The following is a 57,671-nucleotide window of genomic DNA, read 5'->3' on the forward strand; positions in this document are numbered from 1 at the left end:
GAGAACACTTGGGACATATGAAGAAACTTTTAAAAAATTCAGCATATACCTCTATGAGCAAAATCTATATGATATCTCTATGGTTAACACAGAGCATATCCGGGAATTTATCGTTGGGCTTAAAGAAGGACGTAGGGGGATAACCCTACATAAACACTTTAGAGCACTTAGGACATTCTTTCTATTCTTATTTCAAGAGGATTACATTGATTACAATCCAATGAAAACGATAAAGCCTCCTAAAGTTGAAAAAAAGGTCATGCGCACGTTTACGGCAGCAGAAATATCGAAGCTACTAAATGCTTTCGATAGAACTACATATTTTGGTATGAGAAACTATGTAATTATGGCGATGTTCTTCTCTACGGGGATGCGCAAAAGAGAACTTATAAACCTAACATTAGCTGACCTAAATATAACCAGTGACCTCATAAGAATTGATGGAAAAGGTCAAAAAGAACGTCTTGCTCCTGTCAGTAGAACACTACGGAGAGCATTAAAGCAATACATAAGAATGCGTAGTGAGTTTCTTAAGGATGAAACTTGTGATTGGCTTTTTATAACTCCTAGAGCAGAACGAAAGATGACCGATAGTTGTTTAAATATGTTGTTTGCGAAACTTAAGAAGGAACTTAAGCTTGTTGGTGAGAAAATCTCTAGTCATACGTGGAGACATACATTCGCAAAGAACTATCTGCTGAATGGTGGAGATATTTTTAGTCTACAGGAGATCCTTGGTCATGCGGATATAGAGACTACAAAGATTTATCTAAATCTTAATGAGAAGGAGATCAAGATGCAACATGCTAAGTATAACCCCTTGGATAATAAGGATTGGTTGTACTAAAGATAAAACAGTGGTGATAAGCCACTGTTTTTTTGTTTGGAGGGAGCGATATAGCCAGTCATTCCAAAGTCTCACCATGAGGCTTAAACCCGCGATATACGTTATACATACCCTGGGTGTGTTGCGCTGTACCGAAAGCCACTTCTCCTATAAGGTACGGGTCGTATTGTGTGTCCTTGGTGTAATTCTATATTTTATTCAATGAAATCAGCGATAATATTTGGGGGTAATACAAACATACCAGGGGATAAACTTATTGTTCAAAACCATTGTTTAATATATAGAATTTGAGCATAGAAGTGATATTTTAGCGTGACGGGACGTTATATCCCGGCGTTTTTATCCTGGTATTTATACAGGGGTGAAGTCCCTCATATTTGCGGTATTGAACCCTTGATTTTCCTAGGTTTATCAGGTAGTAAAATTAAGGTATGGGCTATTCTATCACAACCTTAATTCTACGCAAAATACCCTTAAAAACTATATAAAATATAATGGTTTTGTCATAGTCTTTTTTCGCTGTTGATGAAACTGCCTGTAAATCCTTCCGCTATCGCTACAGGATAAGCGAACTGCGCTTAAAGGATTTAATCAAATTAAGTAAACGATCCAAGTAAAAAAATATTAAATAAGGGCCGCAGCCCATTGACTCCGCAGAGTCAATTACCCCTACTTAAGTATGAACTATAGTATGGGGTTACGGATTGCTTCGCAAACTTTGTTTCGCTTCGCTGCACAAAGTATATTGTTGGCTAAATAAATATTGGATTACAATCCCATAGATAACTTAAGTTATGCTGTCGTTTATCTTTAGTATTCATAAGTAATACTTAAGTACCTATCTTAACTAAAAAGCTTAAAACGCTCTCTTATGCGTTCTCATTTTTTTATCACATGCCTCAAACCCGCGTAAATACTGATGTCCATCAAAACCCCGTTCCCATTTTTATTTGTGTTTATGGAATGGACATTAAGCGGTTAAGATAGAGAGGGAGTCAAGGCATGTTTTTTGCGATTTGCCTAGAAAGGCGAATTAGGTTCTCTAGTGAAATCAACATAAGGTCTTTAGCTTCTTGGGTCATTTGGTTTCCATAAAAATACAAACCTTTATCGCCTTTTAACATAGATATAATTATTTCTAAATCTTGGGCAATATCGTGATTATCTTCAATGGCCTGAACAGAATCATCTGAAATTAAAAGACTATCAATAGAAACACCTAGTCCCTGTGCTAATTTGTTGAGATTATCTAAGCTGGGGTTCCGTCTACCGTTTTCAATGTCAGAAATGAAGGATATTGAAAGTTTTGTATTCTTTGCAAGTTCTTTCAAAGTAAGGTTCCTTTCAACACGCAATGATTTTAACCTTTGTCCAATTTTCATTTTGCACCTCTAATTCCACATTTACTCCTAATGTATAAATACAGTATAATATTTTACTCTGTTAGTGTAAAAGTTCGCTTTGTGCGTAAAAAACAGAAATATTACAATAAATAGAGATTATCTCTGCTATTCTACTTAAATCAGCGTATATGATAAAATTTGGCATAATTTCTAAGTTTATTTTACGCTATAAGAGTAATATAATATACTCAATAAGAGTAAAGGGAGATTGGTAAACACATGGGGACTGAAAGTTGGATTCAAATTATTTGCAATGCTGACTTAAGAGCAATAGTGCCAGAGATTGCGGAGACATTGAAAGATGTGACTGTGGGGACAGCCGTGGAGGATTACGAACAAGGGCTAAACAGGGGTTATTTTTATTAAAACAACACAGGAGGGACAACAAATGAAATTATTTATTAAAAGCCAAAGCGAAACCACCGGAGGAACCCTAATGACCACCACTGATACCTTTGAATCAATCAGCGAAGCGCAGGAAGCCTTAAAAGAAATTATCTTTGATTTAGGCTGCACCGTTATTGATCCAGTAATTACCGATGAAACCGGCAAGCGGTACCATATAACTATTGCAATCAGCGGGGCAGTATAGGGTCATAGGAACAAACAAAAGGGGCTGACGCAGGTCAGCCCTTAGTTATTTTAAGAATTTCTGCATGGCTTGTCGAGCTTTTAACTGTTGATATTGGACATAAGCCTCGGCCAAAAAAGGTAAGCAATCTTTATCATGTAACATCTTCTTTATTTCGCTAGGAATATGATCCATATTATAGGGATTGGTTGTAAGGTAGTCTACAGAACTACCATAGAGTCTAGCGAACTGTTCTAAGTGTTCTTGCTTTGGCCTCTTGATTATATCAGTCTCATACCTGGCTATAACGGCCTGGCTTACCCCTAGTTGGTCTGCAACATAGTCTTGAGTCATTCCTTTTTCTTCGCGAAGGTCTTTTAAGCGTCCACCTAGGGTTTTAGCTATAGATTGCATTAATCATCATCCGTCCTTTAATATCCATTAATAATATTATACTGATTTTTAAAATTAAAATCAATATTTTTTAAAATTTATTCACCTAAGACCTTGATTATGCGCATGAAAGATGATATTATTCGCATAAAGGCAATAAACAAAAGAAAGGAGCTAACCAAATGCTACCAGAGGTCAAGACCGAAGTACCAACCTTCGACTACTCAACCGTCAACCCCGATACCGCAGAGTTTCTTAAGAAAAAAGAATGCACTATCGAAGGTATATTCCACAAAGCTCGTTTTGAAGTCGGCAGGGAACTTAAGGAGGCTCAAGAGTTACTTGCGAAAAATAGGTATGGTTGTTTTATTGAGTGGGCAGAGTCAATTGGGTTTAAAAAACAAACGACATATAACTTAATTAACTACCACAACTTAATCGTCCAACAGTTGGACAGTAAAGATATCATTGAAGAATTACCAAAAAGACTCGCTTATGACATATCATCCCCCTCTGCTCCACCTGAGTTAAAACAAGCGGTACTCAATGGTGACATTACGACTCATAAGGAATATCAAGAGCTTAAGAGACAACTTGAGTTGGAACAGGCCGCTAAAGCCGATGCGGAACAGCGCGTGAACAATCTTGCGAACCAACTGTCGTCAACAACCGAAGAAAACCAAAGACTCCGCGAAGAGAACCTTGAGTTAGCGAATAAGCCTCCGGAAGTAGAAGTGCAAAAGATTATGAAGGGAGTAGAGATATAGGGGTGTGGTTAGATAGAGAGCCTAACTTATGGACTGATGAAAAAGTAGATAAATGTGATTTTGAATATGAAGCTAGAATAATGAAAAGGGCTGCTAGGGAAGCATTTAAAAAATGGAAACCAGCTAATGCAATAATACCGCCTGAAGAACCGATTATTAATCCCAACAATGTTCCTTATCATATTTGGCAAGATAAGAATATTAACGAAATGTCAAATCAGGATATAGAATCTGAAATTATTTCTGATAGTGAGTTGATGAATTTTATATTACAGGACTTGACTCCTATCGAAAAGAAAATCATACTTCTACATAATGTCGAAGTTACTATTAAACGTGGTCGCAAAGGTATGATCGGAAAAAAAATAGACTTTAGGCAAATTGCAAAAATGCTTAATATGCCTAAATCAACAGTATCGGACTATCATAATTATGCTAAAGAAAAAATCAAGAAAAAATTTAAGGAATTCAAATTAGATAACCGATATGATAGACCCAATATATATGAATTTCTAGTAACTAATATTAAAGCACATTCTGAGTGCAATACTAAATTAGAACCTGTTTACCTTTTTGAAATGAGAAAGGGCAATAAGCATTGCACAAGAATAAAAAGATTACATGCTGCCTTTAATGACCTTTATACAGTATGTCCTGGAAATTACTGCAGTAAATTTGGTGAAATTACATGTAGTAGGACTGGAGATAAGTCATTAGATAAACAATTAACTTATTTTAGCTATACTGATAAGGTTAAAGGCAAACAAATAGTAATTAATAAATATTACTATAACGAAATTCTTGCGATTTATCCCAATGGGCCAGATAAACATAAGGGCTGTGAGCAACAGGTGTTTGATAAAAGATCAGTCAAAATAGATGAACGGCGACAGCTAGAATTGAAATACTTAAATGCACGAGATAAATGGTTAGACGCAAAACCCAATGGAAAAAATTATAGAGATTATTACCTTGAAATGGAGAAATACAAAAAAATAATTGACAATGGTAGTTAATTCATGTTATAATAAATTTTCGGACAAAATGCAATTTTCCCGACATATATTATTGAAAGGTAAAAACTCTGTTGCGATAGCGGCAGGGTTTTTTGTTTTACTTATCACTTAACATTCGACAAATAAAGGAGGTGATTCGTATTAACAAGCGTATTGGGCTTATGATCGCCAGGACACGCAAAGGATTGTCTATTACTAAACTTGCAAAGCTTGCAGGTATTACTAGAACATACTGCAGTTTAATCGAAAACGGACATTATGAGCCGTTACCTGATGTTTGGGTAAGATTTGCAAAGGCACTCAATGTAAGCGTGAAGGAATTAAGGAGTTGATTTACAATAATCCGGGAAATTAAGTTCAAGCCATATGATGAGGATGTAATAATATTGGCTGATCTATTAACGGAGGACGGCTTATTAATCAAAGATCTTAAGATTATCAAAGGTAATGCTAATTTAACAACAATTCCCAAAGTCAGTACTAAACTATTTCATGAGATTATCCAAAACTACAAACAACACATGATTCAAAAATATGGAGGATGATAAAGCAAATGGAAAACATTGAAAACACTATGATGGAACTACTAAAGGTCAATCCGCTTTTAACTATAGAGCTTTGCAGATTAATAATTTCTGTAAGCCTTTTAGTTGCACTACCCAAAGAAATAACATTAGATCAGACTGGCCGACAGTATCAATATATGGAACTAAGGAACACAATGAAGAAGCTAGAGGACATGTGCCTGTCTCATGTATTACAAAAGGAAAACCAATAAATAAAGAATATAGGTAAAATACACTCAAAATTAATTAATAAACTGGAGGTTGGTTAATAATGAGTAACATTATTAAATCAAAGGATTGGTGCAATAGATATGACCAAAGAAGAATTATATTCAAAAGGCGTTCGCGCCGACTCTGAACAGGGGAATCATTACTTTGTATGTGAAACCTGTGGTCAGGAATGGCGTAGTAAACTCTGGAATAACTACAGTTGTGCATGTGGATCACAGGCAGAATATCATTACATAGAACATATAGAAGAAACTGTAAATCCAGCCAAAGATAAACCAAAGGTTAAACTAGAGATTTGCACAGATGATCCGGTGTTAAAGCAAGCTAGGACGGAGGCCAAAGCAAAGGTAACTAAGCTGCAAAGACATTTGTTTCAATGTTCGTCTTGTAGTAAAACCACGATACAACATGATTATGTACAGTCGCTTAAGTGTGCTTGTGGTGACTTGATGGTTATTAAGTATACTTACATAGGAAACCGAGAGTATTACGCTTACGGGCCAACAGTAGGCCAACAGATTGAACCAGGAAACCTCATTAAACAAGTAAGGAAGTCTCTTCGGTTATCACAGGTTGAACTAGCCAAAGAATTAGACTGTAATCAACAGTTTATTTCAGGTATGGAGTCCGGTTCAAAACCAGTACCACAGTACATTATTGATAAACTAACGCAATTATATTTTATATAGTTTTTAAGGGTTTCAGGTAGTAAAAACGAAAGGTTGATACAAACACCTTACCTGCTATTTTTACTACCTGAAAAACCTAGGAAAATCAAGGGTTAAATACATTGATTTTGACAAAGGAGTGGTCACAATAGCCAAGACAAAGAAAGTCCTGCAGGAGGAACCAAAGGTTAAACCTACAGTGTATTATCAAGAATCAGACTTAGCATATTCAAAGTGGGCATTATCTTTATCTGGTGTTTATTTTGTACGTCCCAGGCTTGTACCTGAGTTTACAGCTTTTATGTATGCTGCGGGTTATACTGCTGTAGAATCTAGAATTACCTTCAGTGTAGACAATAGATAATTCAAAGGAGTATATAAACTTATGAACAAGAGAAGTCCTTAATAGAACTTGAACAAGCGGGAGATTGGAGAAAGCTTGAATATACAAAAGAATACTTAGAAGCAATGAAAAATGAATATGACTGCCTATCATCCAATGATGAAGAACTAAAGATTTATTTAAGTCAGACAGGTGATGTTGTAACAGACGTTAGTAACTAAAGAGGAGTGAGCGGTAATAGGTAAATTAATTAAAAAAAATAAAGGTAGTGTAATTCTCAGAAAGGTATGGGAGGTGTAGCGAAGCGATGCAATTACTTCCTATAAAAGTAGCAGAAGAGAAAGAAAAGGATAATCCTTTTTTTATTCCTATGATTCAACTATACCTAAAACATGTAACTGTATACCTTGCGCTATGCGATATCGACATCACTTTCAGCGATCAGCTTTATACTGCAGTACCTATTAAAATTGGAGTAACTAAGAAAACTGTGGATAACAAAGGAGATAAAACAGAAGTAACAATCAGCAATGTTGACGATAGTTTTTCTGCAGCTATATTCGGTGGTTATGACTTTCGGGATTGCAAGATTATTATTTTCGATATCCCATATCCTGCGGCTCTTACAGACGCTAGTCAATATAGGATAAGATTCATAGGTTTCTTAGACGCTCCTGAGTTAGACTTGGGAAAAGCTACATTTAAAGCTGATGTACGGCCTATGATGCCTAATGACTTTACTTCAGGCAGAACATTAATGTTAAGCTGTAACAATGAGTTTGCAGATCAAGTATCATGTTTTGCTAATAAGGATTTATCTACAGGTATCGTCCAAAGTGGCAGCACAAGTAATCATATATATATCCAACAGACAAAACCAGATGGTTACTGGAGGAATGGAATTATTACAATCGATCACCAGTTGAGAGTTATTAAAGATTCCGTAGGTAAACGCATAGATGTTGAGGTGGGATTCATAGGAACGGTTGAAGGTTCTTATACTGTTGAACGGCATTGTACGAAAGTATATAGTAATTGCGAAACTTTTGAACAACAAACGAATTTTACGGGATTCTTAGGAATTCCAGCGCAATATATAGTTAAGACGTAAGACCAACAGTGATAAGCAACATAAGCATTTTAACAAAATACAAAGAAATAGTAGGCGGGTAGAAGTTTGTTAACTTCTCTTGCCTATTTATTACAATCAAATAAATGTGAGGTATACACATGGGAGATATTAAAATAATCGATAGTATCATGGGAATCGGCAAGACTTCCTATGCTATTCAAATGATTAATGACAATCCAAACAAAAAGTACATATACATTACGCCTTATCTTGATGAATTTAAGCGGGTGATAGAGGACTGTATTAACTTTGTAGAACCGTCCAAATATAATCAAGATGGTGAAGTATGCACTAAAATGAACAACTTCCATGAATTACTAGAGAACGGAAACAACATTGTATCAACACATGAATTATTTAAGAGAAGTACTCATGTTACATTGGAGTTACTTAAGAAACAGAATTACATATTAATTATTGATGAGGTTATGGACATTGTAAATTCTGAAGAAATAGCAACGGCAGACTTGCAAATGGTTATAAAGGAAGGATATTGTTCAGTTGATGAGGATAACCGTCTAATATGGAATGATGAAAAAGTATATGACGGTCGGTGGGCAAGGAAGTTAAAAACACTATGCAAGAACAAGTCAATCTATGTTGTCAATGGAAAGTCACTTGTTTGGACGTTTCCACCGGAAATCTTTAATTGTTTTGATGAAGTGTATGTACTAACGTATTTATTCGATTGTCAGATAATGAGATTTTACTTTGACATCTGCAATTTGACATGGGAAAAGTATAAAGTTATTAACAAGCCTAATTATGAATTAATTAAGCATAATAATGAACCTGATGACGTGTCATGGATAAAAGAGTTGATTTTATTTTATGAAACCAAAGCAGCAAAAGAAATAGGGCAAAGTAATACAGCGTTATGTAGCACCTGGTATAAGAATAAAGCTAAAAAAGAACACTTTGATAAACTTAAGATTAACCTTGAGAACTTCTTCAAAAACTTCTGTAATACAAAACAAGAATATAATCTATGGACTACATTTAAAGACTTTGAGGAAAGACTAACGATAAAGAGAGCAGGTGATTTCTTATCACATAACATCCGTGCTACCAATAAATACCGGCATAAAACTTCAATAGCTTACTTAATTAATAAATACATGGATGAATCTGTAAGACATTTCTTTCTTGAGAAGAACATTACATTAGTTAATACTACAGCTATCAAAGATCAGTATGCTTTATCTGAAATGATACAATTTATATTCAGGTCAGCCATTAGAGACAACAATCAGATAAGACTATATGTTCCTAGCAGTCGTATGAGGGGAATACTTAAAAGATATTTAGGCATACCAAAGTCAGTCTAATGAAAAAAAAGCAAATATTTTGCTTTTTTCTTTTGAAAAACCCAGGAAAATCAAGGGTTCCAAGGGGGTCATCATTAGAAAGAAACAGGGGGATAATATCATAAAGATAAATCTATTATATTTGATTAAACAATAAGCGCGATAGCGCATACCTGTAGCGTCAGCGAAAGGTATACCGTAACACCATACTATAGTTTATACCTAAGTAGGAGTAATTGACTCTGCGGAGTCAATGGCCTTACGGCCTGATTAAATCAATCCAAGATAAAAACATAATACGATAATCACTTTTATATTTGGTCAAGAAATATACTTTAGCGCGTAGCGATAAAGTTTGCGAAGCAATCCGTAACCAATACATAACTATAAACTATAGTAAGGGGTTTTATCCTTCCGCTAACGCTACAGGATAAGCGAACTGCGCTTATTGTTTGGATTGATTTACTTATGATCTTACACCTTGAATTGGTCTTAATGTGTATTAGGTGAACCAAGATAAGAACCATGTAAAATATGCAGAAATCATACATAAACCCTCAGTTTCAATCAGATAATCATATAAAGCAAACACTAGAGAAATCAATAGATACCAATGTTTTACTAATGTTAGTTACTTGGCATAGTTATACAATTTTATATGTTAATTCCTAGTATAATAGTATGAATTGAAAAACCTTAGTATCTATAAGGAATCTTCCAGCGTTTTTCTAGTGTTAAACCTTACTCTTTTCGTAAGGTTATTTTTTATGTCATTAAAGGTCGCTCCTGATTTTTCAGGAACAAATGTTTTACCTACACAATACATAATAGGAGTGTGTTATATGAGCGAAAACCGCAAGATAGAATTCGATCTAATAGCTACAGGAATCAATAAACTAAAGGCTGATATCAAAAGTATTCAAGAGGAGTTTTCCAAGGTCGGACAAAGGAAAGCTACTAATACTAAGATATCAGATCAACTTCAAAAAGAACTATTAGATGCAAAAAAAATCGTTAATCAACAAGGGCAGGCAATCAATGAATCATTAGGTAAAATTGGAGGTACTAATAATTCAGGAATACTCAAGTTTGTTGATGGATATAAAAAGGGTATTGCAGACCTAACCCTCCAGGCCGAGAAGTATCATAGATTATTTCAGGAAACAGGTAATCAGGACTATCTTAAAAAATATCAAGGGTTGGTTCCTGTGATTCAACAGCTAGACCGCGAACATAAAGCCTTTAGTAATACTCTAGGGCTGGCTAATAAGAATGCGGGATTACTTGAGAGAACCTTGGGCAGTATGAAACACCACACAGGTTATATGTTATCAGGTGCTTTACTAGGAACTGCTATAGGTGTTCCTTATGCTTCAATTAAGACGCTTGCGGACTTAGAACAACAGTATAATCAGCTAATGACAGTGCTACCTCAGATGCATGAAAATCAGTATGCTTATAATCAAATAGTCAAAGAATCACTTGCTGTAGCTCAGAAGTACGGTTTAGAAATTAATTCTATAACTGAATCCTTGCGCTTAGTTGGTCGGGTTTATAAAGATACAGGAACAGCGATGAAGCTTACTGATATTGCTGCCAAGCTATCTATAGCCGATAATTTTAATCCTGCGATAGCAAACAAATATATTGAATCAACTATTTCAGCGTTCCAACAACAGGGGAACGCTATTAATTTTGCTACTCATGCCATGGATGCTGCAACAGCAGTTAGCCACAATGCCCAAGTATCTGCACAGGACTTAGCAGAAGCCCATATGCGCAGTGCTTCTGCCGCTCATGCTACTGGAATATCTTTTGATGAACTGAACGCACTCATAGGGACAATTGTAAAAAATTCAGGTCAAAGCGGGGCTTTGGTTGGCAACGGCATTAAGGCCATAGCGAACAGCCTGCATAGCAGCAAAGCTATTGCAGAGTTTGAAAAGCTGGGTATTAGCGTTTACAAAGTTGGTGAGAACGGGGAAAAATCCTTCAAGAAACTTACAGACCTTTTACTTGAGACTATGATTAAAGTTCCTGCTGTTAAGACGAACCTTGAAGAAGCCTTTAGAGATTGGGCCGGGGGAAAATATCAGGTTTCCCGCTTGGCAGGGCTTATGTCGGACCCTAACGAGTACATAAGGCTATTAGGTGTTAGTATTAACTCAGCAGGATTCACAGATCAACAGATTGTTTACCAAATGGATACTATCATACGCAAGGCAGAACAATTAAAAGTATCTTTGCAATCATTGGTAATGACAGGTGGTCAGTCAGGAGCAGCCTCTTATATTAAGACCTGGCTAGATGATGCTACAAACTTTGTAAAAGGACTACAGCAAATACCTACTCAAGTTTATTCTGTAGTTGGCTCAATGGTTAAGTGGACGATTATACTGTATGGAGTTAAAACGGCAATCACATTCCTTGAAGGGTCAATGGTAAGCTTAAATGCTCTTAAGGCCGCTAATGTGGCAACTACTACAGCAGAAACCGTGGCCTTGACTGCAGAAGCAGGAGCAGCAACAAGAGCAGCCGGAGCAATGGGGACACTTGGAACAGCAACAGCAGCCGCAACAGGTGGCTTTAGTTTATTATTGGCTGGAATCATTGCAGCAGGTACTGCCACAGCAATCTATGCCGCAAATGTTGGCGAATCTGTAAGTAAAACAGAACAACTTGAGCAAAAAGCTAAAGATATGATTAGTGTGAAGCAACAGGAATTAGACATGAATAAACGTCAAGTAGAACATATAGGGACTTTGGGCAGTGCTTATATTCAACTTAAAGATCAGGTAGCTAAAGTTGGAGATAATGAACAGGCTCGAATCAAACTTCTGAAGATCATAGAAACTACTGAAGAAGAATTAGGAAAAGTTGTTGGTGAATCAGGTTTAGAACGCATTAAAGCTTCAGATGATATTCAATCAGCAATAACTCAGGAACAAAAAACACATTCGCAAAAGGCATTAGCAATACAAACTTCATTGGATGAGCTAAGAACTACACAAAGGAAACTTGCTGATGATACTATTACTTACTGTAATGAGCGTGTTAACGCTATTAACAATGAAGCGATTGCATTCGACAAAGCTGCAGACGCTATAGGAGAGGCGTTAGGTAAAATAGATAGATTTATGTTTGAGTATTACCGCAACAAAACAAATTACCTTAACAGCCTTGCAGATGGTCAAATACAAGACGAATGGAAAATCGCCGGTATAGTAGTACCCGAAGGGCAGGACATAGCTGCTGTAACTGACCAAATTAAAAAAGAAGCTGAAGAAGCTAATGCCAAGGCAGAAGAAATAAAGAACAAAGCTGTATCTTTCTATGCAAACAAAGGTAGTACTGCAGCGTCTTTAGGTGGTCTTTATGTTCCTGGTGCCACTGGCTTAAAGGTAGGAGGGGATGAAGTTCCGGAACAGGACGGAAGTAAGAAAAAGAATACTGCAGGTAATAACTTAAAAGAACCTGCAGATAAATCAGCCGAACTATTCAGACTTCAGAAAGGCCGGGAAGTTGATGCATTATTTAAAGATTTAAAGCGTTCTACAGATGATTATCAAGCTGCTTTAGATAGATTAAACACAAAGCAAGATATATTTGGAGTATCAGCAGATATTACAGATCACAAGTTATCATTAATGAATAATCATATTTTAGATTTAATGGCTAGAGCTATGGAGATGGAAAGTCTAGCAGATGATTATACACAGCAAGCCAATGATATTGTAGCCAATAATGAAACTTTGGTTAATGCATTGAAGGAACGTAAAGAAACTTGGAAAAGTTTATCCACACAAGAGCGAAAGGAATTGTTATTGTCATACCGGGACTATGTTCAGGATGAGAAAACATTATTAAAACTTATTGACCTGGCAGACGAACTAAAAACTAAAGTATCTGATTTAAAGAAAGATGCAACGAAAGGCGCTAATGATACCGCAAAGACTGCTATAAGTGATGCGGTTGCTCTTTATGATTCACAAATGAGAAACTTAGGATATAACAAAGAATATGAATTAATCGGATTAGGGCGGTTCTCTACTGAAAATCAACAAAGGATAATCAACCAAAGGTATGCTGTAGAAGAGTTGGCATTTGCTGAAAAACGCCTTAAGGAAATTCAAGATAGTCCACATTCTGAAGAAGATTTGTTAAAACAAAGGAATCACGTAGAATCTCTTAAACAGTCGCTTGATGAACTAGGAGATAAATTCTATAGTATTCGCTCAGAGTATGCCAGTATGGCCTCTGATATATTGATTCAAAATCAGTCTTTAAGTCAAGTTTGGGGCAAACAATGGAATGATTTAGCCAATGATGCTATTAAAGCCTTGTTTAGAATTCAGAATAGCACTCCGAGTTTACTAGGTTCTTTGTTTAATCTCTTTGGTGGTTCTAAATTACCTACTTTCAACCTTGCTCCTGTAACTGTTGCCGCTAACGCTAAGGGTTCCATAGGTAGCCAGCAACAGCTTTCCTGGATACGTGAAGGTAACAAGCGTGAGGCTATAATCCCTCTTGAAGATCATAAGGAAAGAGGTAGGCAGCTCTGGTTACAATCAGGGAAAGAATTAGGGATGATTAACACTCCTTATGTCCCTTATTTAAAGAATCCTGAACTGCCACAACAGGTAGCTGCAGCTTCACAACAGAATCAAAACCGAATGACGGAGCTACAATTAGAACGTCAGACGGCCTTAATGGAACAACAGAATAAACTTATATTGGCACTATTAAATAAACCTGATAGCGGTGGTGGGACATCTGTAGCTCAACCTATAATGATACAACAGCAAATGACTATGGATGAATTTAATGAAATGTTAGCGAAATCACAGGCATTCGGCTATAGGCGTTAAAAAGAGGAGCTATTGAAGCTCCTCTTGATATTTAGAAAGGATTGATCCTATGTATAACCAATATTTAATTGACAGACACATGAACAAACATCAAATTTACCCAATGCTACTTAAAGATGCCAGAGAAGCAACTAAAGGAATAACTAAAGTAATTGATATGTTAATGTTGGGCGGGACTATGTTTGAAAGATTTAGGACTGTTGAAGAATACACATTAATAGAACAAAAGGAAGAACTACAGAAACTACTAAAGTACGCAACTAAAGAAGGGACTAATGTTGATACCTTCGATATACATATGGCAAAAGTAGCGTTCATTAATTTAATAGGATTTGGAAGGATGGATAATAGTATGAAAGAAGTCAAAAGTGGAACTATAGTTAATGATAGAAACGGAAACCAACATACTGCATATAGTTACTTAATTACCGACTTTGTAAAGGCAATGGAGTTACTACAGAGGATTGATACAGTAAATATAATTAATAATTGTATTGATGAAGATTCTAAAGAAGCAATGTTAGATATAGTTTATCTTGCCTTGGACGGTAGAGAAGAACGAGAGGATATTGTAAAGTATCTTGACAGTGAATTCGCAAGTCAGGTCATAAGGATATATTTTGACTTACCTGTGATGGAATAAAAGAAGTTAAAGGGGGTGTCTCAAACGAGGCATCCCTTATTTTAATTGGAGGAATGATTAGATGAACGAACAAGATATTTATAAATTAGCCATGAGTGTTATTTACCAATGTTCAGAAGGTATAGTTAGAAGAGTACAAAACAGATATAACGGATTTTCTTTAGAGGGTAAAGCAGAGATTGACTTTGCTACTGTATTAACATTGGATACTATTATATCTAAGATCGAAGCAAGTGGCATGAAAGCTTACATTCTTGAGTATGGCAAAGGTTCACTAATGGATAAAAACAATCCTTATCTGAGTGAATACATGCAGTCGGGACTATGGAATCCAGATAGGAGAGGCTATGATGTCTCAGGACGTGCTAGAGGTTGGTATAAGAATGCTGATGGTGAACTAGCCTATTCTGACGGTAGAGCCAAAGGTCGCTCATTGGAGCGCATGAGAAAGCCTGAGTTTATGCCGCAGGAGGCCATGCACATAATTGAGGAGGAAATAAATTTTTCTATCCATGGGATTGAGGAGGCTATTGCTGATGTGATGGCCGAAGGGATAGCTGATATGATTGCAGGTGAACTTAAGTCGATACGGGTAGAGATATGAAAGTGAAAGGTAGATTACTTTTTTCTGGTGTTGTTAATTAATTTGGGGAAAAGTTACCATAAAACACTTGTTCTGGAATACTATATATAGTACAATAGGGTGTATGAAAATACATTATATTGTGTTTTGGGGAGGTGAAACTAGTGAATAAAAAACAGACCAGTCCTAAAGTGGCAACCACTGCATCTAAGATTCTACGCGATAATCGTTTTAGTGAAAAATCTAAATCTGTTGCAGGGACTGCATTAGCTCAAACTAAAAAAGGCAAATAGGATTCAAAACATATGACTGCAAGCGATTTTTAAGGTTGATAAATCATTCAAAGGAACAAGGGGGGGGATTGACTCTCTTGTTCCTCTTTTTTTGTGCTGCTTGCGCTATTCGTCTTTGTTAAATAATTGCCATTTATGATCGGCAACAATTGAAAGTTGTTTGAAAATTAAAAACGCATATTCTCCCAAACAGCAAAGCGCAAATTTAGCATGTTCTAAATCTAATTCAATTCCATAAGTATTTTCTTTTAATTTGCCTGGGAAATGTACCTCAAGGATTTTTCTTTTTTGGCTGTTCCAGCCTTTAACACTTTTTATGTTAGAGTTTGAATGCACGATGGCATGTCTCATGTTGGAAATTACCCAATACCATTCATTTAGGTCTAAATTCCGATTATTATTTTTCTCGAAAAACGCTAACTGAGGGGCAATTCTCCGAATGAATTTAAAGATATCTTTATTATTGCGATATTTTTTATTGGTGCAAATATAGTTTCTCCATTCTTCTTGGGTTGTCGGTAATGGTTCGTTAGGGTCTTGTATTCTAGAATTATCGCAGAATGCCAGATATGCCGAAATAATATCATAAAGGAATGTTTCAAACGCTTCATATCCTTGTGCCACTGACCAAGCACAGTGGCGTTGAACAATTACAGTAATAGTTTTAAGTATTTCTTCTCCTTTTGCACTGAAGCTGCCAGATGTAAAATGTTCGCGCCAGCCATGACCGGGAGATTCTGTTAAATCGCTAATAACTAATGATGAGCCAATGAATGACTTATTTAGTTTAATTTTCGTTTCATATACATTCTTGCTTTTATCTAGATGTATTGTAGTTTGATAAAGTATTCCGTTTAGTGTATTCAAGGTTGAATACACGTTAGCTAATGCAGGATATAGCGGATTAGTAATATTCATTAATTGCTCTCTACTTTCTTACAATATTATAGACTGTAATTTAAATTTTATTTTGGAATATCCTCCTAGATTTATTACAAATATTTTCTAGTAAAAAGCATATATCAAAATTATCTTCATAAGTTTCTTAATAATTATGTTGAATATTACTAACGTTCATTGACATTATGCCTCTTATTTGGTATTATTTAGGTAGAATATAACTTCCGATAATATAAAGTTATAGGAAGTTAGAAATGCGAAATCGGAGGTAAATCTAATGGCTGATTTGGTAGAGGTTGTTAAAGGAATTTCAACAGAGGTACTTTCTGAGCAAGCTAGAAAGTATATTGCACAGTCCAAGGCTGATAACACAGTCAAGTCGTATAGATTTGACTGGGCTGATTTTACGGCCTACTGTGCAATGACTAATGTATCCCCTCTACCTGCAGACGTAAGAACTATCATTAGTTATATTACCGGATTAGCACAGGATAAGAAGGTATCAACTATCAATAGAAGAATTTCAGCAATTAGCCAAGCTCATCAAGCGGCAGGTTATGAGACACCTACACAAGCATTTGCAGTAAAGGCATTGCTTAAGGGTATCAAAAGAGAAAAAGGGACTATGGCTGATAAGAAGCAAGCTGCCGTTATTAATGATGTTAAGTTAATGATTGAAACATTAGGCGATAGGTTGATAGATATCAGGGATAGAGCATTGATACTTATTGGATTTGCTGGCGCGTTTAGAAGATCAGAACTTGTAAGCCTAATTGTAGAAGATATTAACTTTGACAGAAATGGCCTAACGGTAACATTAAGGCACAGCAAGACAGACCAGGAAGGACAGGGGACTAAGAAAGGTATACCTTATGGCAGCAATCCTGATACATGTCCAGTAAGAGCATTACTTGATTGGATGAATGTCTCAGGTATAACCGAAGGTGCAATCTTTAGAGGTATCAACAGACATAGCCAGGTACAACCTAATGCAATGACCGATAAGGCTGTCGCTTTAATCGTGAAGAAGCTGGCAGAGCAAGCAGGGTTAGACGCTAGTAAATACGCAGGTCATAGCTTAAGATCAGGATTCATCACTACTGCTGCTGATTGTGGTATAGATGAAAGAAACATCATGAGACAGTCAGGGCATAAGTCCACAACGGTCATGAGAGGCTATATTCAAGAAGCTACACTATTTAAAAATAATGCAGCGGCTAATGTAGGGCTATAGTTAAGCGGTAGAGCGGGGGTGTAAACCTCTGCTTTTTCTTTTTGTTGCTGCAGGCATACCCTTGGTGTCTTGCGTTATTCCAAAGACTGGTTTTTCTGCAAAGGTACGGACGTATTATGAACGCCCAGTTTATGTACTAAAATTTGCTTGAAATCTGATAATAGCTTTAGGTCGTTTTGGGAAATAACAAAATTCGACATAATGACAACCATATAATAAAACTAAAGCAATGATATGAGAGGATTGATGATTAATGGAACTATTTATCTACGCTGCGTTATTAGGACTCATTCCAGCATTTATTGCAAAGTCTAAGGGCAGAGACTTTATCTTGTGGTGGATTTATGGAGCAGCATTATTCATTGTAGCATTAATTCATTCATTTGTTATTAAACCAACAGAGGATCAGCTAATAAGTGAAGGAATGAAAAAATGTCCCTTTTGCGCTGAGTTGATTAAACCAGACGCTAAAGTCTGCAGATATTGCGGAAGGGATTTGCCGATAGTGGAGCAAGTTAAAGAAAACTTATCGCCATATCAAAGGGCCGCTATTGACAACAAGAGTATAGAACCCAGGCAGAAATAACAAGGAAAGTTATTATGAATTTAAAGAAAAATGGGGAGGGTCGCACGCTTTTACTCTTACTCAGTATAGGGCAGCGCAGAGGTACGCCCCTGAGCGGGGTATGAGGTTAGGCGAGGAGGCAATACATAAAAAATACTTATTTTACTCTCTTGCGTTAATATCTTATGTATGCTATAATTCTTCAAGTGAGGATAGAGCATAGGACTACGGGAGGAATTCAAGGGGTTACACGCTATACATTAGCGAGACAATTGAGAGCCTAAGATCACGTATAATCTTATTCGTGGCTAAGACAACATAACGCGCCCGTAGCTCAGGGGATAGAGCACCGGTCTCCGGAACCGGGTGCGCAGGTTCGATTCCTGCCGGGCGCACCAGAGGAAAACCAAGCCTTCTCAGTTTTATTGAGAAGGCTTTTTTATGCTTTGGACAATATCCGCAAACGCTTTTCTTGCCAGCGTTTTTGTGGTAAAATGCTGATGAAGCATAAAAATTAATGTTAAGGAGATACAGGTTTATGTTTAAATATGGTATAGCGGAGATTGTAGCAAGCCGGGAGGTTTGTGTAAATTAGACGATACAAAAACCTCCCATAAGTTATAACTATAACTTTCAGGAGGATAAAAAATTGCATAAAATAGATATGAAAAAATTAGGGTTCACCGATAGGTTTGCGGCTGAATCTACTTTATTTAATGGTCTTTATGTTGGGCGTGTTTTTTCGCAATCGAAAGATTTATATAAGGTAATGTGCGAAAACGGTGAAATGATGGCCGCGGTGTCCGGTAAATTTCGTTTTGGGGCGAAAACGCTATCTGATTTTCCGGCGGTAGGCGATTTTGTCATGCTTGACCGGGAGGTAAGCGCAAACGGGAATGCCATTATTCATCATGTGCTTTCAAGAAAAAGCGTCTTTATCAGAAAGGCGGCAGGAACAGCAAACGACGAGCAGGTTGTGGCGAGTAATATCGACACGGTTTTCATATGTATGTCGCTGAATAACGACTTTAATCTGCGTAGGTTGGAGCGCTATCTGTCCATCGCCTGGGATAGTGGAGCAGTTCCCGTTATCGTTTTGACTAAATCGGATTTATCTGACGATGTGGAACAAAAACTCCATGAAGTGGATACTGTCGCCGTTGGCGCCGCTGTGCTTGTTACCACGGCCATGCGTGAGGACGGCTATTTCCAGATAATGCGGTATATTAAAGAAGGCCAAACAATCGCGTTTATCGGTTCATCAGGCGTTGGCAAGTCTACTCTTATCAATCGCTTAATTGGAGAAGATAAGCTGGATACCAAAGGACTTAGAAATGACGATAAAGGGAAGCACACGACCACAAGGCGCGAGCTTATTCTGCTGAAAAATGGCGGCATAGTCATTGACACGCCGGGAATGAGAGCGCTTGGCCTGGAAAGTGCTAATCTGTCTAAAACCTTTGCCGATATTGACGAACTGGCGTTTATGTGTAAATTCCATGATTGTACGCACGCCAGCGAACCGGGTTGTGCGGTGCAAAAAGCGATTGGCCACGGTACTCTTTCCGGCGAAAGGCTGTTAAGCTATCAAAAACTAAAGAAAGAGGCAAAATACGAGGGGCTTAATTTCAAGCAAATTGAAACTACGAAGCTGAATGAAATGTTTAGCAGTGTAGGTGGTATGAAGAAGGCCCGCAGGTTTGCAAAAGGTAAAAATCGGGAGAGGTAAAATCAAGAAAGGAAATTGGCTTATCATCCTATATTATTTGGAGTCGGTGTTATGCGGAGCAAAGGCTTATCGCATAACAAACATGCTGTGAGATAGCCTTGCTCCATCCTAAAACTACAATTTAGGAGGAGCATAATGGGCTAAGGTGAGAGCGACACGGTGATTTTGCCGTGTCGTTTTTTTGTTTCCGAATTACCTTGTAGGGTGCATTGTAATAATCTAACTACTATAATTGATTTATAGCAGCAAGATAAAGGATTAACGGAGCGAGGAGCAGAGGAACTAGCGTCATGCTGAACGTCAATGAGAATATGCGTGTATTAAAGGCTATTAGTAGTATGCCAATAGATATCCGTACCAAGCAACCGGATTCTGGCCTTGGAAAAAAAGACTTGACTGTATGACCGGTATATAGTTTACGCTTATAAACCAGAGTAAGTGGTGCATGTTGACAGATAGATTCCAAAAGGCAACTATACTTGTCATATTTTGCCCCAAATAATAGGATGAGGTGGATAATGAGTTAAGTGGTTTACCTTAATATGAATTACATATCGCTAAGTCAGGTGCCCGTTTAGGGCTTAATAGGGAAGTCCGGTGCAATACCGACGCGGTCCCGCCACTGTAATGGGGAGCAAACCCGAAGATATGCCACTGGGACAAGAGTCTTGGGAAGGTGCGGGAGAGCTATGAGCCAGAGCCAGGAGCACTGCCTGTCTGATGATCGCCGTTTTACCTACGAGTGATGGGTGGAGATTGCATTTGGCGTTTGCTTGCTTGGGAATGTTCCTACGTGAGTCTGCGCAGCTTGTCCATTTACTCCTGGTCCTAGACCAGGAGTTTTTATTTGGATCAATGCTGTAGAATCCCTCCCCCGGCTGCCATAACCGGGAGTTTCCCATTTTTACTTCTCCTTTCTTCTGGCATCAAATGGCCTTAATTTATTCGGTTATAGTCACTAGATATTTTTTTATCTTGAAAGGAAGAATGCTGATGAAAAAGAAAACAGTTCTGAAAAGCCGTATGCTGCTGACGGCCATTGTTGCCGGTTTATGTTGTGGGGGCGGCACAGCCGTTTTTGCTGCTGAAACAGTAGAGGATTTTACACTTGATTCGATAGTAGTAACGGCTACCCGTTATGAGAAAGCAGATGTTGATGTTCCTGCATCCACTACCATTTTGACGAATCAAGATTTAAAAAATACTGGTGCTGAGAATATACACATGGCTTTGCAAAAAGTCGCCGGCCTTGCTTATACTACATATGGCCCTAACGGGAATCCCTATTCCACTATGTCAAATTCAATTACTATCCGCGGAGTAAGCAATGGCACCTTGGTATTAATAAATGGAATCCCGATTAATATGTCTGGTAAATATTATTTGGATTCTATTCCGGTCGAGAATGTGGAACGGGTGGAAATAGTAAAAGGTGGCGGCGCTGTTTTATATGGCAGCGAAGCCATGGGCGGCGTTGTAAATATTATTATGAAAAAGCAATTTGAAAATACCGTGTCGGCAGGTATTGGTAATTTCGGACAGCGCAATTATAATGCAACATTTAATTTAGGTAAATTAAATGTTGGCTATAGTAAAGACAAATGGGGCAAACTGGATAAGATTCAAACCAATAAAGATGCTGCCGGGGATAGGGACAGCACCTTTAAGGGTTCTGATAAAAACAGTGTGTTTTTAGAATATAATTTCGCTGATAATTTCGCGTTTTTATATAATTACATGGATAATGAAAACGGCTATCAAACATGGTTTGGCGACAATTGGAAAAACAGCAATGCTGCTCAGGCCGGCGATTTGCAAAATGATAAAACCTATACCAACAAGTACCATATAGCGCAGCTTAAATATAGTGAGGAAAATTGGCAGGCCAGTTTGTATTATAATCAAAACGAGCCTATTACAAGAGGGTTTACCAATTATTCCAGTAAAGGAGTCCTGAGCCCATCGCTTGATGCGACTGATCAAAAGGACAGGACTTACGGGCTTGATGCCCAGAAGCATTGGCAGATAAATGATAGGACCAATACTGTTTTTGGCTTTAATTATAAAAATGAATATTTTAAGCAAGCTAATGCGACTACCTATATGCAACAGGAAAGAAAAGTTTTTGGTGTGTATGGACAATGGGAACAAAAGCTGAATGCTGTAAATTCGTTTATTTTAAGTGCCCGTGAAACCTGGACTGCCGGTGCTGACAAGGATGCAGATTATAGTAATTTTAGCGCATCTGGACAATTTATTCATAAATTAGGTGAAAAGGACAGGGTATATGCCAGTATTGGCCAGTCGTTCATTTTACCTACCTTTAACCAAATGTACGGCAGCACCTATAATCTTTTGCCGGCGCCGGAATTAAAGCCCCAAACCGGCACCAATTATGAAGTTGGCTGGAAAAAAGCTGATGACAGTCATCGCTGGAAGGCTGCGGTATATCATATTGATATTAAAGATAATATTAGTGCAACATGGGAGCCGTCAACTGGTATATCAAAATATAAGAATGAAACTTTTAAAAACACCGGTGTTGAGTTAACCTGTGATATAAGCGGGGAAAACGGGTGGTCGTATAGCTGGGGAATTAATTATGGAAATCCTAAAGTAAAAGCCGAAGGTCATAACCTTGCTGCCAAAGAGTATTGGGACAGAAAATATGGACGCTGGCAGTTGACTGGCGGAGTAAGTTATCAAAAAGATAAATGGAGTACAAGCTTAAACGGGACCTATTTAACAGAACGTGTCGGCACGCCCTCGGCTGCGCCTTCTATGAAAATAAAGCCATATTTTCTGACCAGCCTAAGCTCCACCTACAGCATGGACAAAGATAACGAAGTTTCCCTAGCTATAGATAATCTGTTGGATAGAAATGATATTGTAAGCCATACAGGCACTAATTATTATGCAACCCCCTGTAACTACTTATTAAGTTATAAACATAGGTATTAATTTAAAGCAATAAAAAAGACCGCACACGTTCGCTTCCGGTCGGGTGCACCATAAGAAATTCAAGCTTCCGGCAATTTGGCGGGAAGGCTTTGTGATGAACAGTATGACAATGGGGGACGTCAGGCTATTTTCGCCAGTCTGGACGTCCCCCATTGTCTGCGTAGAAAAAAGGAGGGGTTCCCCCTCCTTTTATCAACTGGCATATTAAACTCAGAATTTATAGGTAACGCTAACGCCCAAGCCTTTGCTTTTGGCATCGAATTCATAACCGGAGTTTTTAAACTCAAGGTTGTCGAATTTTTTATAACGATAGAACAAATTCAGGTCTGTGTTTGCCGCGAGACCATACCCAAGACCTAACTCGTAAGAATAATTGTCATCGCCTAACGCAATGGTCCCCCAGCCGTTAAGCTTGTCCGACAGTTTGGTAACTCCCGTAACGCCAATTTGCGCAACCGTCGTAGAATCAATGTCGGCAGACCCTGATCCCGATATAGTTAAATCGCCGCTTAACCGTTGTATGCCTAGAAAGGCGTAAGCATGGGGATCTAATTTATATAGCAGATTGAGTTCATGCACTTTGCCGTCCACTTTGCCGGTATAACCGTACAAATAGGTGCTACTGGAATCTAAGTTTTGGTATTTATACTGCAGGGCAAATTTGTCACTGAGACCTGTTGTGACGCCAAAATCCAAGTTGGTCTTTTTGTCCCAGTCAATTGAACCACCGCCATCGGATGTTTTTAGCTCAGAGCGAATTATGCCGATTTCGGCGGACGAGGTGCCTCTTTCAAAATCGGTATAAGGGGATGCGGACGCGACAGCACATGACAGTAGCATTGACATCGCGATGACTAATAATATTTTTTTCACGGTAAACAGCTCCTTTGTAAGTTTTAGCCAGTTGATATTCTAATTATATACGTACGGGGGGGCGTGAACAAGGAATAGATAAATAAAATTCAAACTATTCTGAGCAAAGATAAGTAAATAAGGAAGGCGTTTGCCGCCTGATAAAAAGTATTATTCCCCGGCTAAGGGCAATTTTTCTCAGAAAGCTGCGGGACCTGACACCGATATACGCCGCTTAAAGAAAGTCTAATACCCCCGGCTATTGTGCCGGTTATTTTTTTGCCTTGAGGCGGCCCTTGTATTCTATAAAACAAACATTAATTGCGAGCGGTGTGAACTTAACTGAATTTTCCATACCATATCGCGGCGAAAAGGAAAAAAACGGCCAGAGCAGAATTATAAAATATAATATAACTGCGACAAGTTTGCTGTAGCATACAAAAAGAACGAGCCTTTAAAAAGCCCGCACAGGTTGATTTAATCCTTATGCTTATTTAAAAACTCCAGAAATTCCGTCAGGTCCTCGCCTGTATTTTTCGCCACATCCTTAATTCTGGCAAATTGGGCCACAGTGCGGAACACTAGCGGATTATTCAAATTGGAAAATTTGGGCGAACGCTTAAGCAACTGCTCTTTCAGACCCGGATATTGCTTCAGCACGTCGGCAATTTTATCCTCTGCGGTAATCATCGCCGGGTCACGTCCTTTTCATTTTATATAGGCCTAACCGGTCTGGGGAGGGAACGCTGCCAGTCCGAGCCTAGCTGTTTCTATTGTAATTGATAATGAATATTTTTTCCAGCCAGACATCAAAATAAACATAGCGGGGGAGGTATTCGATGAGTGAGTTAATCAACAACCGTGAATATCGTAAGCAGGTCATTAAGGAAATTCTGCTGGATTTACACCGGGGAAAATCGGTGGCAGAAGTTAAGCCCCGTTTCGATGCCATAGCTGCGGATATGGTGCCGGCGGAACTTTCGCTGATTGAGCAAAGCCTGATTGATGAAGGTATTGAAGTTAGCGAAATTCAAAACCTGTGCGATGTGCACGCCGCAGTATTCAAAGAAGCCCTCAGCGGCAAGCCGGATGAGGCAGTTCCCCCGGGCCACCCGCTGGATATTTACCGGGATGAGAATCAGGCGCTGGAGAAGTTGATTGAAGAAGAGATCCGTCCCCTGCTGGAAGAATTCAAGGCCGCCCCTCCCGGGGACTCTGCCGCCCAGGTTTCCCGTCTGGCGGAAAAACTGAACCTGCTGTGGGATGTGGACAAGCATTACAGCCGCAAGGAGAACTTGATTTTTCCTTTCCTGGAAAACTACGGCATAACCGCTCCCCCGAAAGTTATGTGGGGGGTAGACGATGAAATCAGGGCCCAGCTAAAAGAAGCCAAACGCCTCGCCTTGCACTACCGGCCTGCAGATCAGGCACAGCTGAGTGCCAAAATCGAAAACGCGATCGAGCAAGTGCAGGAAATGATTTTTAAGGAAAATAAAATTTTATTCCCGATGCTGCTGGAAACACTGAGCGATAATGACTGGCTGGCGATTCAGGAAGACAGCGATCAAATTGGCTATTGTCTGATTGAACCGCAGATCAGCTGGCAGCCGGCTGGGCAAAGCCAGGCGGAGGTTCCGGCCGCCCTGACTTCCCGCAATGCCGGCAAATACATAAAGTTCGCCACCGGCGTGCTGACCCCCAAGGAAATCGAGCATATCTTCAGCCATCTGCCTGTTGATGTTACTTTTGTGGACAAGGACGGAATAGTGAAGTTTTTTTCCGCTTCTAAAGAAAGAATCTTTCACCGGACAAAAACCATTATCGGCCGCAAGGTGGAGAACTGCCATCCACCAGCCAGCGTCCACATTGTTGAGCAAATTGCCGCCGATTTAAAAAGCGGTAAGAAGGACCAGGAAGCCTTTTGGATAAAAATGGGAGAAAAATTTGTCTATATTCAATATTTTGCCGTCCGGGATGGCGAGGGCGAATTTCTGGGCGTCCTTGAGGCCACGCAGGATATCCAGCCGCTCCGGCAGCTTACGGGCGAGAAGCGGATTATGGACTAGTGTCTTGACCACATTATCTTTTTAGTTTGATGACGGCCAAAATGGCCAATGGCGGCGTCAGCCCCTCCTAGCAGACCCCTTCCAGTATGAGTCGTCGGCGCTTCCTTGCTCTTGGCCATTTTGTCTCGCCCTAAAACTAAAATATAACATGGCCAAGACACTAATGGTCTGACTACATTTTACTAAAGGATAAATAGTTTGTGCGTGTGATTGGCTGTTATCAGAGCAAGGGCGCATTCCATTATTTGCTGAAAACGATGGAATGCGCCCTTTGGCGCCGAATGTTGCGTCAGCCTGCAGGATATCGACATTTACAAAGCGAACAGCACAAACAGCGGAACCATCTTGCAATCAGCCGGTTCGCAACTGAGATGCCGGCCTGTCTAGACGATAAGGGGGAAAGTGTAAATGGGACTACCTTTTAAGCTCAAGTCCAAAGAAGAAAAGTATTGCCGGCACCTGCGGGAAAATACAAAGGAAATAAAAAATGCCACAGCTATCCTGTATGAGGCCCTGGATAACCCGCTGGCTGTTGCGGACATGATGAGCCGCATGGATGCAGTGGAAGAGCAGGCCGATAAAGTGACCGGCCGTATTGTGGCATTACTGGAAAAAGCATTTATCACTCCCTTTGATCGCGAGGACATTTACACCCTGGCGCAAAAGCTGGATGACATCGTTGACCAGATCAAGGAAACGGTGGAATGTCTGGCCTTGTACAACGTCGGCCCGGCGCCGGCCGGTGCCATGGAACTGGCGGTTTTAATTGCCAAGGCCGGCCGGCAGCTGGATAAGGTGATGGGGCAACTGCCCAAACTGAAGCAGCAGCGCGACAAAATTGAAGCAAGATGCAGGCGGATTGCCGGCATGGAAGAGCAGGGCGACAAAATCTACCGGCAGGAAATGGTGAGACTGTTTGGTCAGGTCCAAGATCCGATTGAACTGATAAAGTGGAAAGAAATTTTATTACATCTGGAAGATACCCTTGATCTCTGCGAGACAGCAAGCAAGCTGATTCAAGGTATCGTCCTGAAATATGCCTGAGCCGGCAACTGGCAATCCCGGTTATTTCCTTCTGTTTTGTTGACAGTAGACGGGGGGAGATATAACTGCCGGGGATAGGCGCGCAGGCCGCGGCTAGCTATTGGCAGCTGTAGAGCTGTTAAACAAATACCGCTGAAAGAAAAATCCCAGACCCAGCCCAAAAAATGCTGAGCCGGCCACATGGAGGTAGTAGTCGCCGAGTGGTCTTAGTTCGATAAATTTACCTTCAATTACTGCCGAAAACAGCATTTCGGCCAGCGCTGAGGCCAGCAGCCCCAAAAAAATTCCTTTTACAATTAAATTTGTTTGTCCTATGGCCTTAATTGTATAATAAAACAGAATCCCGATCAGTCCGCCGATTACGAAATTTACATAGAGGCCCAGCAGGAAATTTGGCCTGTTCATAGTTAATATCATGCTATCAAGCTGATAAATGCTATACCGGCCAACACCCCAATACAGCATGATGCGGGAAACGATTTCAGCGAGCAAAGTTGACAATGCGCCGATTATGGCGGCGAGCAGTGGTTTATCATTATTCAAAATACTTCCTCCTTTTACCTTTGTGTTATTGTTCGCAGAAGCGAAGCCAGAAATACTTGCGATAAAAATCAAAGTTGACTGGTGATGAAACTCGGGTCAGGAACCTTCCGTATTTTTCGCCGGTTCTACTTTGGGCAGGGACCGGTAGCGGCACTAGTCGATTGCCGCTGTCTCAGAACCGTAAGGGGGTGTCCCGTATCCCTTTTCTGATGGAGCATATGCATACAGGCTGGCCGGGCCTGATTTTGCTTGGCTATCTTATCGGCGTCATCACAGGCTTGTTTGGCATTGGCGGCGGCTTTTTATTAACCCCGTCTTTGAAAGTAATATTTCATGTGTCCTATCCTGTGGCTATTGGCAGCAGCTTGCTGCAGATTTTTTGCACAGCGCTGTTTTCTGCCTACCAACACTGGCAGCATAAGATGCTGGATACCAAAATGGGAGCCATCACGGCGGCAGCCAGTCTGGTCGGAGCTGAAGGCGGTGTCCGGCTGCTGCAGTTTTTTTCTGCCCAGCAAATGGTTGAGCTTGGCGGACGTCCTGTTCCCCTGACAGATGTAATAGTCAGTCTGGGGTTTCTTACGCTGTTGCTTCCCACCGCTGTATTTATGTACCGGGAGGCCTGCGCCAGCCGGCAGCGGGGCACTGATGAACCGGAGACCAGGCTGGGGAACCGGATTGCGAGCTGCCAATGGCCGCCGGTAGTGGCATTTGAGCAGTCCCAGATACTGCGTTTAAGTATTTGGATGCCGGTGCTGCTCAGCCTGCTGGTAGGGCTGTTTACGGGCCTGCTTGGTATTGGCGGCGGGTTTGTCAGTTTCCCCTTATTAGTCTATTGTCTGGGAATGCCGACCAAAACTGCCGTCGGCACAAGTACTCTCCAGGTCCTGGCAGCAAGCGGCTACGGTGCTGTGCGTTATATACAGGCAGGCAATGTCGATTTCCTGCTGGTTATGTTTATGCTGCTTGGTTCAATGCTGGGAGCCCGTACCGGCATAAGGCTGTCCCGGCGCATCAACGCCTGTGATACCCGTAGCTATTTTTCCGGGCTATTGGTAGTGGCTGTTTTGTTGATTGTGTATGATCTGCTTAAACAATTTGCCCTATAATGGGTTTGAATAAAAAATATTAGTAAAAATTACAAGTTTGATGATAGGTTTTTTCATGTAATAAAACTTGAAAACTAGCGGGTAATGATGATAAAATACTACTACAATAGGGTTGAGGATAATTCGCTGTAATTTAATATATTCTTATGCAAACTTATTGAAAGATAAGGACGCAAAGCTATGGGTCTACGTACTTTGTATATGACTGCCAGGTTGCATTGCAACCTGGCAGTCCTTTTATTTGCTTTTTGGATAAGTAATATTATTTAATATTATTATTTTATTAAAGGTTGGTATCTTGAAGCGCAACACCATAATCTCTGCGTGCGGCGGCGAGGAAATGAGGTAAGGCAGATTGGCAAAATCATGGATCAGGGCGGTGAATAACCTGTGAAAAAATTAATAGGCCTCCTGGTGGCAATAACAGCGTTAACCGGTATTTTTACAGAAAACCCGTTCGGTAGTACCCCGGCAGGACGGGTTTATGCCGCCAGTGCCGGTACTGACCAACAGCAGTTTCCCGCAGCCGGCTATATTGCGCCGGAAATTTATGCCGGCCTGCTTGATGAACTCATGCAGGTGGGCCAGCGGCGCAACCATCCTGACAGCAAGGTGAAATTTAACGGTGAAATCCGCTTGCATTATGCGCAAAACAGCGGCCCCGGGCGCTGGGAGCGGGATGCAGCCGGAATACGCACCCGCCTGGGCTTTCATGCCGATATATACCGGGACTGGCAGGCCTATGGCATGCTGGACGGGCAAAAGAGCTTGCACAATTATAATAACAGCTTGCGCCTTTCCCGCCTGTATGTTACGGGAACTATCGGCGCAACCGCCCTGAGAGCGGGTTCCTTCGGCTATCTGATGGCCGAAGGCAATGTGTATGACAGCCGCTTTAACGGTATCCGCCTTGACTTTGGCGGGCCTGTGGAATATACGCTGAGTTATGGGGAGACTAACGATACAAGCAAAACCTCTGTGGCAACTGCGCGGTATTCTGATTTTGATTATAATCTGGAAGCCGGCCTGTACCACTATGAGACCGGTGACAATTTGCACAGGCCAACAACGATCCGCACACTGAGCGGAAACTATCAGTTCAGTAATTTTGGCCTGGGGGCGATGGTGCTGGCTTCCAATGTGAAAGATAACCGGGGGGAGAGTACCGGCTATGTACTCAGCTTTGATTATGGTGAGTTGAAAACCTGGCGGCCGGGAACTTACGGAATATTTGCCAGATATTATAACCAGCCCCAGGGCACTTATATTGCCCATGGAATGAACGGCAGGGGCAGTGCCATGCAGGGCTTTAAGGGCTATGGCGCAGGCCTTAATTATACCCTGGCCGAAAATTTTGTCGGTGGTATTGAATATTACGATCTGGCTGACAAAATAAGCGGGGAAAAGGGCAAAACCTGGTGGAGCCACATCACACATTATTTTTAACTAGTAAGCAGGTGAATCGCGGCAATGAGAAGCATAGAGGGCATTCTTGCCCGCAAAGACTATCTGGCTGTTGTCGGCCTTGGCTATGTTGGCCTGCCGCTGGCGGTTGCTTTTGCCGACAAGGTCAAAACGCTGGGCTTTGACAATAATCAGGAAAAAATTAAGGTTTATCAACAGGGGATCGATCCTACCCGGGAGATTGGTGATGAAAAAATCAGCAGCACGGCCCTGGAATTTACCACAGACCCGGCCAGGCTGAAAGCGGCCCGGGTGATTATTGTGGCTGTGCCGACCCCGGTAAATGGCGATAAGACCCCCAATCTGGCGCCTGTCATCAATGCCAGCAAAGTAGTTGGCCAAAATTTATCGCCAGGCAGTATTGTTATTTTTGAGTCCACTGTATACCCGGGGGTTACCGAGGATATTTGCGTGCCGGTGCTGGAAAGAGAGTCCGGCCTGGCATGCGGCCGGGATTTTAAGGTGGGTTATTCACCGGAACGGATCAATCCGGGCGACCGGGTGCACAAGCTGGCAAGCATTTGCAAAATTGTGGCCGGTATCGATGCCGAGACCGTCGAGGCCATTGCGGCTGTCTATGAGCTGATTATTCAGGCCGGGGTCTATAAAGCCCCGAGTATTAAAGTGGCTGAAGCGGCCAAACTGGCTGAAAACGCCCAGCGGGATATTAATATTGCTTTTATGAATGAACTGGCAATGGCCTTTGACCGCATGGAAATCAACACAACCGACGTAATTGCGGCGATGAACACCAAATGGAATGCGTTAGGGTTTTATCCTGGCCTGGTTGGCGGACACTGTATCGGCGTCGATCCGTATTACTTTATTTATCAGGCCGAAATGCTGGGCTATCACTCGCAGATTATTGCCGCCGGCAGAAGGATTAATGACAATATGGCCAATTTTGTTACGGAAAATATCATTAAAAAAATGATCCAGGCTGATAAGGATGTCAAAAAAGCCAACATCTATCTTATGGGCCTAACCTTTAAAGAGAATTGTCCGGACATGCGCAATTCGAAGGCTGTCGATGTCTGCAAGCAGCTGGCGGCCTATGGGATTAAGGCCAAGGTTGTTGATCCGTTTGTCGATCAAACAGAATGCAAGCAGGAGCTTGAGCTGGACCCGGTAGCGCTAAACGAGGTCCGGGATGCCGATTGCCTGGTGTTCTTAGTGGCCCATCAGCCCTTCCGGGAACTGCAGCCGGCAGACCTGGCCGGCATGTATAAACAGCCGGAACAGCAGAGCCGGCATGTCCTTATTGATGTGAAAAGTATATTTAATCAGCAAACTATGGAAAAAAACGGCTATTGCTACTGGAGCCTGTAAGCATAAGGGGGTGCACTCGACGTGAGGAATAAAAAGATAGCCCTATTACTGGTGATGCTTGGTTTTTGCCTGCTGGCGGGGGGGATTTTCCTCAAGGGCTTGTTTACGGCGCCGACTGGCGGCCAATACCGGAATAGTACCGGGCTGGCAAGTGCCTACCAGGCGGAGGCTGAGATTGCCCGGGCGTGGGAACAACTGCAGCAGAGCCGGGAGAAAGCGACCGTTATCAGCCGGGGCAGCAGTAAGCAGCGGCAGCTGGCCCTTACCTTCGACGGACTGGCGGACCCGATTACTATGCAGCGGATATTAGACTTACTGCAGCAATATCAGGTTAAGGCCACCTTTTTTGTGGGGGGGCTGCAGGCGGCCGAAGATCCGCAAATGGTTGTCAATATGAAAACTGCCGGCCACAGAGTGGAAAATTATAGCCTGTACGGTATGGCAAACATGGAAACGCTGCCGGAGGAGCGGCTGATTAAAGATTTTAGCCAGGCCGGGAAAATTCTCAGCGTTGTGACCGGCCAGGGGCCGAATCTTTTAAAATGCAATGATACAAAATATACCGACCAGGTGCTGCAGGCAGCCAGAGCCGCCGGGTTTAAAGGCGTAGTCAGCAGTGACGTTTTGTTTAACGCCGGCCATATACCCTCGGTGGCAGCCGCCGAGGAGTTTGTCGGCCAGCTGCGGCCGGGGAGTATCATTGCCGTTAAGCTGCAGCGTAATGTGGAGCCGGTTAGCAAGGAACAGGGGCGGACGACCGGAACCCCGGCCATAGACAAACAACCGGGCCTGAAAGCACTGCCGGCATTAGCAGACCAACAGGAAACAGGGCTTGTCGATGCCGTGGCGAGGCTGCTCCTGGCCCTGCATACGGCAGATTACACTCCCGTATATGTGGAAGACTTTTATCAGCAGCAGGGTGCCGGCTCGGCCAATATAGCGTCAGCGGTTTCCGTCCCGGCCAAAATAGCTGCTTTCGTGCGGGGCCAGGCCGCAAGTCTGTTCGGCGTCCGGACCGCTTATGCGGCCGCCGCGGCCGAGGATAACCGGGCCCAGGAAATTAAGACAATATTCACCACTGAGCCGGCGGTCGCGTATACCTTCGGCGGCCTGGCCAATGAAACCGCTGTGGCCGATGTACTGGGGAGACTAAGGGAGCTTGGCATTACAGCGACTTTTTTTGTAGCCGAACCGGAAATAAAAAAATACCCTGCCGTGCTGCGGCAGATTATTGACGGCGGTCACGAAATCGGGCTGGCGATCAGGCCCAAAGAGGGGGAAACGGCAGCGGAAACCCGCAGCGTGATTATTGAAAACCGCAAAATCCTGCAAGAGCAGTTTGGAGTGGAAACCAACCTGATTAAACAGCCCTGGGGGGCCATAACCGATGCCACCCGCGAGGCCGTCGCCAGCCTGGACTGCAGACTGATCGGCCAGGCGGTCAACGTTGTGCAAAGCAAGCATCAGGATTATAGCTCGGCCGAGCAGGTAATGGCCGAGATTTTCGGCAAAGCGGTATTTTCTCTGGCCCGCGGCCAGATTGTACACTTTAGGATGGATTATTATACAAATGACAGGCTGATTGGCGACTTGGCGGTACTGATCAAGCAACGGAAAATTGACAACATTGCCTATGCCACCTCCTACGATAACCCGGCCATTAATCCTGCCAATGACTCACAGTACAGGATCAAGCCTGTAGGTGAGATGCTTAGCCATACCCGGCTGCTGTACCAGTATCCGGTGGACCCGGCCGCCGTCCCTGTCCAGGTAAGAGCCGACAGGCCGGGGCTGCAGGTGGGGCAGGATACGATGCTGCCGGAGATTGCCAAGCGCTATATTGGCAACAAAGACATCGTTTATGGCAAAAGCACGCGCGGTTTTTCGAAAATGGAAGCCCGGCGCCTGGACAACAGTGGCTTAGTCCACACCGAGGATAATGTTATTTTCCTGACCTTCGACGACTGGGGAACTGATGCCGCCATTAATAAAATACTCTATGTCCTGCGCAAGCATAACGCCACAGCGACGTTTTTTATTCTGACCAACAATGTGCTGCATAACCCCAATCTATTGCGGGCGATTGCCGCGGAAGGCCATAATATCGGCAATCACTCTGACCAGCATAAGCCGATGGCTGTCCGGGACCCGAAAGCGGCCGGCCAGGTGATCGTGGAGGATCAGCAGGAATATGGCCGGGAACTGGCTTTAGCCTATAAAAAACTGCATGATGTCACCGGCGATATGACCCTCAATGGCCAGCCGCTGCTGACCCGGTTTTTCCGGCCGCCAACCCTGGCGATCAGCAAGGCGGGGGTTGAGGCCGTGCTCGGAGCCGGCTCGGACTACATTGTTTCCGGTTCGTGCAGTACCAATGACTATCGGGCGGAAAGTGTGCCTCAGCTGGTAAATGTCATTAAGGACGGAATTTATACCAACAGCGGTGAAGTGAAAAAAGGCTCGGTTGTGATCATGCATATGACCGACAGTGCCGCCTATACGGCAATGGCGCTGGATATACTGCTGACTGCCAATGCAGCCAAAGCGGATTCTGATCCTTCCAAGTTTAAGGTCGGCCGGCTGGCCGATTATCTAACTGCGGGTTATTCACAGACAGACCGCAGGCAGACGCTGAATGTAACAGCTCAGGCCAGGCGGAATTTTTAATCCATGGCCACCGGACAGCAGGGGATGATCAGGTGCTGCTCAGGGCGGCAGCATAGAAATGGCGGTGAAGTTGAATGTGATTACGTTAGATCAGCAAGCAAGCAAAGCCGAACAGGATATTTTACTTGTTGCTAAACCGGACCGCAGGCGGCTGGCCAAGGTGCCTGACAAGGCGGGCCGGCGCAGCCATATTGACAGGCGCCGGGTACAGGGCAAGCAGGAGCAGGCTGAGCTTGATATGGCCCGCAGCATCGACAATGAAAACAAGGGCAAACGGTATCTGGTTGATTATGCCGTTGCCATCGAATACAGTGTGGCCGGCAAAAAATTCACCTGTACCGGTAAAGGGGCCGATATCTCGACAAGCGGTATGCTGCTGGCAGTGCCGGCCGATGTGGCCCAGGCCTTAAGCCAGTCAACCGCAATCAGGCTGAAGTTTGTTATAACCCCGGGGTCGATGCCGGAAGGTTATGAGATGAAAGTCAACATTGCCGCCCGCTATATCCGCCGCAGCCAGGCCGCAGACGGAACAGCCCTGTGTGGTGTGGAGTTTATCGAATCACTGGCCCAGTACGCTAACCGGAAGAAAAACTGGTATATGCTTGCGGCCGCCTCGCTGCTGCTGTTCTTGATTACGGCCTGTATCCTGCTGCTGCGGGCCGAAAGCGTGCTTTATTTTAAATTTAACAAGCTGGTGTATATGTATAGTATTATTGCCGCTGGTTTTTTGCTTACCAGATACCTGTTCGGCTCATTTTACCGTCCGGTTCCCGTTGATAAGAGCTATACGCCGGGAGTGACGATTGTAATCCCCTGCTTCAATGAAGAGCAATGGATACAAAGAACGATTTTGGGCTGTGTTAATCAGGACTATCCGGTCGACAAACTGGAGGTTATTGTTGTCGATGACTGCTCGAACGACGACTCGTTTGCCCGGATCGAAGAAATAGTGGCAGAGCTGAAAGCCACCGAACACCGCTATGCGGTTGACACAAGACTGCATTATATCCGGCAGGAAAAAAACCTGGGCAAACGGGAGGCTTTGGCCAAAGGGACCCTGATGGCAGCCCATGAACTGGTTGTGTTTGTGGATTCAGACAGCTTTCTCGATCCCTTTGCCATCCGGAATATTGTCCAGCCGTTCAAAGATGCCAAAATGGGTGGTGTTTCCGGCCGCACCGATGTTGCCAACACCTATACCAATGCCCTCACGAAGATGCAGGCTGTCAGGTACTATATCGCCTTCCGGATCATGAAAGCGGCGGAAAGCTATTTTGATGCCGTTACCTGTCTGTCCGGACCCCTCTCGTGCTATCGCAAGGAACTGGTTGTAAAATATCTGGATGCCTGGCTGAATCAACAGTTCTGCGGTGAGAAAGCCACCTTTGGCGATGACCGCAGTATGACCAATTTTATCTTAAAAGAGAACCGTACCGGTTATCAGGATACGGCCATCTGCAATACGATTGTGCCGAACACCTACCGTGTTTTTTTGCGACAACAAATGCGCTGGAAACGGTCCTGGCTCCGGGAGTCGCTGATTGCCGCCACGTTTATGTGGAAAAAGGAACCGTTTATGGCCCTGTCCTTTTATATGGGGCTGCTGGTGCCGCTGTTATCGCCGCTGATTGTTATTTATAACCTGCTGTATATTCCTGTAACCCACCGGGTATTGCCGCTGACCTTTTTGCTTGGCCTGTGTTTAATGGCCCTGATGATGAGTATGGCCCAGCTGCTGCTGAGAAAAAGTTCAACCTGGGTTTACGGATTATGGTTTTGCCTGTATTATGAGGCTGTGCTTTTGTGGCAGATGCCGGTTGCCTGGGTTACGTTCTGGAAAACTACCTGGGGAACACGCATGACACCGGCCGATCTGGCCGAACTGGCGAAAAAGAACCGCCGCAAGCAGCAGGGAATAAGCCTATGACCCGAGAAAATGAACAATTCACCACCCGTAAAGACCGGAAAAAAATGTTCCGGACCGGACTGCAGGTGCTGATTATCCTGGCCGTAGTTGCCGGTTGTCTGGCTGCTTTAAATACCTTTAAGACATATACGCCTTATTCGCAGCAAGGGATCACTCCGGCCGGGGATAAAGGCTTTATTGCCCTGGCCTATTTTGGCGTGGAAAGAACAGGCAGCCAGAACCTGATCGGCGCCGGGCGCTTGCGCGAGCATTTACAGGCCCTGCAGGCTTGCGGGTATGTAACAGTTACCCAGCAGGATATTGTGAACTACTATCAGTCAGGGCAGGACCTGCCGGAAAAGGCCTTGTTCCTACTGTTTGAAGACGGGCGGCGGGATACGGCTATTTTTGCCCAGAAGATCCTGGAAGACCTGAATTTTAAAGCAACCATGCTGACTTATCCGGAGAATTTTAATAAGAAAGATACAAAATTCCTGCTGCCGGCCGACCTGGCCGAGCTGGAAAAAACAACCTTCTGGGAAATGGGCACAAATGGCTACCGGCTCGCCTTTATCAATGTATTTGACCGTTATGACAACTACCTGGGAGAACTTTCCCCCCTGGAGCACGCTGCGGTGGCACCCTATTTAGGGCGCAGCTACAATCATTATTTAATGGACTATATCCGGAACGAATATGGGATTCCCCAGGAGAGCTACAACCGGATGAAAGCCCGGCTGGCGTTCGATTATGAAGCCCTGCGCGACAGTTATACCAAGTCCCTTGGCTATGTGCCGGGAACCTATGTATTAATGCACTCCAATACCGGCAGTTTCGGCAATAACGACCAGGTAAGCGCCGTGAATGAGTACTGGATGAAAGCGCTGTTTGCCATGAACTTTAACCGGGAAGGGTTCAGCTTTAACCAGAGAAACAGCAGCATCTATGACTTAACGCGGATGCAGCCCCAGGCGTACTGGCACACCAATCATTTACTGATGCGTATTAAGTATGACACGAATCAGGAAATGACATTTGTTACCGGCGATGCCGCCAAGCATAAAGCCTGGGAAACGCGGCAGGGTGCGCTTGAGATTCAGGAGGAAGCAATCATTTTGACATCCCTGCCGCAAGCTAACGGGCTGCTGCGTTTGCAGAACAGCGATGATTTTAAAGATCTGAAGCTTTCCGTAAAACTCCGGGGCAATAAACTGGGACTGCAAAAGATCTATCTCCGGGCTGATGATAACCTGAACAGATTTTTAGCTGTATACCTGCTGAACAATATTCTTTATGTTACGGAAAAAAATAACGGGGCCGAACAGGAATTATTCCGGTTAGACCTGGATACACACGATGGCAAAGAGGTCTTGTCCATGCCGGAAGATAAGAAGGCGGCCGAGCTGCGGGAACTGGAGACGTTGCTAAAATATGCCGGTTCGGCGGCCGAGGTAAAGCTGTATACAGAGCGCTTACGGGCGAAAAAGCTGGAAGCGGTCCCCGGCGTGGCGGCGGGAGCGGCAGCCTACAAGCCTGACCTCAGTGTCCATGCCCGGGGCGACCGGCTGTTGTCCCTGTCACTTAAGGGTGACAGGCTTAGTATCCAGATTGATGATAAAGACGCGGTGCAGGCACTGACGGTAGCCGTAACCGGGGCGGGCGCCGTGTATCTTGAGGCGGCCTGGGGCGGTTATGGCTGGAGTCAGAGAAATCTGGCCGATGATGTGTATGACGGCGTTTTTGAGCAGCTCACAATTACCGGGAATACCGGGGCTGACAGGGAAAAAATTTTGTTTGACAGCAGGCTGCAGGGAGTGGCGGCGGTTAAGCTGGCAGTCAGACAACTGTGGACCGGCCTGATAAACTGGTTTATTGTAAACTTATAGGCAAAGGGGAAGTGTGTAAATGAACGGCAATGGTTGGACAATCGGCAAGGCCATGGTACTGGCAGCCGTCTTTGTTTCCCTGATTGGCTGTAATGGCCAGTCGGCCGGCAACCAAACCCTGACAGAATCAGCCAGGCGCTCGGCCTGGCTAACCTACTGGGATTTGGCGGCAGGCGCAAAAGACCTGGCGAGAATCGGCAAAAAGCTGGACCAGCTCTCTTATTTTGGAGCCTACTTTGCTGAAGACGATACGCTGTTCCTGCCCCCGGCGCTGAGGGACCAAAAAAATGAGCTGGCAGCGAAACAACCGGGCTATGAAACCTATCTTACTTTTGTCAATGACAAGCAAAACGCCGATGGATCGATGGTGATGAAAGACACGGAGGTTCTCCGCCGGGTGCTGGCCGACGAGGCCGCGATGGAAAAACATATTGCTGAGATTGTCGCCCTGACCTTGCAGGCCGGCTTTGACGGCATTGAGATTGATTATGAAAGAATATGGAAAGAGGAAGAAGTCGGCCGGTTATTTTTAACCTTTGCCGATAAACTATATGCCAAAGCCCGGCAAAATGACTTGAAGCTGAGGCTGGTGCTGGAGCCGGGGACACCGTTTGCCGCCGCCGCTTTTCCCCCGGGGCCCGAATATGTGGTTATGGCTTATAATCTTTATGGCGTGCACAGCGGACCAGGGCCAAAGGCCGATAAGGCGTTTATCCAAAAGACAGCGGCCCGCATGCAGGCTTTACCTGGGGAAAAATCGCTGGCCTTGTCCACCGGCGGCTGCCTGTGGAGCGATAACGGGGAAAAGCGCTTTCTGACGGAAGCAGAGGCCAAAACCCTGGCCGCGGTTTACGAGGCGGAGCCCGTTAGGGACGGCGAAAGCCAGTGCCTGGTGTATTCTTATCAGGATAACGGCATTGCCTACCAGGTATGGTATGCTGATGTGAAAACATTAAATTACTGGCTTGCCGTTGCCCGGGAACAGGGGATAAATAATATCAGCCTGTGGCGTTTGGGGGGGAATGTGGCGGTTAATAAACTTAAATAAAACCCTGCGGCGGCGCAAAAGGCCTGCCGGCGATTTGGCCGGCAGGCCTTTTGGTCAGTAACCAGGCTAAAAAGCCGCCGGTTGGATTCCGGCAGCTGGCTTACGACGGATAAGCAACCTGAAAAGAGATTTGGTTGATATAGGCGTTTGTATCCTGGGTCAGCCAATGATTCTGCAGGGGGAGCAGATAGATATTGCTCATAATTGTCAGTCGGTTAAGCGCAATGAATTCCATAATTTTTTTATATACGGTTGGCGCCTCTTGATAATAGGTCCCCCGGAAGCGCATTGTCAGATATAAGCCGGCCGGGCGGACGAAGCAGTGCTTTTTGGCGGCATTATGGGCAACCGGTGTGAAATACTGGATGGTTTTATTAAATTTCCCGGCCAGAAACTCATCTTTAGCAATAATCCAGCCGGTGGTAAATTCTTTGAAGTGCTTTTTGGAGACGGCGGTTTGATTGTGCCTTGACAGAATTCTGATCCGTTCCCGCACAGCCATTCCTTCTGTTAACAATTCGCTGACAAATAAGGTTTTTTCCGGCTGATAGTTCAGTTGAATTTGATCAAACAGGGTTTTGCGGATTTTCGCTATTGTTTTCAATGACAACTGTAAACTGCTTTTAATCTTGGCCGTTTCTTCGATCAGCTTATCGCATTCTTTTTCTTTGTCCAGCAGCAACTGCTCGAAATTTTCCAGGCTGCGATGCTGGAGATAATTTTTGATAGCCTGGATAGGAATATTTAGCTTACGCATATTGAGAATAATTTCCAGTATGAGGTATTGCGAAACAGAATAATAGCGATAGCCGTGCTGGTTTACAAAGGCCGGGGCCAGTAATTCATTTTTGTCATAATACAATAATGTTTGCTTGGGAATACCGTAGAGCGCAGCCAGCTCGCCGGCGGTGATGTAATTCTCTTTGTCATTTGCCATATTCCCTTTTCTCCTATCTCAATAATGGAACGCCTGACTTAGTGCGCGGCAAAAGCGGTACAGCCAATTAATATTGTAATCATTATTATTGATAAATCAGGGCCTGTCAAGTGTATAAAAGGCTTGACTATACAACCGGTATATAGTTTACCTTAGAAGTTAAAATACGCTGCTATGCAGATTAATTAAATAATGGGAAGACAGGTGCCGAAAGGCTTAATAGATAAATCGGTGCAACGCCGATGCGGTCCCGCCACTGTAACGGGGAGCGATGCCACAACATGTCACTGAAGGTCAGTTTGGGAAGACGTGGCTGAGCAATGAACCGGAGCCAGGAGAACTGCCTGTTTTTATTACCGCAGCCTACGAGTGATAGGACGGGTAAAGATACTGACAAGTGGTTATTTGCCATGTCTTTTGTGTGCGCAAATCAGACCGGCGCAGTGCTTAAAAACCTTTCCCCCGCGCGGGGGAAAGGTTTTTTTATATAGATAACATGAGCAGAGTAAGGGGTTTTGTTGATGAAAAAAAATGTGTCCCGGAAAAAAGCGATGAGTCTGGCAATTATTTCGGCCCTGACACTTGCGGCCGGCCTGGGGCCTGGCACGGCCCAGGCCGAAGCGGTGAAAACCTATTTTCTCGATGAGGTAGTTATTACAGCGACGCGGACACCGGTAAAGGAGTTTGATGCCAATGCCAATATTACGGTAATCACGAGCAAAGAGATTGCAAGAAATCATTATGCCAATCTGTCGGAGGCCTTGCGGGAAGTACCTGGCGTTATTATCAACAACTACAGCTTAGCCGGGTATTATGGCAGTAATGGCATGAAAATTAACGGTGCCGACGAGGTTGTGGTGTTAATTGACGGCGTTAAAGTGAATTCAGCCGGGGCCAAGTTTTCGCCATCGATGTTTGCCAACCTGGATACTATTGACCGTATTGAGGTGCTGAAGGGTTCTGCTTCTACTTTGTACGGATCTGACGCCAAAGGCGGGGTTATCAATATCATCACCAAAAAAATTGAGGGCAACAGCTCGCAAGTAAAGCTGGAAAGCGGCAGCTACAAGGGCGAGAATTATTCGTTTATGCACGAAGAACGGCAGGGGGACTGGGGCTGGCGGGTGATTTCCAAGAAATCGCTGCTCGGCGATTTTAAAGATGGCCGCGGCCTTACGGTACCGGCCGCTTTGAATGCCGATATGACAGGCATCAAACTCACCAAAGAATTCGGCGGGAAATCGGATCTGATCTTTTCTTATGATACCTATAAGGCCGATTACAAATTTCAATCCCTGTGGGACAGCCGGTTTAAAACAGGGACAACCGATAATTACAATGGCCGGGTGATTTATAATACCCGGTTGGACGAGAACACGACCAATCAATTCGCAGTCGGCATAAATAGGTACGATGATTTGTATCAACTGGACAGCGGCGATTTTTACGCAACCAAGGTTAAGACCGTAAGGATTTCCGATCAGGTTACCAAAAACTTTGCCGACACGCATCTGGTGACGACCGGTTTTGAATTTGCCGAAGATAAGGTAATTTCCTTTAACGGGATAAAATTAACGAACCGGGCCCTGTATCTGCAGGATGAATGGAATATTACCGGCCAGTGGAAATTAACCGGCGGCGTCCGTTATGACAATAACTCCGGCTTTGGCAGCCATACTACCCCCAGTATCAATCTGGGCTATAAATTCAGCGATAAAACCAATATGTACCTGGGCCGCAGCGAATACTTTATTCCGCCGTCGCCGTCGCATTTATACAATACCACCTACGGCAATCCCAACATTAAGCCGGAAACAGGCCATACGTCCGAAATCGGCATTAACCACCGCCTTGATGATACCTTTGTGGCCTCGGCCCATATTTTTAAACGGAATTCTAAAGACCGGATCGGCTATGTTTATCCCCGGTATGCCAATGTCGGCGATGAGAAGGCCGACGGCTGGGATATTCAGCTGCGCAAGCAATTTTCCAGCGCCATGAGTGCTTTTGTCGGCTATACCCATACCAATGTGGACGCAACCCAACAAAGAGCGGCCAATGTGGACGGCTATGTTCCTAAAGGTGCCTGGAATGTCGGCACTGATTACAGTGCCGGCAAATTAGACATTTCGCTTGTCGGCAAAGGCATTATCGACAGGCCAGGTCCCCAAACCGCTGACGCCGTGGATGATTTTTTCCCGGCCAACACCTACTGGGTCTGGGATATCGGGGTCAATTACCAGGCCAGCAAAGCCGTCAAAGCCTTCGTAAAAGTGAATAATATCTTTGATAGATTTTATGCAGAGCACTCCAATGCCCGTTATAACTGGAGCGCAACCCCGGCTGGACAATGGTGGAGCGCCCCGGGGCGGAATATCCGCGTCGGTATGGAGTATACATTCTAAGCTATTGACTGTATGACCGCTATATAGAGTAGAATGGAAAAAAACTACATTTGAAATGAGGTAAAGACATGCTTACTGAAAAAAAACATCCTGCTTATGAGCTGCCCTCTGATCCCCATGCACAATCACGCTATGAAAGTGCAAAGAAACACGCTCAGTGGGCGAAAGCCGCAGGGAAACCGTCCGGGGAAATTCATGCGATTTTTCGTAAGGTAATGGACTTCGACCCCAAAAACTTGCCAGACATTCCTGCTGACGCGGCCCACAAGAAATATCGCTCTGCCCTGATACAGGCCCAAAAAGCGATAGAGGACGGCAAGACGGCGCAAGAGGCGCATAACCTCTTCCGCAATATTGTCAATGCGCAGGCCGGCGGTCAGGGGCATTAGCGGCAATGACCGAAAAAACCACCCGGGTACGGGTGGTTTTTTCGGTTCTAGCTGGTAAAAGTGGGGAGGCTGAAAAATGGGTAACATTTTATTTTTAACAAACATTGACCGCCAACTTTATTTATGGCGCCAGGCCGAGAAAATGCTGGCGCAGCAACGGCCGGCGGTCCCGGGCAGCAGTAAAATGATTCAGGAGTCGACACCCTGGGGCGACGAATGGCAAAGCCGGCTGGCGGCTGCCGCTATCGTTATCTGCCGCTGGATGGGAACCGGTCTGGATTGCCGGTTTTTGCAAAATGCAGCGGCATTTATGCGGCAAAATAAGATCAGGCACCTTTTTTTAGTGGAAGATGCCGGTGATGACATAATTCAATATGGCATTACCCCAAGGCAGGAATTGCTGCTGCGCCGCTATTTTGCCTATGGTGGCGTTGACAATCTTTATCACTGCCTGCTGTGGCTGAACTGTGAATTTTTCGGAGCCGCCTATCCTTGCCAGGAGCCCTGTTTATTGCCCTGGCATGGTATTTATCATCCGCAGGCCCAGGCAGTATATCAGGATTTCCAGCAATATAAACAGGACTTTTGCCAGGCGGGGCGGCCGACTATTGGCCTGGTTTTTTACCGGGATGAATGGATTTTAGGTGATTTGGCCTATCACAAGGCAATCATTCAGGCAATAGAAAAAAGCAACATGAATGCAGTCCTTGTCTTCACCAACGGCCAGCCTAATCCGGAAGTCAATGCCCCCGGTGCCCAGGCGGCGTTCGAGAAATATTTTTATGAAGACGGCCGGGTTGTGATCGATGTATTAATAAACTGTATAAAGTTTTCTTTGACTACGACCCAGGCTTTAGAGCTGGCGGCGATCCAACGGTTAAATGTGCCGCTGCTACAGGCTTATACCCTGTTTAGCTCTTATCAGGACTGGGAGCGAAGCAGCGAAGGCATGACGCCGGTGGAGATTTCGGTAAGCGTGAGTTTGCCGGAATTTGACGGCATTATTCATTCCGTACCAATTGCGACCAAAGAACAGAATGAGCGGGGCCTTGCTGCCTATGTACCCATGCCCGAGCGAATCTCGCTGCTGGTACGGAAGGCGGAAAAATGGGCCCGTTTACGGTCTAAACCGAATGCGGAAAAAAAGGTCGCCATCGTATTTCACAATTATCCGCCGTTAAACGCCAATATTGGCAGCGCGGCCGGCCTGGATTCGCCGGAAAGTGTGCGCCTCTTACTGGCCGCAATGGCAGGTCAGGGCTATGTGATTGATCACATTCCGGCCGACAGTAAAAGCTTTATGGAAGAGTTAACTGCCCATGCCACCAATGACCGCCGGTTTATCACCGCCAAACAGATCCGAGAAGCCAAAGGTCAGTTAACCACTGCGCAGTATCTGCAATTTTTTAAACCCCTGGCCCCAACAACGCAGGCCCAGCTGGAACAGGACTGGGGTCCAGCACCTGGTACTGTATTTAACTATGATGGACAGTTATTAATACCCGGAACCTTAAAAGGAAATATCTTTGTTACGGTCCAGCCGCCAAGAGGGTTTGGCGAAGACTCGTCCAAACTGCTCCATTCTCCCGATTGTGCGCCCACCCATCATTATATCGGCTTTTATCACTGGCTGCGGGATATATGGGGGGCCGATGCGCTGGTCCATGTCGGTACCCATGGGTCGTTGGAATGGCTGCCGGGAAAAGGGGCGGGGCTGTCCAGACAATGCTACCCTGATATTGCGATTGCCGATATGCCGAATATTTACCCGTATTGGATAACGATTGTGGGAGAAGGGGTGCAGGCCAAACGGCGCAGTGCCGCCTGCCTCATCAGCTACCTAACGCCACCTATGAGTCAATCAGGGACCTATGATGAACTGGAAGAGTTAGAAAAGATAATGGATGAATATTGTCACTTTAAAACAACACAGCCTGATAACGTGGAAGCGGTCAAAGCCTTGATCCGGGAGAAAGTTGCGGCTGCTAACCTGACCGGGGATATACCGGAGAAGGCCGGAGAAAGTTTTGCTGAATACATCGGCAAGGTACATGCCTATGTGACTGATATTAAGAATATGCAAATCCGGACCGGACTCCATATTCTGGGGTGCCCGCCCGAGGCTGATGATATGATTGAGTATTTGTTGGCCCTGACACGCCTGGAAAACGGAGAAATTCCTTCCTTACGGCAAACGTTGGCGGCGAGCGCGGGCTTTGCGTATTATGAGCTGCTGGAAAACAGCAGTACAATGCTGACTGACGGTACAAAAACATATGGTGCCGTTATTGATGAAATACAAATAAAAAGCAAAGAAATCATTTTGATCCTGGCAGCAGAGCAGTTTAAGGCCGAGGCGGTACATAAAATTAATCAGCTATCCTGGGTCCGGGATTTATCTCAGGACCATTTAGCTAACATACTGGTAGTCGCAGAGTATATCTGTAATAAGATTGTACCGGCTTTGTTGAAAACCAGGCAGGAAATTACTAATTTAATGGCAGCTCTGGACGGGGAGTATATCGAGCCAAGCGCCGCCGGTGCGCCTACCAGCGGCGGGGCCGACCTGCTGCCGACAGGGCGGAATTTTTACGGCCTTGATCCCCGGGTCCTGCCCACCCCTGTGGCCTGGGAAATCGGCAGGAAAATGGGGGACGAGGTCATCGCCCGGTATATCGCCGAAGAGGGGCGTTATCCGGAATGCGTGGGCATCGTATTGTGGGCCGGCGCCAATATGCGCAGCCACGGCCAATGTATCGCTGAATTTTTATATCTGATGGGGTTAAGACCGGTCTGGCAGCGGGGCAGTATGAAAGTGATTGATGTGGAAATTATTCCGATTCAGGAATTAAAGCGGCCGCGGATTGATGTAACAGGCCGGATTAGCGGCATGTTCCGCGATAGCCTGCCGGCCGCCATTGCCTGGCTGGATAAAGCGGTGGCTATGGTAGCCGACCTGGAGGAAAGCCCGGATATAAACTATGTGCGCAAACATGTCCTGGAAGATGCCGCCGCGTTGGCAGCACAGGGCATGGATAAAGCAACAGCCTGGGAACAGGCCTCTTACCGCATATTCGGTGATCCTCCCGGTGCCTATGGGGCCGGGGTCGGCGAACTGCTGGAATCGAAAAACTGGACAACCATTGATGATCTGGCCAATGTCTATATCCGGTTTTCCGGCCATGCTTATGGCGCCAAAGGCCAGGGGGCCTATCTGCCGGAGCTGTTTAAGAAACGGATGGCAGGCCTGGATATAACCATCAAAAATGAAGACAACCGGGAATGCCATATGTTAAGCTCGGATGATTTCAACGCCTATCACGGCGGGATGATTGCCACCGTCCGGTCTCTGCGCGGGACAGCGCCGCGTTCTTACTGCGGTGACAGCAGTGACCGGCACAAGGTGCTCATGCGCAGTTTGCAGGAAGAAGTAAAGCGATTGTTCCGCGGTGAGGCCATCAATCCCAAATTTATTCAGGGGATGAAAAAACATGGCTATAAGGGGGCCCAGGATCTGGCCAATTATGTGGCCCACAGCTATCAGTGGGATGCAACCAGCGGGGTCCTCGAGGATTGGATGTACGAAAAATTTGCCGAAAAATATGCCTTTGACCCAGCTATGCAGGCCTGGATGCAAGAAGTGAATCCCTGGGCCTTACAGCGTCTGACCGAGGTGTTGCTGGAAGCGGAGCAACGGGGCTTATGGCAGGCCAGGCCTGAAACCAAACAGGAGCTGCAGCAATTATATTTGTCGTTGGAGGGCGAACTGGAAGACCGCAGTGATAGAGACTGATAGCTGGCGGCCGGTTTTTATGTAAGCTGCTGAATACTAAACAGAATTCAAATAATTATTAATTATAATAGATAAAACTATAGTTAATATATTTGAACAGGAGGAGCATAATTTGGCAGCAACGGTCATTCCCTTTCCCGCCAAAAAAGGGCAGGATCTGTCGCAGGTGGAGTCACTGCTCCGGAAGTGGCTGAGTAAACTATCCCATAATCATGATATGACTGAGCATATCGTAGAGCGGATGCTGATTTATGTTGAGCAATATGGCAGCAGGCTGTTTGAGCCGGCTTTTAATCTGCCGGTGCCGCCCAGCTTCTCGCAAGCGGAGGCCGAAGCTTTATTAGGCTCCATTGAGAAGGGGGTCGACGATATTGCCGTGCAGGTCCAGGAAATGGTCAGCCGGATCATTATCGAACGGTTTTTCCTCGAAATCGAGCTGTATGAAAACAGGCAGGGCGGAAAAAACCACATAAAATAGCCATACAGTTCGCACTGTATGGCTATTTTTTAGCTTGCCCGCGGCTTACAGCGGCGGCTGGGCCTGACCGGGGCCACACTCCGGTCTGGCCGGCGGGTGCGGTGGGCGAAGCGCAGCGGCTACTGCTTTGGCCTGGTCTGCGGACAGCCCGGCCGTTTGCTGCAAATCACGGATAAAATTCTCTTTTTCCTGCTGCCGTTTTTCCATTTCCTGCCGGCGCGCCTCTGCCTTTTGTTTGAAAAAATCAAGCAGCTTGTCAGCCTGTTTCTGGGAAATGGTTTCATCCTTTACGAGTTGAGCAAGGGCTTTCTCCAGCTGGCGTTCCCGCCCGGCCGGATCCGGCGGCTGCCCTGGCCCGGCCAGGGGATAAGCCTGCGGCGGTTGATCTTGCGGGGCATTTTTGGCCAGCGCGGCTGTTCCGAGCGAGAGCAGCAGGCACCCTGCCACTAGGGTGCTGACAATTCTTTTTGTTATCCTGATGTTCATAACAACTACCTCCTGTAACTACCGATTTACTATTATTATGGCGGCGGTTTGTTACAGCTTTGTCACAGGATTATATAAATATGTTATATTTTTCCGGCCTTGTCAAGCTCAAACCAAAAAACAACCCCCCCGGCCGTATTCTCCACACCATAGCCGTTGCCGTGCTGCTGCTGAATGGCCCGGACAATCGACAGGCCCAGGCCGTACCGGCCATGTTCCCGGGTACGGGCTTTATCTATTTTGTAGAAACTGGTCCAGAGCTTGTCCAGGCTTTCCTCCGGTATCGGCCGGCCGGAGTTAAAGACCGAGACTTTGAGTTTATTGCCGGTATCCATTACCCCTATTTTGATGACTTTGGCAAAATCGGCATGATAGATGGCATTGGTAAACAGATTGAGCAAAACCTGCTCGACCCGCAAGCTGTCCCCATGGGCGTAACAGCCGGCCGTACTGTCTACGGTCAGTGTAATCTCTTTGTTGGCCAGAATGGTCTGGTATTTTTTTATCATGTCGCTTATCAGGGCCAGGAGATCAAAATCCGATCTGTTCAACTGAAACAGGCCTGACTCGATTTGCGATAAATTAAGCAGGTCCTTGACTAATTTATCCATCTTCTCCGCTTCGTCAATAATGATGGAACAATAATAGTTCCGGCCTGCCTCGTCGCCGGCTACATTTTCCCTTAACCCTTCGGCATAGCCCTGAATCAGGGCCAACGGTGTTTTTAGCTCATGGGACACACTGGAAACAAAGCTTTTGCGCATGCCGTCCAGGGCCCGCTCTCTTTCCACATCGGCCATTAACTGCTGATTTTTCCGGCTAAGCTCGATGATGGCACTGTCCAGCTGTTCTGAGAGATGATTGATGCTCCGGCCGAGTTCACCCAGTTCGTCGCTGCGGGTTACGGTACATTTAAGGGAAAAATTGAGGCAGGCCATATTCTGGGCGATCCGGTTCAGCTCCAGGATCGGCTCGGTAAACTTCCTGGCAACGAGGAAAGCCCAGGTACCGCCTGACAACAATACGAGCAGGCCGGTAAAGGCCATAAACTGGGCGGCGACAACGGCGCTTTCCGACACCGGTGCCAAAGGCTGCCTGATGATCAGGCTATCGTTATTGGCCAACTGCCGTTCCAGGGCCATGAATTCAATCCGCAGGCTCAAATCGTGCTGCATCTCTAAGACTGTCCGGCTGTCGATGGTTTCCTTGCTTTTAAGCTCATACCGGGGGATTGGGGGCGGCTGAAAAGGCGGAGCCGGCGGGGCTGGTCCGTCCGGGGGCGGCAGCGCCGGCGCCGGGGAAACATCTGCCAGTTTCTGATTGCTGATCCGGTTAAATGAACTGTACTTGATATGACCATCCTGGGTATAGATGATAACGCCGGCCCCCAGGGTATGGGCGATCCGTTCCAGCTCCAGGGCTATTTCCTCCGGCTGTCCCTGGTACAGTTCATCAATCAGCTTGCTGTTGGCCAGCAGGATATCCTGCTTCTGCCAGATGTAGTATTTTTCCAGGCCAAGGCGGATCAGCCCCCAGGAGAGTATTACAAAAAACAGCAGCAGCCCGCTGAGGACAACAAATAGTTTGGTGCGGATGGATAGTGTCATTTTCCCGCCTCGAAGCGGTAGCCATAGCCCCGGATGGTCTGGATCAGGCTGCTTTTGCCGCCTAATTTGCTGCGCAGCCGGTTGATGTGTGTGTCAACAGTCCTCAGGTCGCCGAAATAGTCGTAGGTCCAGACCTGGTCCAGAATCTGCTGGCGGCTCAGGGCAGTGCCCATATTATCTGTAAAGTAAATAAGGAGCTCATACTCTTTGGGGCTCAGATCAATCAGCTGTTGGTCAATATACACCTGCCGGGCGGCCGGATCAATTGTCAGCCCGTCGCAGACGGCCGGCTTATCCGCTTCCAGGCGCCGGAACAGGGCATTAACCCGCGCTGTCAGGATTTTCGGGCTGAACGGTTTCGTAATATATTCATCGGCCCCGATTTCAAAAGCAAATAACTGGTCCACCTCTTCGCCTCTGGCAGTCAGCATAATTACCGGAACATTGCTGTTTTTCCGGATTTTCCGGCACACTGTCCAGCCGTCAGGCTCAGGCATCATGACGTCCAGAATGACAAGATCGATCTTATGGCCTGAGAGGATAGCCAGAGCGGCATGGCCGCTGTCCGCTTCCAGCAGGTTATAACCTTCCCGCCTGAGAAAGTCAGCCACCAGCTTGCGCATACGCAGTTCATCATCCACAATCAGTATTGTTTTGTTCATACCGGGTCTCCTTGTTGCTTTATGTATAACCATAGCATAAGGAGTAACAGACGGGAAGTCAATCGCTTTATGCGCTAAACATCCCCGGGGCCTGGGGTGAAATATAACAATTTAGCGGCGTTGTAACAAAACTGTAACAATCTGCCGTCATACTTATAGATATACCAAAAACCAGGCGGAACAGCCGTGGCGGCCAAGGCTTACAATCCGGCGAGGCCCGGCTCAGCAGGGCCATGGAGATGGCAGTATACTAGAAATGAGGGTAAGTTATGCAAATAATTTGGCAGAAAGTCAAGCACTATAAACGGTGGCTGGCTGTGAGCGCGGCGGTGCTGCTGGCTGGGGCCGGGGGTGTCATGTATTACGGGCAAAGCAGCCCGCCTGCTGCCGCTGAAGCCACCGTGGCTGTGGAACGCGGTACCATTCAGGCAACCGTAGCCGCCACAGGCACAATCTCTGCTGTCAATACAGTGGAGATCAGTTCCCGGGTCACCGGGTTGATTACGGAAGTACATGTGAATGAAAACGATGTTGTGAAAGCCGGACAGGTCTTAGTGGTACTGGATGATTCCAGTGTCAAAGCCCAGGTTGCCCAATATAGCGCCCAGCTGGAAAACTACGCCGGCATCTATGAACGCAGCCAGCGGCTGACCGCTATCGGCGGTCAGTCGGTGCAGCAGCTGGAGGCCGACCGGACCAATTACCTTGTTGCCCGGTCAAATTATGACAATTATGCCACACAGCTGGCTTATTATGTGATTAAAGCCCCGATTGACGGAGTTGTTATCGGCAAGCCGACACCGGCCGGCCAGACTGTTGCCCAGGGGATTTCCACGCCCCAGGTGATTATGACCATTGCCGATATGTCGAAAATGCAGATTAAGGTACTTGTCGATGAAACCGATATCGGCCGGGTAAAAGACGGGCAAACCGTGGCTTTTACCGTGGATACATACACCGATAAGACCTTTACCGGCCGAGTGACCAAAATATCCCGGGAAGCGACCACCTCATCCAATGTTGTCTATTATCCCGTATATGTGGATGTTGATTTGCCGGAGGGATTATTGTATCCCACCATGACGGCCAGGGTAACGATTCAGGTGGGCGAAAGCCGGGATGTGCTGGTAGTGCCGCTGTCAGCGATCAAAGAAGAGCAGGGACAAAAATATGTACAGGTTATGGCTGCCGGTGAAAGCCGGAAAACCGCAGTTAAAACAGGCTTGAGCGATGACGCGCGGATCGAGATCGCCGGCAGCCTGCAGGCGGGCGACCTTGTTGTCGTGCCTGCAGCCAAGGCAAAAACCAATACCAATGCCAATGCCAATCAGGGGCCGCCTCCGCCGATCTAAAGGCTGCAGCAAGCGGAAGATCAGCCGGGGAGGGGCGCAACATGAGTATTGTTTTAACAGACATAAGAAAAATTTATTATATGGGCGATACGGCTGTGCAGGCTTTGGCCGGGGTGACATTAACGATTAAGGACGGTGAATTCGCGGCCATTATCGGCCCGTCCGGATCAGGCAAATCGACGCTGATGAATATTATCGGCTGCCTGGACCGGCCCACCAGCGGTTCATACCGGCTGGCAGCCGTGGAAGCAGCCGCCATGACAGAGGTTGAGCTGGCTGCGGCCCGTAATCGGCAAATCGGGTTTGTCTTCCAGAATTTCAATCTCCTGTCCCGGATCTCGGCCTTGCATAATGTGGCGCTGCCCTTGATCTATGCCGGGACCGACAGGCATACCCGGCTGGCGCGGGCCGAGCAGAATCTGAAAAGAGTCGGTTTGGGCGAGCGCATCCATCACCGGCCGAATGAGCTTTCCGGCGGTCAGCGGCAGCGCGTGGCCATTGCCCGGGCCCTGATCAATGACCCGCCCATCCTGATAGCCGATGAACCCACAGGCAACCTTGACTCCAAAGCCAGCAATGAGATCATGGAGATTTTCTGCCGCCTTAACCAGCAGGGCCGCACCGTGATTATGGTTACCCATGAGCCGGAGATTGCTGCTTACGCCCGGCGGGTTATTCAGGTACGGGACGGTAAAATTCTTACAGATGAAGTCAAACAGGAGGTGGGAGCATGTTTTGGGAAAGCGTCCTCATTGCGTTAGCGGGGCTCAGGACCAATAAGCTGCGCACCGTGCTTACCATGCTGGGCATTATCATCGGGGTCGGGGCGGTGATTGCGATGGTGTCGGTCGGTTTGGGGGTGCAGCAGAAGGTGGAAAATTCCATTGCCGGCCTGGGCAGCAACCTGCTGATTGTTATGCCTGGCGCCAATTCTCCCTCCGGCGGCGTACGTCTGGCGGCCGGGTCGAATATTACGCTGACAAAACAGGACGCCCAGGCCATTGCCCGGGAAATTGCCGGTGTTAATTATGTGGTGCCGTCGGTCAGCCAGCAATTTCAAATCATTTACGGCAATCAGAACTGGAATAGCACTGTCCAGGGAACGACCCAGGATTTTTTGCAGATCCGGAATTATACCCTGGCCGCCGGTTCTTTTTTCACGGCCAGTGATGAAAACACGCGGGCCCGGGTAGCCGTGCTCGGCCAGACGGTGGCCACGAATTTATTCGGCGGCGCCAGTCCTATCGGTCAGACACTGCGGATTGGCACGGCTCCGTTCCGGGTGATCGGCGTGCTGGCCGGCAAAGGCCAGTCGTCGATGGGGCAGGACCAGGACGACATCGTAGTGGTGCCTTTGCCCACTGCCCAGGACCGGCTGCTTGGCCAGGCCTATCTCAATAATATCAGCATTCAGGTCGAAAACGACAAAATAATGGATAAGGTGCAGGACGATATTACCGCCTTATTAAGAGCGCGGCACCGTCTGGCGGCAAACGTCGAGAATGATTTTTCCGTGCGCAATCTGACAGCCCTGATGACCACCATGCAGGAAACTACCGGTACAATTACGCTGTTCCTCGGCGCTGTGGCCGCCATTTCGCTGCTGGTGGGCGGCATTGGGATTATGAATATTATGCTGGTTTCCGTAACCGAGCGGACCCGGGAAATCGGCATCAGAAAAGCATTAGGGGCAACCTATGGCAACATTCTTTTGCAGTTTATCATTGAGGCCATCGTTATTGGCGTTACCGGCGGCCTGATCGGCATCCTCCTGGGCGTGGCCGGTGCCCGGCTGATATCGCTGGTAGCCGGCTGGAGCACTGTCGTTTCGGGGGCGGCCATCGTGGCGGCTTTTGGCGTTTCCGTGTTGATCGGCCTGTTTTTCGGCATTTACCCGGCCCGCAAAGCGGCCTTGCTTGACCCGATTGACGCCCTCAGGTATGAATAGCAGTAAGGCCGCAGCGAAGCTTTATTTTTAGCGGAAAAGGAGAAACCAGACTGTACATTCCCATAAAAATTATGGAAAAATACTTACCCTGGCAGTTGGAACATAACTGGCAGGGAATTTTTTTTGCTGTTGCCGGACTAAACAAAATCTAAACATTTTTTTGCGAGAATATTGCTGGAACAAGAATTCTTAATACCGGGAAACCAGGCAATGTTAAAGGAGGAAAAAAATATGAGTACAAGTTCAGTTTCAAGCTATTGGAAAACGCCGACTGTCACCGCTGCCGACACCAGCAGCACTACCGGGACAAGCTCCCTCGATTTTCAGGACTTTGTGGAGTTATTGGCAACAGAACTCAAATACCAGGACCCGCAGGACCCGGTAAGCAGTACCGAATATGTGGCCCAGCTGGCTCAATTTGGCACCTTAGACAAGCTTAACACCATCGGCAACAGCGTGGATGCCTACCAGGCCTACGAATTAATCGGCAAGTCTGTTACCTATGCGGCAACCGATGCCACCGGCGCGACGGCAAGCGCCACCGGGACCGTGGATTCGGTTACGCTCAAAAGTGGCGTCGCCTATCTGAATATTGGCAGCACCCAAGTCGCGCTTAGCTCGGTTTCGCAGGTAGCGGAAGCAAGCAGTTAAGCCTCCTTGCGGGCAACAAAGGAATAATCAGCTGGACTCCGCGCGCGGGAGGCTGACATCTATTTCGGAATGACTGATGAAATAGAATTTTGGGAGGCAATTTACGATGATGAGTTCAATTTATTCGGGGGTTTCCGGTCTTAAAGCGCAGCAGACGAAGCTGGACGTGATCGGCAACAATATCTCGAATGTAAGCACAATCGGTTACAAATCGCAAACAGTAAGCTTTGCCGACTTATTGAGCCAGACAATCAGCGGTTCCACCGCCGCCAATGCCGCCACCGGCGCCAGCGGCACCAATGCCAAGCAGATCGGCACCGGGGTAGCTGTCGCCTCGACCTCAACCAATATAACCACAGGCAGTACCCAGTCAACAGGCAACTCCAGCGATGTTTCCATCAGCGGCAGCGGCTATTTTATCGTCCAGGGCGGCAGCAGCGGCGAGTATCAGTTTACCCGGGCCGGTAATTTCGGCGTAGACGCCAGCGGCAATCTTACGGTAAACGGGTATACCGTCTGCGGCTGGCTGGATTATAGCGAAAATGCCGACGGCACTTATACTTACAATACCCAGACCAGTGTGGAACCGATCAACATATTTTCGGACAGCTATACCGGCAATAAAAAGATCAGCGCCCCGGCCGCTACCGCCACGGCCACTGTCAGCGGCAGCGTAAACTCCGGGGCCGATGCCCAGGCGGCGGCGGCAACCATCGGCAGTTCCGCCAATGCCACCCTTAACGCCACCGGGCTGACAGCGGTAACTGATGATGCCGGCAGCACCTTTGCCGGCACGATTACGGTAAACGGCACCAGTGTCACCATTGCTGCCGGCGATACGGTGCAAACCATCATTGACAACATTAATGCCGCAGGGGCCGGCGTCACTGCGGCCTGGAACAGCGGCGACGGCGCCAACGGCTATATCCAGCTGACCTCCACCGCTGCCGGCAGCACGGCCGCTGTGGAATTAGGCGGCACCAATGACACCCTGGCCAAGCTGTTCGGGGCCATAGACGGCACTACCGACACAACCAGCACCAGTGTAGCGGCAGCAGGCACCGACTATGACAGCAGCAGTCCTGACGCAACGACAACACTGCAGGTCTATGATTCCCTGGGCAATAGCTATGACGTGCTGGTGAATTTATATAAATCGCAGGTGGCCACAGCGGACGGCCAATCGGTAACAACCTGGTACTGGGAAGCGGCAACTGCCGATACGGGGCTGAGTCTAAGCAATAACAGCGGTACGATTGCCTTTGATGGCAATGGCAAAATTGTGGACAATGATACCTATGATACGTCATTTACCCTGAATCTGACGCCCGCCAACGGGGCTGCGGCCGCCGCCGTTACCCTGGATTTATCCTTAGTAAGTTCCTATGCCACCAGCAGCAGCGACAGCCTGACTAATACTACCGACGGGTATGCCTCAGGCACCCTGGAGGACTTTGCTATCGGCACCGACGGCATCATCTACGGGACCTACAGCAATGGCCAGACCGAGCCGCTGGGTATGATTGCCCTGGCTACCTTTACCAATCCGGCCGGTTTGGAGAAGATTGGCAACAGTTTATATGTCACCAGCAATAATTCAGGCAATTTTACCGGCGGGGTGGTGGCGGGGACCAACGGCACCGGGGCCTTGAGCGCCGGGACGCTGGAGATGTCCAATGTGGATTTGTCAGAGCAATTCAGTGAAATGATGATTACCCAGCGGGCCTATCAGGCCAGCAGTAAAATAATCAGCGCAGCCGATGAGTGCCTGAAAGCTGCCATTAATATGGTCGGTTAGCCATGGGATCAACATTTGGCGGATATAGCATAGCCCTTACGGGTATGAGAGTGAACCAGACAGCATTAACAGTTACCAGCCATAATATAGCCAATGTGGATACGACCGGTTATTCCCGGCAGACAATAGCCCTGACAGAGACTGTCAATGACCCGGGCAGCAGCAGTTCGACCGGTACCGGGGCGACTGTGGCCGAGATAAAACGGGCCCGCAGCCAGTTGCTTGACAACACCTACCGCCAGCAGAATACCGCAGTTGAGTATTGGGCAAGCAAAAGCGGCATGTTGGACTATCTCCAGGAAATACTGGCTGAGTTCGCTGCCGATGACGGTTCGGCTGACGACGGCCTGCAGCAGACGATCCAGAATTTTTTTGACAGCTGGGATAATCTGGCTTCAGACCCCAGCAGTGTCACCACCCGGCAGTCCGTAGTGGAGAATGCCGCTTCCCTGCTGGATACGCTCAGCCAGATTGACGAGCAACTGCAGTCCCTGCAGGCCGACGCGTGTACGGCAGCAGGCGATATTGTTGATGAAATTAATGCAATTGCCAGCCAGGTTTCAGTCTTAAATGTGCTGATTGCCAAAGCCGAAGCCAACAGCGGCGAAGCCAGCGATCTCAGAGATCAACGCGATGACCTCTTAGATCAGTTATCGGCTTATACAAATTGCAGTACGCAGGAAGCCAGTAGCGGCATGGTGTCGGTGTTTATCGGCGGCGTGGCCCTGGTAAGCGGAGCGAAGGCCAATAGTTTAAGCATCAGCGGCGACGGTTCGGCCGACAATCCCTTGCAGGTGACCTGGACAAGCACGCAAACTACCGCAAAAATTAGCGGCGGCTCTCTGCTGGCCTGCCTTGAGGACGCCGATCAAAGCGGCTTTGAAGCGATCAGCGATACGGATAATTACAACTTTACCGCCACGGCAACCAGTTCGATCAGTACGCTGCGGCAAGGGTTAAATGACCTGATTACCACGCTTGCCGACAAAATTAACGCCCTCCACAGTACCGGGACGGACCTTGCCGGCGATGCCGGCCTCGATTTCTTCGTCGTGGTGGATGACAGCGAGCCTTTGAGTATCAGCAACATCCAGATAAACCCGGAAATCACGGCCGATGTGAATAAACTGGTGGCCGGTGCCAATGGTGAGGCCGGTGACAATACCGTTGCCAACGCCATCAGCAGCCTGCTTGATGAAAAGCTTTTTCAATTCAATGGCTTATCGCAGGATCTTACCGGTTTCTATCAAGCGATTATTGCCTGGGTGGCAACCGCAGGGAGTAATGCCACAAGCGCCTATGAGGTATATTCCACCCTGGCCACCCAGGCTGATAACCAAAGGCTGTCCATTTCATCGACTTCACTTGATGAGGAAATGGCTAATATGATTAAGTATCAAACAGCCTATAGCGCCGCCTCGCGGGTATTAAGCACGATTGATAACCTGATAGGCGGGATGATTGAAGAATTAGGATGACAGGGGGTGGGTGAATGGCTTCCACATTTGCCGGTTTGAGTATTTCCACCCGGGGGCTGCTGACCAGTGCAGCGGCTTTGGCGGTTACCAACAATAATATCAGTAATGCCAATACTACGGGTTATTCCCGCCAGATAGTCAATCAGCAGGCCGTGGGGCCTGCTGCCGTCTATAACGGTAACTATGTCGGCGCCGGTTCCGAGGTTACCTCGGTTACGCAGATCCGCAACTTCCGGCTTGACCAGAAATACTGGCGGGAAAACGGGCAGCTGGGCGAGCTGCAGACCAAATCCGACATGCTGAGCCAGGTTGAAGCGGTTATGGGGGACACGGACGACAACTCGCTCAGTGCGGTTATGGAGGATTTTTATGCGGCCATGGAGGATTTGGCCTCAGACCCGACCAGTTCGGCAACCCGGGCGGCCATGAAAGAGGCCGGGGTGGCGGTCTGCGAGTATCTGAATACCGTATCGGCCCAGTTATCGCAGCTTAAGGCGGATGCCAATGCAGAGATCAAGACAGCAGTTGATCAGATAAACGCTTATGCTACCCAAATAGCCGAGTTGAATGCGAAAATCCGCATAGCAACCGCAGCCGGTTCCTCGACCAATGAACTGGAAGATCAACGGGCACTGCTTATTGATCAGTTGTCCGGCTTAGCGGACGTTGAGGTTACCAAGACTGTTGTTGGCACATTGCCGAATGGTGCGGATGATGTCAAAATATCTGTTTCCCTAAGCGGCAAAACACTGG

The 57,671-nt window shown here is 45.9% G+C and carries 47 protein-coding genes, 1 tRNA gene and 3 riboswitches (2 of these 51 running past the window's edge); of the genes, 38 read left to right on the top strand and 10 right to left on the bottom strand.

The window, feature by feature from the left end; translation table 11 throughout:
* Positions 1-847, top strand: partial view of a tyrosine-type recombinase/integrase gene (locus ACZ481_RS08205; protein ID WP_464769663.1) — the 3' portion only. The gene continues 62 nt to the left of window position 1, outside the view; the window shows 847 of its 909 coding nt (coding positions 63-909); its start codon lies off the left edge, out of view; it ends in the stop codon at positions 845-847.
* A gap of 995 nt (positions 848-1,842) precedes the next feature.
* On the opposite strand, the gene ACZ481_RS08210 is transcribed toward ACZ481_RS08205, so the two are convergent.
* Positions 1,843-2,229: a helix-turn-helix domain-containing protein gene (locus ACZ481_RS08210; RefSeq protein ID WP_464769664.1), complete on the bottom strand. Its 387-nt coding sequence runs from the start codon at positions 2,227-2,229 to the stop codon at positions 1,843-1,845.
* Between the two features lie 409 nt (positions 2,230-2,638).
* On the opposite strand from ACZ481_RS08210, the gene ACZ481_RS08215 reads away from it, so the two are divergent.
* The gene (locus tag ACZ481_RS08215) at positions 2,639-2,842 is read left to right on the top strand and encodes a hypothetical protein (protein ID WP_464769665.1); all 204 of its coding nucleotides are present in this window, start codon (positions 2,639-2,641) and stop codon (positions 2,840-2,842) included.
* Positions 2,843-2,887: 45 nt separating this feature from the next.
* Here ACZ481_RS08215 and ACZ481_RS08220 read toward each other — a convergent pair whose 3' ends face one another.
* Positions 2,888-3,235 carry a helix-turn-helix domain-containing protein gene (locus ACZ481_RS08220; protein WP_464769666.1) on the bottom strand — a complete coding sequence of 116 codons (348 nt, stop codon included), beginning with the start codon at positions 3,233-3,235 and terminating at the stop codon, positions 2,888-2,890.
* Between the two features lie 161 nt (positions 3,236-3,396).
* On the opposite strand from ACZ481_RS08220, the gene ACZ481_RS08225 reads away from it, so the two are divergent.
* The 11 genes from ACZ481_RS08225 to ACZ481_RS08275 all read left to right on the top strand — a co-directional run bounded on the left by ACZ481_RS08225 (position 3,397) and on the right by ACZ481_RS08275 (position 15,631).
* Positions 3,397-3,981: a CT583 family protein gene (locus tag ACZ481_RS08225; protein ID WP_464769667.1), complete on the top strand. Its 585-nt coding sequence runs from the start codon at positions 3,397-3,399 to the stop codon at positions 3,979-3,981.
* Positions 3,982-3,983: 2 nt separating this feature from the next.
* Positions 3,984-4,997, top strand: a complete 1,014-nt coding sequence (locus ACZ481_RS08230) for a hypothetical protein (RefSeq protein WP_464769668.1) — start codon at positions 3,984-3,986, stop codon at positions 4,995-4,997.
* A gap of 161 nt (positions 4,998-5,158) precedes the next feature.
* On the top strand, positions 5,159-5,329 hold the full coding sequence (locus tag ACZ481_RS08235) for a helix-turn-helix domain-containing protein (protein ID WP_464770597.1): 171 nt from the start codon (positions 5,159-5,161) through the stop codon (positions 5,327-5,329).
* A gap of 221 nt (positions 5,330-5,550) precedes the next feature.
* Positions 5,551-5,775 (top strand): hypothetical protein, encoded by a 225-nt coding sequence (locus ACZ481_RS08240; protein ID WP_464769669.1) that lies wholly within the window; start codon positions 5,551-5,553, stop codon positions 5,773-5,775.
* Positions 5,776-5,874: 99 nt separating this feature from the next.
* Positions 5,875-6,483 carry a helix-turn-helix transcriptional regulator gene (locus ACZ481_RS08245; RefSeq protein ID WP_464769670.1) on the top strand — a complete coding sequence of 203 codons (609 nt, stop codon included), beginning with the start codon at positions 5,875-5,877 and terminating at the stop codon, positions 6,481-6,483.
* Between the two features lie 629 nt (positions 6,484-7,112).
* A complete protein-coding gene (locus ACZ481_RS08250; protein ID WP_464769671.1) occupies positions 7,113-7,916 on the top strand; it encodes a hypothetical protein in 804 nt (267 codons plus the stop codon).
* Positions 7,917-8,035: 119 nt separating this feature from the next.
* Complete coding sequence (locus ACZ481_RS08255; RefSeq protein WP_464769672.1) at positions 8,036-9,265, top strand: hypothetical protein; 1,230 nt, start codon at positions 8,036-8,038, stop codon at positions 9,263-9,265.
* An 821-nt stretch (positions 9,266-10,086) separates the two neighbouring features.
* A complete protein-coding gene (locus tag ACZ481_RS08260; RefSeq protein ID WP_464769673.1) occupies positions 10,087-14,112 on the top strand; it encodes a phage tail tape measure protein in 4,026 nt (1,341 codons plus the stop codon).
* Positions 14,113-14,191: 79 nt separating this feature from the next.
* Positions 14,192-14,755 carry a hypothetical protein gene (locus ACZ481_RS08265; protein ID WP_464769674.1) on the top strand — a complete coding sequence of 188 codons (564 nt, stop codon included), beginning with the start codon at positions 14,192-14,194 and terminating at the stop codon, positions 14,753-14,755.
* A 61-nt stretch (positions 14,756-14,816) separates the two neighbouring features.
* The gene (locus ACZ481_RS08270; protein ID WP_464769675.1) at positions 14,817-15,359 is read left to right on the top strand and encodes a hypothetical protein; all 543 of its coding nucleotides are present in this window, start codon (positions 14,817-14,819) and stop codon (positions 15,357-15,359) included.
* Between the two features lie 143 nt (positions 15,360-15,502).
* Positions 15,503-15,631, top strand: coding sequence for a hypothetical protein (locus ACZ481_RS08275; RefSeq protein ID WP_464769676.1), 129 nt, complete (start codon positions 15,503-15,505; stop codon positions 15,629-15,631).
* 105 nt (positions 15,632-15,736) lie between these two features.
* Here ACZ481_RS08275 and ACZ481_RS08280 read toward each other — a convergent pair whose 3' ends face one another.
* Positions 15,737-16,549 carry a hypothetical protein gene (locus ACZ481_RS08280; RefSeq protein ID WP_464769677.1) on the bottom strand — a complete coding sequence of 271 codons (813 nt, stop codon included), beginning with the start codon at positions 16,547-16,549 and terminating at the stop codon, positions 15,737-15,739.
* Positions 16,550-16,808: 259 nt separating this feature from the next.
* On the opposite strand from ACZ481_RS08280, the gene ACZ481_RS08285 reads away from it, so the two are divergent.
* The 5 genes from ACZ481_RS08285 to ACZ481_RS08305 all read left to right on the top strand — a co-directional run bounded on the left by ACZ481_RS08285 (position 16,809) and on the right by ACZ481_RS08305 (position 23,020).
* Positions 16,809-17,765 carry a site-specific integrase gene (locus ACZ481_RS08285; RefSeq protein WP_464769678.1) on the top strand — a complete coding sequence of 319 codons (957 nt, stop codon included), beginning with the start codon at positions 16,809-16,811 and terminating at the stop codon, positions 17,763-17,765.
* A gap of 253 nt (positions 17,766-18,018) precedes the next feature.
* Entirely contained in the window at positions 18,019-18,351 is a 333-nt protein-coding gene (locus ACZ481_RS08290; protein ID WP_464769679.1) for a zinc ribbon domain-containing protein, read from the top strand.
* A 302-nt stretch (positions 18,352-18,653) separates the two neighbouring features.
* Positions 18,654-18,728, top strand: a tRNA-Arg gene (locus ACZ481_RS08295).
* Between the two features lie 251 nt (positions 18,729-18,979).
* Positions 18,980-20,059, top strand: coding sequence for a ribosome small subunit-dependent GTPase A (gene rsgA / locus ACZ481_RS08300; protein ID WP_464769680.1), 1,080 nt, complete (start codon positions 18,980-18,982; stop codon positions 20,057-20,059).
* Between the two features lie 547 nt (positions 20,060-20,606).
* Positions 20,607-20,790: riboswitch (cobalamin riboswitch) on the top strand.
* 262 nt (positions 20,791-21,052) lie between these two features.
* The gene (locus tag ACZ481_RS08305) at positions 21,053-23,020 is read left to right on the top strand and encodes a TonB-dependent receptor plug domain-containing protein (protein ID WP_464769681.1); all 1,968 of its coding nucleotides are present in this window, start codon (positions 21,053-21,055) and stop codon (positions 23,018-23,020) included.
* 210 nt (positions 23,021-23,230) lie between these two features.
* Here ACZ481_RS08305 and ACZ481_RS08310 read toward each other — a convergent pair whose 3' ends face one another.
* Together ACZ481_RS08310 and ACZ481_RS08315 are read right to left on the bottom strand one after the other, a co-directional pair.
* The gene (locus ACZ481_RS08310; RefSeq protein ID WP_464769682.1) at positions 23,231-23,893 is read right to left on the bottom strand and encodes an outer membrane beta-barrel protein; all 663 of its coding nucleotides are present in this window, start codon (positions 23,891-23,893) and stop codon (positions 23,231-23,233) included.
* Positions 23,894-24,349: 456 nt separating this feature from the next.
* On the bottom strand, positions 24,350-24,562 hold the full coding sequence (locus ACZ481_RS08315; RefSeq protein ID WP_464769683.1) for a DUF1858 domain-containing protein: 213 nt from the start codon (positions 24,560-24,562) through the stop codon (positions 24,350-24,352).
* Between the two features lie 149 nt (positions 24,563-24,711).
* Between ACZ481_RS08315 and ACZ481_RS08320 the strand changes: the two genes are divergently transcribed.
* Both ACZ481_RS08320 and ACZ481_RS08325 read left to right on the top strand, forming a co-directional pair.
* Entirely contained in the window at positions 24,712-25,938 is a 1,227-nt protein-coding gene (locus tag ACZ481_RS08320) for a DUF438 domain-containing protein (RefSeq protein ID WP_464769684.1), read from the top strand.
* A 408-nt stretch (positions 25,939-26,346) separates the two neighbouring features.
* Entirely contained in the window at positions 26,347-26,982 is a 636-nt protein-coding gene (locus ACZ481_RS08325; protein WP_464769685.1) for a DUF47 domain-containing protein, read from the top strand.
* Positions 26,983-27,075: 93 nt separating this feature from the next.
* Here ACZ481_RS08325 and ACZ481_RS08330 read toward each other — a convergent pair whose 3' ends face one another.
* On the bottom strand, positions 27,076-27,525 hold the full coding sequence (locus ACZ481_RS08330) for a hypothetical protein (protein WP_464769686.1): 450 nt from the start codon (positions 27,523-27,525) through the stop codon (positions 27,076-27,078).
* 209 nt (positions 27,526-27,734) lie between these two features.
* Between ACZ481_RS08330 and ACZ481_RS08335 the strand changes: the two genes are divergently transcribed.
* The 7 genes from ACZ481_RS08335 to ACZ481_RS08365 all read left to right on the top strand — a co-directional run bounded on the left by ACZ481_RS08335 (position 27,735) and on the right by ACZ481_RS08365 (position 38,934).
* Positions 27,735-28,634, top strand: coding sequence for a sulfite exporter TauE/SafE family protein (locus ACZ481_RS08335; RefSeq protein WP_464769687.1), 900 nt, complete (start codon positions 27,735-27,737; stop codon positions 28,632-28,634).
* A gap of 137 nt (positions 28,635-28,771) precedes the next feature.
* A riboswitch (cyclic di-GMP riboswitch) is annotated at positions 28,772-28,855 on the top strand.
* 169 nt (positions 28,856-29,024) lie between these two features.
* Positions 29,025-30,080 (top strand): S-layer protein, encoded by a 1,056-nt coding sequence (locus ACZ481_RS08340; RefSeq protein WP_464769688.1) that lies wholly within the window; start codon positions 29,025-29,027, stop codon positions 30,078-30,080.
* Between the two features lie 24 nt (positions 30,081-30,104).
* On the top strand, positions 30,105-31,427 hold the full coding sequence (locus ACZ481_RS08345; protein WP_464769689.1) for a nucleotide sugar dehydrogenase: 1,323 nt from the start codon (positions 30,105-30,107) through the stop codon (positions 31,425-31,427).
* 21 nt (positions 31,428-31,448) lie between these two features.
* Positions 31,449-34,094, top strand: a complete 2,646-nt coding sequence (locus tag ACZ481_RS08350) for a polysaccharide deacetylase family protein (RefSeq protein ID WP_464769690.1) — start codon at positions 31,449-31,451, stop codon at positions 34,092-34,094.
* 58 nt (positions 34,095-34,152) lie between these two features.
* On the top strand, positions 34,153-36,021 hold the full coding sequence (locus tag ACZ481_RS08355; RefSeq protein ID WP_464769691.1) for a glycosyltransferase family 2 protein: 1,869 nt from the start codon (positions 34,153-34,155) through the stop codon (positions 36,019-36,021).
* Complete coding sequence (locus tag ACZ481_RS08360; protein ID WP_464769692.1) at positions 36,018-37,886, top strand: glycoside hydrolase; 1,869 nt, start codon at positions 36,018-36,020, stop codon at positions 37,884-37,886. Before ACZ481_RS08355 ends, ACZ481_RS08360 begins: the two co-directional genes overlap by 4 nt.
* A gap of 19 nt (positions 37,887-37,905) precedes the next feature.
* Positions 37,906-38,934 (top strand): glycosyl hydrolase family 18 protein, encoded by a 1,029-nt coding sequence (locus ACZ481_RS08365; protein WP_464769693.1) that lies wholly within the window; start codon positions 37,906-37,908, stop codon positions 38,932-38,934.
* 100 nt (positions 38,935-39,034) lie between these two features.
* On the opposite strand, the gene ACZ481_RS08370 is transcribed toward ACZ481_RS08365, so the two are convergent.
* Positions 39,035-39,871 (bottom strand): MerR family transcriptional regulator, encoded by an 837-nt coding sequence (locus tag ACZ481_RS08370; RefSeq protein ID WP_464769694.1) that lies wholly within the window; start codon positions 39,869-39,871, stop codon positions 39,035-39,037.
* Between the two features lie 185 nt (positions 39,872-40,056).
* Positions 40,057-40,233, top strand: a riboswitch (cobalamin riboswitch).
* A 159-nt stretch (positions 40,234-40,392) separates the two neighbouring features.
* Here ACZ481_RS08370 and ACZ481_RS08375 point away from each other — a divergent pair.
* From ACZ481_RS08375 to ACZ481_RS08390, 4 genes are all read left to right on the top strand, one after another.
* Positions 40,393-42,276 (top strand): TonB-dependent receptor plug domain-containing protein, encoded by a 1,884-nt coding sequence (locus ACZ481_RS08375; protein ID WP_464769695.1) that lies wholly within the window; start codon positions 40,393-40,395, stop codon positions 42,274-42,276.
* Positions 42,277-42,344: 68 nt separating this feature from the next.
* Positions 42,345-42,665: a hypothetical protein gene (locus tag ACZ481_RS08380; protein WP_464769696.1), complete on the top strand. Its 321-nt coding sequence runs from the start codon at positions 42,345-42,347 to the stop codon at positions 42,663-42,665.
* Between the two features lie 76 nt (positions 42,666-42,741).
* The gene (cobN, locus tag ACZ481_RS08385) at positions 42,742-46,458 is read left to right on the top strand and encodes a cobaltochelatase subunit CobN (RefSeq protein WP_464769697.1); all 3,717 of its coding nucleotides are present in this window, start codon (positions 42,742-42,744) and stop codon (positions 46,456-46,458) included.
* 112 nt (positions 46,459-46,570) lie between these two features.
* On the top strand, positions 46,571-46,936 hold the full coding sequence (locus ACZ481_RS08390) for a hypothetical protein (RefSeq protein ID WP_464769698.1): 366 nt from the start codon (positions 46,571-46,573) through the stop codon (positions 46,934-46,936).
* A gap of 45 nt (positions 46,937-46,981) precedes the next feature.
* Here the strand turns inward: ACZ481_RS08390 and ACZ481_RS08395 are convergent, their stop codons facing one another.
* The 3 genes from ACZ481_RS08395 to ACZ481_RS08405 all read right to left on the bottom strand — a co-directional run bounded on the left by ACZ481_RS08395 (position 46,982) and on the right by ACZ481_RS08405 (position 49,691).
* Positions 46,982-47,422 carry a hypothetical protein gene (locus ACZ481_RS08395; RefSeq protein WP_464769699.1) on the bottom strand — a complete coding sequence of 147 codons (441 nt, stop codon included), beginning with the start codon at positions 47,420-47,422 and terminating at the stop codon, positions 46,982-46,984.
* A gap of 83 nt (positions 47,423-47,505) precedes the next feature.
* Positions 47,506-49,029: a sensor histidine kinase gene (locus ACZ481_RS08400; RefSeq protein ID WP_464769700.1), complete on the bottom strand. Its 1,524-nt coding sequence runs from the start codon at positions 49,027-49,029 to the stop codon at positions 47,506-47,508.
* Positions 49,026-49,691, bottom strand: a complete 666-nt coding sequence (locus ACZ481_RS08405; RefSeq protein ID WP_464769701.1) for a response regulator transcription factor — start codon at positions 49,689-49,691, stop codon at positions 49,026-49,028. Before ACZ481_RS08405 ends, ACZ481_RS08400 begins: the two co-directional genes overlap by 4 nt.
* 269 nt (positions 49,692-49,960) lie before the next feature.
* Between ACZ481_RS08405 and ACZ481_RS08410 the strand changes: the two genes are divergently transcribed.
* From ACZ481_RS08410 to flgK (ACZ481_RS08440), 7 genes are all read left to right on the top strand, one after another.
* Complete coding sequence (locus ACZ481_RS08410) at positions 49,961-51,043, top strand: efflux RND transporter periplasmic adaptor subunit (protein ID WP_464769702.1); 1,083 nt, start codon at positions 49,961-49,963, stop codon at positions 51,041-51,043.
* A 41-nt stretch (positions 51,044-51,084) separates the two neighbouring features.
* Positions 51,085-51,804 carry an ABC transporter ATP-binding protein gene (locus ACZ481_RS08415; protein ID WP_464769703.1) on the top strand — a complete coding sequence of 240 codons (720 nt, stop codon included), beginning with the start codon at positions 51,085-51,087 and terminating at the stop codon, positions 51,802-51,804.
* A complete protein-coding gene (locus ACZ481_RS08420) occupies positions 51,774-52,991 on the top strand; it encodes an ABC transporter permease (protein WP_464769704.1) in 1,218 nt (405 codons plus the stop codon). The genes ACZ481_RS08415 and ACZ481_RS08420 overlap by 31 nt, the downstream gene beginning before the upstream one ends.
* A 231-nt stretch (positions 52,992-53,222) precedes the next feature.
* On the top strand, positions 53,223-53,642 hold the full coding sequence (locus ACZ481_RS08425) for a flagellar hook capping FlgD N-terminal domain-containing protein (RefSeq protein WP_464769705.1): 420 nt from the start codon (positions 53,223-53,225) through the stop codon (positions 53,640-53,642).
* Between the two features lie 106 nt (positions 53,643-53,748).
* Positions 53,749-55,440 carry a flagellar hook protein FlgE gene (locus tag ACZ481_RS08430; RefSeq protein WP_464769706.1) on the top strand — a complete coding sequence of 564 codons (1,692 nt, stop codon included), beginning with the start codon at positions 53,749-53,751 and terminating at the stop codon, positions 55,438-55,440.
* 2 nt (positions 55,441-55,442) lie between these two features.
* The gene (flgK, locus tag ACZ481_RS08435; protein ID WP_464769707.1) at positions 55,443-56,918 is read left to right on the top strand and encodes a flagellar hook-associated protein FlgK; all 1,476 of its coding nucleotides are present in this window, start codon (positions 55,443-55,445) and stop codon (positions 56,916-56,918) included.
* Positions 56,919-56,932: 14 nt separating this feature from the next.
* Positions 56,933-57,671, top strand: the 5' portion of a protein-coding gene (flgK, locus tag ACZ481_RS08440; protein ID WP_464769708.1) for a flagellar hook-associated protein FlgK. The gene runs 710 nt beyond the window's last position; the window shows 739 of its 1,449 coding nt (coding positions 1-739); its start codon is at positions 56,933-56,935; its stop codon lies beyond the right edge, outside the window.

The sequence above is a fragment of the Sporomusa intestinalis genome (assembly GCF_055383785.1).

Coding starts and splice junctions, on each gene's coding strand:
- ACZ481_RS08235 (WP_464770597.1), top strand. CDS start 5,159: ATGATCGCCAGGACACGCAAAGGATTGTCTATTACTAAACTTGCAAAG.
- ACZ481_RS08405 (WP_464769701.1), bottom strand. CDS start 49,691: ATGAACAAAACAATACTGATTGTGGATGATGAACTGCGTATGCGCAAG.
- ACZ481_RS08250 (WP_464769671.1), top strand. CDS start 7,113: ATGCAATTACTTCCTATAAAAGTAGCAGAAGAGAAAGAAAAGGATAAT.
- ACZ481_RS08305 (WP_464769681.1), top strand. CDS start 21,053: ATGAAAAAGAAAACAGTTCTGAAAAGCCGTATGCTGCTGACGGCCATT.
- ACZ481_RS08260 (WP_464769673.1), top strand. CDS start 10,087: ATGAGCGAAAACCGCAAGATAGAATTCGATCTAATAGCTACAGGAATC.
- flgK (WP_464769707.1), top strand. CDS start 55,443: ATGGGATCAACATTTGGCGGATATAGCATAGCCCTTACGGGTATGAGA.
- ACZ481_RS08335 (WP_464769687.1), top strand. CDS start 27,735: ATGGAGCATATGCATACAGGCTGGCCGGGCCTGATTTTGCTTGGCTAT.
- ACZ481_RS08245 (WP_464769670.1), top strand. CDS start 5,875: ATGACCAAAGAAGAATTATATTCAAAAGGCGTTCGCGCCGACTCTGAA.
- ACZ481_RS08220 (WP_464769666.1), bottom strand. CDS start 3,235: ATGCAATCTATAGCTAAAACCCTAGGTGGACGCTTAAAAGACCTTCGC.
- ACZ481_RS08320 (WP_464769684.1), top strand. CDS start 24,712: ATGAGTGAGTTAATCAACAACCGTGAATATCGTAAGCAGGTCATTAAG.
- ACZ481_RS08285 (WP_464769678.1), top strand. CDS start 16,809: ATGGCTGATTTGGTAGAGGTTGTTAAAGGAATTTCAACAGAGGTACTT.
- ACZ481_RS08270 (WP_464769675.1), top strand. CDS start 14,817: ATGAACGAACAAGATATTTATAAATTAGCCATGAGTGTTATTTACCAA.
- ACZ481_RS08395 (WP_464769699.1), bottom strand. CDS start 47,422: ATGAACATCAGGATAACAAAAAGAATTGTCAGCACCCTAGTGGCAGGG.
- ACZ481_RS08225 (WP_464769667.1), top strand. CDS start 3,397: ATGCTACCAGAGGTCAAGACCGAAGTACCAACCTTCGACTACTCAACC.
- ACZ481_RS08360 (WP_464769692.1), top strand. CDS start 36,018: ATGACCCGAGAAAATGAACAATTCACCACCCGTAAAGACCGGAAAAAA.
- ACZ481_RS08370 (WP_464769694.1), bottom strand. CDS start 39,871: ATGGCAAATGACAAAGAGAATTACATCACCGCCGGCGAGCTGGCTGCG.
- ACZ481_RS08355 (WP_464769691.1), top strand. CDS start 34,153: ATGGCGGTGAAGTTGAATGTGATTACGTTAGATCAGCAAGCAAGCAAA.
- ACZ481_RS08315 (WP_464769683.1), bottom strand. CDS start 24,562: ATGATTACCGCAGAGGATAAAATTGCCGACGTGCTGAAGCAATATCCG.
- ACZ481_RS08430 (WP_464769706.1), top strand. CDS start 53,749: ATGATGAGTTCAATTTATTCGGGGGTTTCCGGTCTTAAAGCGCAGCAG.
- ACZ481_RS08325 (WP_464769685.1), top strand. CDS start 26,347: ATGGGACTACCTTTTAAGCTCAAGTCCAAAGAAGAAAAGTATTGCCGG.
- ACZ481_RS08255 (WP_464769672.1), top strand. CDS start 8,036: ATGGGAGATATTAAAATAATCGATAGTATCATGGGAATCGGCAAGACT.
- ACZ481_RS08280 (WP_464769677.1), bottom strand. CDS start 16,549: ATGAATATTACTAATCCGCTATATCCTGCATTAGCTAACGTGTATTCA.
- ACZ481_RS08345 (WP_464769689.1), top strand. CDS start 30,105: ATGAGAAGCATAGAGGGCATTCTTGCCCGCAAAGACTATCTGGCTGTT.
- ACZ481_RS08210 (WP_464769664.1), bottom strand. CDS start 2,229: ATGAAAATTGGACAAAGGTTAAAATCATTGCGTGTTGAAAGGAACCTT.
- ACZ481_RS08425 (WP_464769705.1), top strand. CDS start 53,223: ATGAGTACAAGTTCAGTTTCAAGCTATTGGAAAACGCCGACTGTCACC.
- ACZ481_RS08420 (WP_464769704.1), top strand. CDS start 51,774: ATGTTTTGGGAAAGCGTCCTCATTGCGTTAGCGGGGCTCAGGACCAAT.
- cobN (WP_464769697.1), top strand. CDS start 42,742: ATGGGTAACATTTTATTTTTAACAAACATTGACCGCCAACTTTATTTA.
- ACZ481_RS08400 (WP_464769700.1), bottom strand. CDS start 49,029: ATGACACTATCCATCCGCACCAAACTATTTGTTGTCCTCAGCGGGCTG.
- ACZ481_RS08290 (WP_464769679.1), top strand. CDS start 18,019: ATGGAACTATTTATCTACGCTGCGTTATTAGGACTCATTCCAGCATTT.
- ACZ481_RS08240 (WP_464769669.1), top strand. CDS start 5,551: ATGGAAAACATTGAAAACACTATGATGGAACTACTAAAGGTCAATCCG.
- ACZ481_RS08215 (WP_464769665.1), top strand. CDS start 2,639: ATGAAATTATTTATTAAAAGCCAAAGCGAAACCACCGGAGGAACCCTA.
- ACZ481_RS08365 (WP_464769693.1), top strand. CDS start 37,906: ATGAACGGCAATGGTTGGACAATCGGCAAGGCCATGGTACTGGCAGCC.
- ACZ481_RS08415 (WP_464769703.1), top strand. CDS start 51,085: ATGAGTATTGTTTTAACAGACATAAGAAAAATTTATTATATGGGCGAT.
- ACZ481_RS08265 (WP_464769674.1), top strand. CDS start 14,192: ATGAACAAACATCAAATTTACCCAATGCTACTTAAAGATGCCAGAGAA.
- ACZ481_RS08380 (WP_464769696.1), top strand. CDS start 42,345: ATGCTTACTGAAAAAAAACATCCTGCTTATGAGCTGCCCTCTGATCCC.
- ACZ481_RS08410 (WP_464769702.1), top strand. CDS start 49,961: ATGCAAATAATTTGGCAGAAAGTCAAGCACTATAAACGGTGGCTGGCT.
- ACZ481_RS08375 (WP_464769695.1), top strand. CDS start 40,393: ATGAAAAAAAATGTGTCCCGGAAAAAAGCGATGAGTCTGGCAATTATT.